The organism is Anaerotruncus sp. AF02-27, from assembly GCF_003465835.1.
In the GTDB taxonomy this organism is placed as follows: Bacteria; Bacillota; Clostridia; order Oscillospirales; family Ruminococcaceae; genus Anaerotruncus; species Anaerotruncus rubiinfantis.
The window spans coordinates 1-57671 of record NZ_QSBX01000015.1 but is presented as its reverse complement, the minus strand read 5'-3'; the positions used below and the strand labels follow the sequence as shown (position 1 = coordinate 57671).

Annotated in this window: 50 protein-coding genes, 4 tRNA genes and 1 other RNA gene; 13 read left to right on the top strand and 42 right to left on the bottom strand. The window is 56.5% G+C overall.

What is annotated here, in order from left to right; all coding sequences use genetic code 11:
* Positions 1 to 2: 2 nt before the first annotated feature.
* The 4 genes from DWV16_RS12120 to DWV16_RS12105 all read right to left on the bottom strand — a co-directional run bounded on the left by DWV16_RS12120 (position 3) and on the right by DWV16_RS12105 (position 393).
* Positions 3 to 77, bottom strand: a tRNA-Gln gene (locus tag DWV16_RS12120).
* A gap of 47 nt (positions 78 to 124) precedes the next feature.
* Positions 125 to 201 (bottom strand) — tRNA-His (locus DWV16_RS12115).
* Positions 202 to 205: 4 nt separating this feature from the next.
* Positions 206 to 282, bottom strand: a tRNA-Arg gene (locus DWV16_RS12110).
* Positions 283 to 319: 37 nt separating this feature from the next.
* Positions 320 to 393 (bottom strand) — tRNA-Gly (locus DWV16_RS12105).
* A gap of 257 nt (positions 394 to 650) precedes the next feature.
* On the opposite strand from DWV16_RS12105, the gene rpe reads away from it, so the two are divergent.
* Positions 651 to 1310 carry a ribulose-phosphate 3-epimerase gene (rpe, locus tag DWV16_RS12100; protein ID WP_118479480.1) on the top strand — a complete coding sequence of 220 codons (660 nt, stop codon included), beginning with the start codon at positions 651 to 653 and terminating at the stop codon, positions 1308 to 1310.
* Between the two features lies 1 nt (position 1311).
* Here rpe and DWV16_RS12095 read toward each other — a convergent pair whose 3' ends face one another.
* Entirely contained in the window at positions 1312 to 1884 is a 573-nt protein-coding gene (locus DWV16_RS12095; RefSeq protein WP_118479457.1) for an adaptor protein MecA, read from the bottom strand.
* A gap of 84 nt (positions 1885 to 1968) precedes the next feature.
* On the opposite strand from DWV16_RS12095, the gene DWV16_RS12090 reads away from it, so the two are divergent.
* The 6 genes from DWV16_RS12090 to DWV16_RS12065 all read left to right on the top strand — a co-directional run bounded on the left by DWV16_RS12090 (position 1969) and on the right by DWV16_RS12065 (position 8022).
* On the top strand, positions 1969 to 3885 hold the full coding sequence (locus tag DWV16_RS12090; RefSeq protein ID WP_118479455.1) for an SLBB domain-containing protein: 1917 nt from the start codon (positions 1969 to 1971) through the stop codon (positions 3883 to 3885).
* A complete protein-coding gene (locus DWV16_RS12085) occupies positions 3882 to 4883 on the top strand; it encodes an RnfABCDGE type electron transport complex subunit D (RefSeq protein WP_118479453.1) in 1002 nt (333 codons plus the stop codon). The genes DWV16_RS12090 and DWV16_RS12085 overlap by 4 nt, the downstream gene beginning before the upstream one ends.
* On the top strand, positions 4846 to 5511 hold the full coding sequence (locus tag DWV16_RS12080) for an Rnf-Nqr domain containing protein (protein WP_066453546.1): 666 nt from the start codon (positions 4846 to 4848) through the stop codon (positions 5509 to 5511). The genes DWV16_RS12085 and DWV16_RS12080 overlap by 38 nt, the downstream gene beginning before the upstream one ends.
* 30 nt (positions 5512 to 5541) lie before the next feature.
* The gene (locus DWV16_RS12075; RefSeq protein ID WP_066453544.1) at positions 5542 to 6144 is read left to right on the top strand and encodes an Rnf-Nqr domain containing protein; all 603 of its coding nucleotides are present in this window, start codon (positions 5542 to 5544) and stop codon (positions 6142 to 6144) included.
* A gap of 65 nt (positions 6145 to 6209) precedes the next feature.
* Positions 6210 to 7457, top strand: a complete 1248-nt coding sequence (locus DWV16_RS12070) for a putative glycoside hydrolase (RefSeq protein ID WP_118479451.1) — start codon at positions 6210 to 6212, stop codon at positions 7455 to 7457.
* Between the two features lie 16 nt (positions 7458 to 7473).
* Complete coding sequence (locus DWV16_RS12065; protein WP_066453542.1) at positions 7474 to 8022, top strand: hypothetical protein; 549 nt, start codon at positions 7474 to 7476, stop codon at positions 8020 to 8022.
* 46 nt (positions 8023 to 8068) lie between these two features.
* Here the strand turns inward: DWV16_RS12065 and DWV16_RS12060 are convergent, their stop codons facing one another.
* The 7 genes from DWV16_RS12060 to gdhA all read right to left on the bottom strand — a co-directional run bounded on the left by DWV16_RS12060 (position 8069) and on the right by gdhA (position 14969).
* A complete protein-coding gene (locus DWV16_RS12060; protein WP_066453537.1) occupies positions 8069 to 8338 on the bottom strand; it encodes an ATP synthase subunit I in 270 nt (89 codons plus the stop codon).
* A gap of 6 nt (positions 8339 to 8344) precedes the next feature.
* The gene (locus tag DWV16_RS12055; protein WP_066453535.1) at positions 8345 to 8737 is read right to left on the bottom strand and encodes an Rrf2 family transcriptional regulator; all 393 of its coding nucleotides are present in this window, start codon (positions 8735 to 8737) and stop codon (positions 8345 to 8347) included.
* 133 nt (positions 8738 to 8870) lie between these two features.
* Entirely contained in the window at positions 8871 to 9950 is a 1080-nt protein-coding gene (rpoD, locus tag DWV16_RS12050) for an RNA polymerase sigma factor RpoD (protein ID WP_066453527.1), read from the bottom strand.
* A 15-nt stretch (positions 9951 to 9965) separates the two neighbouring features.
* Complete coding sequence (dnaG, locus tag DWV16_RS12045; protein ID WP_118479449.1) at positions 9966 to 11726, bottom strand: DNA primase; 1761 nt, start codon at positions 11724 to 11726, stop codon at positions 9966 to 9968.
* 21 nt (positions 11727 to 11747) lie between these two features.
* Entirely contained in the window at positions 11748 to 12761 is a 1014-nt protein-coding gene (locus DWV16_RS12040) for a deoxyguanosinetriphosphate triphosphohydrolase (RefSeq protein ID WP_066453516.1), read from the bottom strand.
* A gap of 140 nt (positions 12762 to 12901) precedes the next feature.
* Positions 12902 to 13528 carry a YigZ family protein gene (locus DWV16_RS12035; protein WP_066453513.1) on the bottom strand — a complete coding sequence of 209 codons (627 nt, stop codon included), beginning with the start codon at positions 13526 to 13528 and terminating at the stop codon, positions 12902 to 12904.
* Positions 13529 to 13613: 85 nt separating this feature from the next.
* Positions 13614 to 14969 carry an NADP-specific glutamate dehydrogenase gene (gene gdhA / locus DWV16_RS12030; RefSeq protein WP_066453510.1) on the bottom strand — a complete coding sequence of 452 codons (1356 nt, stop codon included), beginning with the start codon at positions 14967 to 14969 and terminating at the stop codon, positions 13614 to 13616.
* Positions 14970 to 15200: 231 nt separating this feature from the next.
* Here gdhA and rnpB point away from each other — a divergent pair.
* The 3 genes from rnpB to DWV16_RS12015 all read left to right on the top strand — a co-directional run bounded on the left by rnpB (position 15201) and on the right by DWV16_RS12015 (position 16636).
* An RNA gene (gene rnpB / locus DWV16_RS12025) (RNase P RNA component class A) lies at positions 15201 to 15560 on the top strand.
* A gap of 348 nt (positions 15561 to 15908) precedes the next feature.
* Positions 15909 to 16166, top strand: coding sequence for a pro-sigmaK processing inhibitor BofA family protein (locus DWV16_RS12020; RefSeq protein ID WP_066453509.1), 258 nt, complete (start codon positions 15909 to 15911; stop codon positions 16164 to 16166).
* Between the two features lie 47 nt (positions 16167 to 16213).
* Positions 16214 to 16636 carry a GNAT family N-acetyltransferase gene (locus tag DWV16_RS12015; protein ID WP_066453507.1) on the top strand — a complete coding sequence of 141 codons (423 nt, stop codon included), beginning with the start codon at positions 16214 to 16216 and terminating at the stop codon, positions 16634 to 16636.
* Between the two features lie 72 nt (positions 16637 to 16708).
* Here DWV16_RS12015 and secG read toward each other — a convergent pair whose 3' ends face one another.
* The 16 genes from secG to mraZ form a co-directional block, all read right to left on the bottom strand.
* On the bottom strand, positions 16709 to 16960 hold the full coding sequence (gene secG, locus DWV16_RS12010) for a preprotein translocase subunit SecG (protein ID WP_066453505.1): 252 nt from the start codon (positions 16958 to 16960) through the stop codon (positions 16709 to 16711).
* Positions 16961 to 17211: 251 nt separating this feature from the next.
* On the bottom strand, positions 17212 to 19449 hold the full coding sequence (locus DWV16_RS12005; RefSeq protein ID WP_066453503.1) for a DNA topoisomerase (ATP-hydrolyzing) subunit A: 2238 nt from the start codon (positions 19447 to 19449) through the stop codon (positions 17212 to 17214).
* Positions 19450 to 19494: 45 nt separating this feature from the next.
* On the bottom strand, positions 19495 to 21480 hold the full coding sequence (locus DWV16_RS12000) for a type IIA DNA topoisomerase subunit B (protein ID WP_066453500.1): 1986 nt from the start codon (positions 21478 to 21480) through the stop codon (positions 19495 to 19497).
* A 119-nt stretch (positions 21481 to 21599) separates the two neighbouring features.
* Positions 21600 to 23774 (bottom strand): polyphosphate kinase 1, encoded by a 2175-nt coding sequence (gene ppk1, locus DWV16_RS11995; RefSeq protein WP_243007326.1) that lies wholly within the window; start codon positions 23772 to 23774, stop codon positions 21600 to 21602.
* A gap of 78 nt (positions 23775 to 23852) precedes the next feature.
* On the bottom strand, positions 23853 to 24971 hold the full coding sequence (ftsZ, locus tag DWV16_RS11990; protein WP_079988020.1) for a cell division protein FtsZ: 1119 nt from the start codon (positions 24969 to 24971) through the stop codon (positions 23853 to 23855).
* 165 nt (positions 24972 to 25136) lie between these two features.
* On the bottom strand, positions 25137 to 26384 hold the full coding sequence (locus tag DWV16_RS11985) for a cell division protein FtsQ/DivIB (RefSeq protein WP_118479447.1): 1248 nt from the start codon (positions 26382 to 26384) through the stop codon (positions 25137 to 25139).
* 43 nt (positions 26385 to 26427) lie between these two features.
* The gene (gene murA / locus DWV16_RS11980) at positions 26428 to 27681 is read right to left on the bottom strand and encodes a UDP-N-acetylglucosamine 1-carboxyvinyltransferase (RefSeq protein ID WP_118479445.1); all 1254 of its coding nucleotides are present in this window, start codon (positions 27679 to 27681) and stop codon (positions 26428 to 26430) included.
* 142 nt (positions 27682 to 27823) lie between these two features.
* Positions 27824 to 28948, bottom strand: coding sequence for an undecaprenyldiphospho-muramoylpentapeptide beta-N-acetylglucosaminyltransferase (gene murG / locus DWV16_RS11975; protein ID WP_066453487.1), 1125 nt, complete (start codon positions 28946 to 28948; stop codon positions 27824 to 27826).
* A gap of 90 nt (positions 28949 to 29038) precedes the next feature.
* Positions 29039 to 30193 carry a putative lipid II flippase FtsW gene (ftsW, locus tag DWV16_RS11970; protein ID WP_079988019.1) on the bottom strand — a complete coding sequence of 385 codons (1155 nt, stop codon included), beginning with the start codon at positions 30191 to 30193 and terminating at the stop codon, positions 29039 to 29041.
* Positions 30194 to 30227: 34 nt separating this feature from the next.
* Positions 30228 to 31238 (bottom strand): phospho-N-acetylmuramoyl-pentapeptide-transferase, encoded by a 1011-nt coding sequence (gene mraY, locus DWV16_RS11965; protein ID WP_066453485.1) that lies wholly within the window; start codon positions 31236 to 31238, stop codon positions 30228 to 30230.
* Entirely contained in the window at positions 31217 to 32599 is a 1383-nt protein-coding gene (gene murF / locus DWV16_RS11960) for a UDP-N-acetylmuramoyl-tripeptide--D-alanyl-D-alanine ligase (RefSeq protein WP_118479443.1), read from the bottom strand. Before murF ends, mraY begins: the two co-directional genes overlap by 22 nt.
* A gap of 15 nt (positions 32600 to 32614) precedes the next feature.
* Positions 32615 to 34060, bottom strand: a complete 1446-nt coding sequence (locus DWV16_RS11955) for a UDP-N-acetylmuramoyl-L-alanyl-D-glutamate--2,6-diaminopimelate ligase (RefSeq protein ID WP_118479441.1) — start codon at positions 34058 to 34060, stop codon at positions 32615 to 32617.
* 41 nt (positions 34061 to 34101) lie between these two features.
* Positions 34102 to 36339: a penicillin-binding transpeptidase domain-containing protein gene (locus tag DWV16_RS11950; protein WP_066453478.1), complete on the bottom strand. Its 2238-nt coding sequence runs from the start codon at positions 36337 to 36339 to the stop codon at positions 34102 to 34104.
* A 136-nt stretch (positions 36340 to 36475) separates the two neighbouring features.
* Positions 36476 to 36985 carry a hypothetical protein gene (locus tag DWV16_RS11945; RefSeq protein WP_066453477.1) on the bottom strand — a complete coding sequence of 170 codons (510 nt, stop codon included), beginning with the start codon at positions 36983 to 36985 and terminating at the stop codon, positions 36476 to 36478.
* Positions 36986 to 37000: 15 nt separating this feature from the next.
* On the bottom strand, positions 37001 to 37939 hold the full coding sequence (gene rsmH, locus DWV16_RS11940; protein ID WP_118479439.1) for a 16S rRNA (cytosine(1402)-N(4))-methyltransferase RsmH: 939 nt from the start codon (positions 37937 to 37939) through the stop codon (positions 37001 to 37003).
* Between the two features lie 3 nt (positions 37940 to 37942).
* A complete protein-coding gene (mraZ, locus tag DWV16_RS11935; protein ID WP_066453473.1) occupies positions 37943 to 38362 on the bottom strand; it encodes a division/cell wall cluster transcriptional repressor MraZ in 420 nt (139 codons plus the stop codon).
* 238 nt (positions 38363 to 38600) lie between these two features.
* Here mraZ and DWV16_RS11930 point away from each other — a divergent pair, with 238 nt between their 5' ends.
* Both DWV16_RS11930 and DWV16_RS11925 read left to right on the top strand, forming a co-directional pair.
* Positions 38601 to 38810 carry a hypothetical protein gene (locus DWV16_RS11930; protein ID WP_066453469.1) on the top strand — a complete coding sequence of 70 codons (210 nt, stop codon included), beginning with the start codon at positions 38601 to 38603 and terminating at the stop codon, positions 38808 to 38810.
* A 62-nt stretch (positions 38811 to 38872) separates the two neighbouring features.
* A complete protein-coding gene (locus tag DWV16_RS11925; RefSeq protein ID WP_066453467.1) occupies positions 38873 to 39811 on the top strand; it encodes an NAD(P)-dependent oxidoreductase in 939 nt (312 codons plus the stop codon).
* A gap of 209 nt (positions 39812 to 40020) precedes the next feature.
* Here the strand turns inward: DWV16_RS11925 and DWV16_RS11920 are convergent, their stop codons facing one another.
* Genes DWV16_RS11920 through mltG form a run of 3 tightly spaced genes read right to left on the bottom strand, consistent with a single transcriptional unit; the run spans position 40021 to position 43597 of the window.
* On the bottom strand, positions 40021 to 40764 hold the full coding sequence (locus tag DWV16_RS11920; protein ID WP_066453464.1) for a YebC/PmpR family DNA-binding transcriptional regulator: 744 nt from the start codon (positions 40762 to 40764) through the stop codon (positions 40021 to 40023).
* Positions 40765 to 40783: 19 nt separating this feature from the next.
* Positions 40784 to 42019, bottom strand: a complete 1236-nt coding sequence (locus DWV16_RS11915) for a U32 family peptidase (RefSeq protein WP_243007325.1) — start codon at positions 42017 to 42019, stop codon at positions 40784 to 40786.
* Entirely contained in the window at positions 42020 to 43597 is a 1578-nt protein-coding gene (gene mltG, locus DWV16_RS11910) for an endolytic transglycosylase MltG (protein WP_158572858.1), read from the bottom strand.
* A 257-nt stretch (positions 43598 to 43854) separates the two neighbouring features.
* On the opposite strand from mltG, the gene DWV16_RS19355 reads away from it, so the two are divergent.
* Positions 43855 to 44001 carry a hypothetical protein gene (locus tag DWV16_RS19355; RefSeq protein ID WP_187116786.1) on the top strand — a complete coding sequence of 49 codons (147 nt, stop codon included), beginning with the start codon at positions 43855 to 43857 and terminating at the stop codon, positions 43999 to 44001.
* 45 nt (positions 44002 to 44046) lie between these two features.
* On the opposite strand, the gene DWV16_RS11905 is transcribed toward DWV16_RS19355, so the two are convergent.
* The 11 genes from DWV16_RS11905 to DWV16_RS11860 form a co-directional block, all read right to left on the bottom strand.
* A complete protein-coding gene (locus DWV16_RS11905) occupies positions 44047 to 44673 on the bottom strand; it encodes a 5-formyltetrahydrofolate cyclo-ligase (RefSeq protein ID WP_066453456.1) in 627 nt (208 codons plus the stop codon).
* Positions 44661 to 45203, bottom strand: a complete 543-nt coding sequence (locus DWV16_RS11900) for a DJ-1 family glyoxalase III (protein ID WP_066453454.1) — start codon at positions 45201 to 45203, stop codon at positions 44661 to 44663. The genes DWV16_RS11905 and DWV16_RS11900 overlap by 13 nt, the downstream gene beginning before the upstream one ends.
* Before the next feature lie 14 nt (positions 45204 to 45217).
* The gene (locus DWV16_RS11895; RefSeq protein ID WP_118479435.1) at positions 45218 to 46093 is read right to left on the bottom strand and encodes a GNAT family N-acetyltransferase; all 876 of its coding nucleotides are present in this window, start codon (positions 46091 to 46093) and stop codon (positions 45218 to 45220) included.
* A 34-nt stretch (positions 46094 to 46127) separates the two neighbouring features.
* Entirely contained in the window at positions 46128 to 47024 is an 897-nt protein-coding gene (locus DWV16_RS11890) for a DUF2156 domain-containing protein (RefSeq protein ID WP_118479433.1), read from the bottom strand.
* Between the two features lie 12 nt (positions 47025 to 47036).
* Positions 47037 to 47699, bottom strand: a complete 663-nt coding sequence (locus DWV16_RS11885) for a thymidylate kinase (RefSeq protein ID WP_118479431.1) — start codon at positions 47697 to 47699, stop codon at positions 47037 to 47039.
* Positions 47696 to 48475: an FAD-dependent thymidylate synthase gene (thyX, locus tag DWV16_RS11880; protein ID WP_118479429.1), complete on the bottom strand. Its 780-nt coding sequence runs from the start codon at positions 48473 to 48475 to the stop codon at positions 47696 to 47698. Before thyX ends, DWV16_RS11885 begins: the two co-directional genes overlap by 4 nt.
* 85 nt (positions 48476 to 48560) lie before the next feature.
* Positions 48561 to 48914 carry a hypothetical protein gene (locus DWV16_RS11875; protein WP_195376872.1) on the bottom strand — a complete coding sequence of 118 codons (354 nt, stop codon included), beginning with the start codon at positions 48912 to 48914 and terminating at the stop codon, positions 48561 to 48563.
* A 34-nt stretch (positions 48915 to 48948) separates the two neighbouring features.
* Complete coding sequence (locus DWV16_RS11870; protein ID WP_158572857.1) at positions 48949 to 50436, bottom strand: recombinase family protein; 1488 nt, start codon at positions 50434 to 50436, stop codon at positions 48949 to 48951.
* A gap of 46 nt (positions 50437 to 50482) precedes the next feature.
* Positions 50483 to 50638: a hypothetical protein gene (locus tag DWV16_RS19080; protein WP_154018797.1), complete on the bottom strand. Its 156-nt coding sequence runs from the start codon at positions 50636 to 50638 to the stop codon at positions 50483 to 50485.
* A gap of 128 nt (positions 50639 to 50766) precedes the next feature.
* Entirely contained in the window at positions 50767 to 56976 is a 6210-nt protein-coding gene (locus DWV16_RS11865) for a doubled motif LPXTG anchor domain-containing protein (RefSeq protein ID WP_118479425.1), read from the bottom strand.
* Between the two features lie 236 nt (positions 56977 to 57212).
* Positions 57213 to 57587 carry a hypothetical protein gene (locus DWV16_RS11860; RefSeq protein WP_187116789.1) on the bottom strand — a complete coding sequence of 125 codons (375 nt, stop codon included), beginning with the start codon at positions 57585 to 57587 and terminating at the stop codon, positions 57213 to 57215.
* Positions 57588 to 57671: the final 84 nt, after the last annotated feature.

The window sequence follows — 57671 nt, the reverse complement described above, 5'->3', positions numbered from 1 at the left end:
TCTGGCTGGGCCAGCTGGATTCGAACCAGCGAATGCAGCAGTCAAAGTGCTGTGTCTTACCGCTTGACGATGGCCCAATTCAGAAATTCCCCGCCCGCGATGCGGCCGGGGAATTCTTTTTTAATGGGGTGGAAGATGGGATTCGAACCCACGATCTCCAGTGCCACAAACTGGCGCTTTAACCAACTAAGCTACATCCACCATATGGCGCGCCAAAAGGGACTCGAACCCCTGACCTACTGCTTAGAAGGCAGTTGCTCTATCCAGCTGAGCTATTGGCGCAGACTTTACAGTCGCCTGATTTGCTCTTGCCTGGAATTGGAGCGGGTGATGGGAATCGAACCCACGTGTTCAGCTTGGAAGGCTGACATTCTACCATTGAACTACACCCGCAGGCTTTCAGCGACGCATTTTATTTTATCAAATCGTGACGCACTTGTCAATAGGGTTTTCCTTTATTTCTCAGCATTGTTTCGGGGCTGTTTCCCCGTTGTTGCCAAAACATGAACCACCTGTGAATTCTGGGGGGCTGGGGGCGATTTTCTTGCAATTCTCGGCATTTTACGCTATACTATATGAGCCTTATTATGCGTTTTGCGCTGTTTTCTGGCTTTTTATACAGGAAAAACCTTGTCACGGAGGATTTTATCATGGTAAAAATTTCCCCTTCCATTTTGGCCTGTGACTTCACCCGGCTTGGGCAGGAGGTCGCCGACATGCGTGCGGCCGGCGTGGAAATGGTCCATGTCGATGTGATGGACGGCCATTTTGTCCCCAATATTTCGATCGGTCTGCCGGTGGTTTCTTCCCTGCGCAAAAAGACCGACCTGCCGCTCGATGTCCATCTGATGATCAGCGACCCGCTCACCTATGCGCCGCAGTTCTGCGACGCGGGCGCGGATATTGTCGTCTTTCACCTCGAAAGCGAATCCGATCCGCAGGCGGTCCTGGATGCGATCCGGAGGAAGGGCAAAAAGGCCGGCGTTTCCATTAAGCCCCAAACCCCGGCCGAAGCGGTTTTTCCCTATCTTTCCCAGCTTGATATGGTGCTCGTCATGACGGTGGAGCCGGGCTTCGGCGGGCAGAAGTTCATGTCTGATATGTGCCCGAAGATCGCCGCCGTACGCGCCGAATGCAGCCGGCTTGGCATCTCGATGGACATCGAGGTGGATGGCGGCATTGACAATAACACCATCTCGCAGGCGGCAAATGCCGGTGCGAACGTCTTTGTCGCAGGCAGCGCGCTGTTCGGCAAACCGGATTACCTTTCCGCTGTGAGGGCGCTGCGTGAAAACGCTTCACGCGCCTGATTCAGCCGAAATAAGCTGAAATCAGGTCCACCGCGTCTTCCCGCACCACCAGTTCGCCATGTTCTTCGAGCCACGCCGCAGCGAGCGGCCCTTCCCCGCAGCGTTCGGCATATTCGTCCAGGAAAGACAGGGTGATATTTTCCACCGTATCAAGCGGATAGATCATCAGCTTCCAGCCGCCGTCCAGCCGGTAAAGAGCGCTTTTGCGGATGCGGTGCGAACAGCGGCGAAACAGTTTGACCGAACCGTTTATCAGGGTATCCACATCGGTAAAGGAATAGATCACCGGCACGGAAACCGGCCTGCGCACCTTCCAGCGTTTGGTTTTCAGGCGGCTCAGGTCGGAAAGATATACGGTGCAGCCACCCGCGTCATCCGGATACACCTCGATGAAAACCTTTGCGCGCGGGGAAAAATCGGTCGTCATCCGCGCTGTTTCCAGAAGCGACAGGAACAGCCCGCGGGATTTCGGGTCGGCGCAGTCGATCTCGTCAAAGGCGAGCCCCGCGGCCCGCAAATCCGCTTCGGTAAGCTGGATTTGGAGCCTGCGCGGGCTGATTTGTTTGATTTCCACTCATACCACTCCTCACGCGGCGCCGTCGGCAGCCGCATTATCACTATATGATCGGCATCATTCTTTGATTATCGGAGGCTTCTTATGGCAGGATTTTTATACAAGGGAATATTGCTGCAGCAGCAAAAAGAACCTGCGCTGTCCCGCGACCTGCGGGAGTTTTTCAATGCGGATACAATCGGCGTCCAGATGGACCGCGAACCAGTATCCGACGTTGACGAGCTCACGCCTGGGGAGATCATCAGCATCGCGCGTTCGGCAAAAATCATCGATGAGCGCGACGGCGGGCTGCTAGCGGATAAACTTTCCGAATGCCATGTCCATCCGCCGAAAATTCTCATCGGGGACGCCATTGACGACGAACCCTATATCTCCAGCCAGCTCAACCCCCTGCTCAAAAACCAGAAGCTGGCCGCAGACGGACTGCGGATTGTGCAGCGCGCGGTCGATGCGCAGGAGGCCTATTTCGCAGTCTACAAAAATCTGAGCGACCTGGAGATCAAAATCCCGAAACTGATTGGGGAATACCCTGTTAAACGCATTCGCGGGCGCTATCCGGCCGAATACCAGGCGTCTAAGATTTTTGAAGGCGGCGAGGATGTCCTGACGGTCGGCGTGGGGGCTGTCCTCCATCTCGCACGCGCGGTCTACTACAACAAGCCTCAGACCACCGCGTTTGTCACAGTGGCCGGCAGTTGTGTTGGAAACCCCACCAATCTGGAGGTTTCTCTCGGCATGACCGTCAACCAGGTGCTGGAGCGCTGCGGGCTCATCGATGACCCAAGCCGGGTCATCGTGGGCGGTTCGATGACCGGCATCAGTCTCATCGACACCGAAAACACCCTTGTCACCCCAACCACCCGGGCAATCCTGGCATTCCGCGGGGAAGAAAAGAAAATGAATTTCAACTGCATCGGCTGCTCACGGTGCGTACATGTCTGTCCGGAAGGGCTCAACCCTTTCTTCCTCTACCGCAGCATCAAGCTGCACCGGTTTGTGGATTTCCGCACGCTTGACGCACAGATGTGCATTGGCTGCAACACCTGCAGCTATATGTGCCCCGCCAAGCTCGACCTGTCTGAAACGATCCGGCAGGGCCAGGAGGAATTCCGGCGGATGGCCGGCTCAATGCGCGCGGCGGCCGTGGCGCAGGCCAGGGATGAAAAGGCGGATTTCGAGACCTATATGGCGCAGTGGCAAGCGGGTGAAGATCGCCGCTGTCAGCTTCGCGCCGAACGCAAGGCCGCGCGTGAAGCATGCAGGGCCGAACGCGAAGCTCAGCGGGAGGCGCGGCGCGCTGAACGGGAAGCCGAATTGGAAGAGAAAAAACGCGAGGCGCGGGAACAGGAGCGCAAACTCCAGGAGGCCGCATTGAAAGCGCAGGAGTTTGGCGGTAAGCTCGAGGATCTGGTCGAGGACGTGGGCGTGGGAATCACCGCCGCTGCCGTGGATGCCGGAGAAAAATTTGGCGAGCTGATGGACAGCACCGTCGAAAAACTTGATCAGGCGATCGGTGAATCGATTGCGCAGGATGCGGCTGAGGAGCTCGCGCAGGCCCTTGCGGAAACAAAAATGGCCGTGCCGCCCTTGCCAACCGAGGATTCCTACAGTAAACAGGAGCCGCTGGAGGTTGACCTGTTGGCTGAAACCGAGGTGGAACTGGCCGCGAAGGAGCCTTCCGAGGCAGAACCGGCTGTTTCCAAAGAAAATCCGGGGGAACAAGTCAAAGCGCCTGCCGCAAAAATCGCAAGCGCGCCGGATATGCCAAACGGCGGCCTGGAGGAGCTTGTTGAAAACGCGCAGGAACAGCGGGAAACCGCCGAATCCACCGCAGGGGCGGCGAAAGCGGCCGATGCGGCCGCAGAAGAACCGGAAGCTGCCGTTGAAAAGCCCGCAGAGCCGGAGGGAACCGCTAAAAAGCCGGTCACCGTGCTCGGGGACCCGGCCGCGAATTCCGGCTGGCACAAAAACAATGAGAATTCCGGGAGGGCGGACCATTGAAGCTGACCAAACATCCTGCTCCCCATATCCGATATCAGGAGAGCAACAGAACCCTCATGGCCGACATGATCCTCTTGCAGCTCGTGCTGTTTGTTCCGGCCGTGGTATATTACGGGCTGCGCGTGCTGGTGATCGCCGCCATCACGGTGGCGACCGCTGTGCTCTGCGACGGGGCCTGCACCCTGCTGCGGGGCAAAAAACTCAATCCGCGCGATTTCTCCCCGGTTGTAACCGGGCTCATCATCACCCTCTGTATGCCCGCCACGGTGCCCTACCGCGTGGTGATCGCCGCGGCATTCTTTGCAATCGTTGTGGTCAAGCATCCGTTCGGCGGCACCGGCAACAATCTCTTCAATCCGGCGGCCGCGGGGCTCTCGTTCGCGGCCATCTGCTGGCCGAATCAGGTATTTATGTACCCGCAGCCGTTTGAATCGATCCCCGCGTTTGGAGAGGTCGCGGTCAAGCTTTCACAGAATCCCGCCTTTGTCCTGAAGCTCGGCGGCATTCCGACCAACGACATCACCGAGATGATCCTTGGCAATTATCCCGGCCCAATGGGCGCGACCAGCATCCTGGTCATCGTCGCCTGCCTGGGATATCTCCTGTTCCGCGGGACGGTGCGCTGGCAGCTTCCGATCCCGTTTCTGGCGGCCTGCGCGTTTGTGGCGTTTTTATTCCCACGTGTCGGCACCAATGGCGTGCAGAGCATGCTTTACGAACTGATGTCCGGCACGCTGCTTTTCGGCGCGGTCTTTATGATTTCAGACCCGGCCACCAGCCCAAAGCGAGACTCCTCAATGGCCGTTTACGGCATCTTCGCCGGGCTCATAACCATGCTGTTCCGTTATTTTGGCGGTTTTGAAGAAAGTATGGCGTTCGCCGTCCTCTTCGCCAACGCCTTTGTGCCGCTCATCGACCGGTACAACGAATCCCTGCACCGGGTGATAAGGAGGAAAAATCTTGAAGCTCGAAAAGCTAAGAAAGCACAGGAAGCATAAACGCTGGCTGGAAGGGATCTTTTCAAAGAATCCCGTCTTTGTCGGCGGGCTGGCGCTCCCATTTGCCGTCATGATCACCAGCAGTCTGAAAAACAGCGTGGCTGTTTCGATTGTCCTGGCTTGTTCGCTGATCCCGACAGTGCTGCTTGCGGCGCTCATCGGGACAAAAGTCCCGCGCTGGGCGGGCGCAATGATCTATCCGATGTTTTCGATGGTTCTTGTTGTGGCCTGCACGCCGCTCATTCTGCCGATCGCGCCGGAAGTCACCGACTCACTCGGCGTCTATCTCCCGATCCTTGCAGTCAATACCCTCCAGTCGACCCTGTGCGCCCGCTATGCACAGGATACCGACCGTCCCGGGATGGCGCTGGTCGACGCAATTACCTACAGCATCGGGTTCGCGCTGGCGCTCGGGGTCATCGGTGTGCTGCGCGAACTGCTCGGCAACAACACTGTGTGGGGTGTCCCGGTCGCGGTCCCCTTTAAGCTGGGCGGGGTGCAGATTGCTTTCGCGGGCTTTTTGCTGCTGGCAATCTTTTCGGCTTTCTTCCGGTTCTGTTCGCGCGGGATCACCTGGTGGCTTTACCGGCGCGACAATCCAAAGCACGGGACTTCACTTCCACTCTGACTGCAATCCTTCTGAATTCGGAGGTACTCTATGGACGCCATCTATCAATTTCTGATCGTCGTGCTCACTGCGATCGTGCTGCAAAATGCGGTTTTTACCCGCGGACTCGGTTCCAGCAAAGGAACCCTGATGATGTCCTCCCCGAAAAAGATCCTCTTTTTCGGCGGGACACTGACCTTTATCGCGGTTTTTTCGTCACTGCTTGCCTGGCCGTTCGTCTATCTGCTGCGGCAGAACGACGCGTTCATCGGACAGCCACACTGGCGTTACCTGATCGCGCTCGGCAGCATCTGCGTGGTTTATGCGCTGCTTTATTTTGTCTCCCGGCGGTTTCTGCCGGTCCTGCACTACCATATCCGGAATTTTATCGAGGCTGCCGCGTTTAACAGCGCGGTGCTCGGCGCAATGCTCATTGCGTTCGGCGCGGTCTACAGCTTTTCCAAAACGGCTGCTTTCGCACTGGGGGCAGGCATCGGTTATACGCTGGCCCTTCTGCTCATTTATGAAGGCAAACGCCGCATCATGCTCTCTGAGGTTCCGCGTTCGTTCCGGGGATTTCCGGTCATGCTGCTCTATATGGGCATTCTTTCCCTTGCGATCTACGGCCTCATCGGCCATCAGCTGCCGACCTGACTCCTCCTGCCCGGACCGGTTTTGCACGAATCCGTGCGACGATATCCTGAAATGGCGGTGAACACATGCCAAAGCAAATAAAAATCAAACGGTACCGCCGCATGTACCGGCGTTATCATTCCCCGTCCTCCCTGCTCATCAAGGGTGCTGGAATCCTCCTCGCGGTCTGTGTACTGGCTTTCATCGGCTGGAGCGCTTATGGTCCCATCATGGACTTTCTGTCCGGCGAACCGCTTTCCAAGCCGAATGAACCCGCCGCATCCAGCGCCGCCGCCGCGGCACCGCCCGTGGAGGAACCGGAACCCGAACCGGAGCCCGTCCCGGCAATGCCCGCTCAGATACAGGCGGTTTACGCGCCCGTATCGGCGCTTTCCAGTCTGGAAGCTCTTGACGCTTTCCTTGATAAAATCACCTTCACCGGGGTAAATGCCCTGCTGTTTGATCTTAAAGACTCGAATGGGAATATCCTTTACCGTTCCGGCCTGGAGCGCGTCTCTCAGACCGGCGCGCAGGTTTCCGGCGCGTATGATCTTGCTGCGGTGTGCAGCCACCTTGTTTCGAAAAATATCGCTCCGATCGGCCGGATGCAGGCTTTCCGCGACCCAGTCGCGGCTTCTGCGCTGACGGGCGCGGGCGTGACTTATATGAACTCCGAAATGCTCTGGCTTGACAACGCCAGGGAGTCTGGGGGCAAGCCCTGGCTCAATCCCTATTCCGATACCGCACGCGCCTATCTTTATGAGATCGCTGAGGAAGCGGTTTCGATGGGGGTAAAGCAGGTCCTCCTTGACAATGTGAATTTTCCGGTCGCGTTCGGCGGGCTGGAACTTGCCACCTACGGAGAAAAAGCCGCGACTGAAAGCCGCCCGGCGGCGCTGGCCTCCTTTGTACAGGAGATGTCCGCCCGCCTCACCCCGCGCGGCGCGGACGTTTCGGTCTATCTTTCCGGTATATCCGCACTCGGTCTCAACGACGTTTACTATGGCGGCAGCCCGTTCGATGTGTCCGGCGACAACCTTACCATCGGCGCAATGCCCGCGCAGTTTGGAGACAGCTTTATACTGGATGATTTTTCGGTCAGCGCCCCGATCCTTGCGCCGGGTGAAACAGTCCGTTCGCTGATGCAGGCGCTTTCTCAGAATCTTTCCGGCAAACAGGTCACCGCGCTCATCCAGGGTTACACTTCCACCGCCTCGCTTACGAATAATAAAGCCTATCTGGCGGAAGATATAACCGCACAGATTTCCGCGCTCACCGCGAGCGGTATTCCGAATTATGTCGTTTACAGCCCCGATGGGAACTACCCGGGTTAAAGGAGGAATTTTACCGATGGCGTTCAAAGTCCGGCTTTTCCACGGTTCCCCCGATTATGAATCCCTGCATGTCGCAAAGCTCACCTGTTTCCCGCTCGAACGGCGGGATTACAAGCCCTATTCGCAGGCGCGCGTCTGCTTTGCTCCGGATGGGCTTCATCTGCAGCTGCTCGCTTTTGAGGCGGAACCGCTCCCCGAAAGCAGCATGATGGCGTTCTTCTCCTTTGCGGAAAAGGTTCCGCCTCTCGCGCTTTCGCTTTCGGCCAACGGCAGGTTCTCCGCGTCTCTTGCCTGCACCGTCACGCCGGTTGAAGCCGCGGTACACACCTTTACCGGCGAAGACCTGCAGGGCGTCTACTGGGGCGGCAACATCCAGATACCGCAGAAGGTGCTTACCGGGGTTTATGGCTTTGAGGCGGTGCCCGGAGCAATTTTCGCGGGCAATCTTTACAAGCTCTGTGAGAATCCCGCACGCACCCATTACGGTTGCTTCTATCCAGCCGATTTCAAGCGTGCGCTGCACGACCCCAGGAACCTCGGAGAATTCGATGTCATCGATTACTGAAATCAAAAAGGAACCGGTTATAACCGGTTCCTTTTTTCCGTCTATTCTATTTTTTTACGGCTGCCGCAATGACCAGCACCACTTTCTGAACGATCAGCGGAAGCACAACGCCCAGCGGATTGATCCCGGGCACGAGCAGGGCGATCGCCAGGACTGCAAAGACCAGAAGATAGCGCGCGGCAAATCCCCGCGTTACAATTTTGGAGGCGTTTTCCGGCCGCTCGGTACCCTTTTTAATGATCCAGCGCACCAGAAGCGCATCCTCCACCGCAAGGATCACCCCCAAAAGCAGGCCGATGACCATCCCCGAATCCAAATCCCGTCACTCCCCGAAATGTACGTTATAAAGTTTTTCGCGCACCATCTGCGCAACTTCGCTATAGGTTTTGTTGAAACGGCATTCCCCGTCCTGCACGCGTGTACACTGGAAATCCTCCGAACCAACACAGCGGCTGATGGTGATGGGGCCTTCCACAATCTCCACCACTTCCCCCAGCGAGATTTCGCTGGCTGGCCGCGCAAGCTCATATCCTCCCTGGGTACCTTTGTAGGAACGTACCACTCCTTCCGCAACGAGTTTGCGCAGGATCTTGAGCGAAAAACGCAGGGTGACACCGGTGTTGGCCGCAATGGTTTTGGCATCCATGCGCATCCTGTTCTGTGAAAGGCAATTGACGATGCGAACCGCATAATCGGCTTCCAAAGTTATATGCATAAAACCGCTTCTCCTTGTTGACGGGATTTTAATGTATACCATTTGAATATACATTAAAGTATACGCTATATACTCCGTTTTGTCAAGGGGAGGCGCTCCGACGGTTTTTTCCACGCGCCGCGGCGCGCAGGAATCAGTCGAGGAAGTCCTTGAGCTTTTTGCTGCGGGAGGGATGGCGAAGCTTTCGCAGCGCCTTTGCTTCGATCTGACGGATGCGCTCGCGGGTGACATTGAACTCCTTGCCAACCTCTTCCAGCGTGCGGCTGCGGCCGTCCTCCAGGCCGAAACGCAGACGCAGGACCTTTTCCTCGCGCGGGGTGAGGGTCTGGAGCACATCGGAGAGCTGTTCCTTGAGAAGCGTATGGGAGGCCGCGTCGTCCGGCGCGGGTACGTCGTCATCCGGGATGAAGTCGCCCAGGTGGCTGTCCTCCTCCTCACCGATCGGGGTCTCGAGCGAAACCGGCTCCTGCGCAACCCGCATGATCTCGCGCACCTTGTCGGACGGCATGTCGAGCTCAGCGGCGATCTCCTCCGCGGTCGGCTCGTGGCCGTTCTTATGCAGCAGCTGGGAGGAAACCTTTTTCACCTTGTTGATTGTTTCAACCATGTGCACCGGGATGCGGATAGTACGCGCCTGGTCCGCGATTGCGCGGGTGATCGCCTGGCGAATCCACCAGGTCGCATAAGTCGAAAATTTGAATCCTTTGGTGTGGTCAAACTTTTCGACCGCCTTGATGAGGCCGAGATTTCCTTCCTGAATCAGATCGAGGAACTGCATCCCGCGGCCGACATAACGCTTCGCAATGCTGACAACCAGGCGCAGGTTCGCCTCCGAAAGGCGCTTGCGGGCTTCAATGTCCCCTTCGCCCATGCGCACGGCCAGATCGATCTCCTCATCCGCCGAAAGCAGCGGAACACGGCCGATCTCCTTGAGGTAAACTTTGACCGGGTCGTCGATATTGATCCCTTCCGCGGCCAGCGCGACATCCAGGTCGGCCGTTTTGCCCAGATCCTTTAGATCCTCCTCGACCGGTGTGACCATATCCTCCACGATTTCGACGTTGTTGCTTTCGAGCAGGTCATACATTTTGTCAACCTGCTCCACATCGTAATCCAGCTCTTCGAGCGCGTCACTGATCTCCTTGGTGGTCAGCTTTCCTTTGGCCTTTCCGGCTTCGAGCAGGTCCCGTAAAACGTTCTTCTTATCCGCCATGCTTTTTGTGTCCCCCTATTTCTTTTTCGACGCAAGCGAGGCTATGTACGCCTTCAGGTCGTCGTCTGACATTGCTGCGACCTCATCCTGCGACTTGATATTCTTGTGGCTGAGAATGGTGCTGATATAGGCATTGGCATCCTCGATGCCAAACATCATACCCGATACGGAATTGAGCAGCTCTGCAGCGACGCCCATCTGTTCGACGGAAAGTGACGCGGAAAGCATCGCAAGTTCGATTGACTGCCCATTTTGCAGGCGCTCGAAGAGCACCCGCGCGATCTCCCGGTTGCGGTCGGTGACAAAATCGTCCAGGGTGATCTGTTTCGCGATCTCTTCGTAATAATCTGGATTTTTCATGAGGATTGCAAGCAGCTTGTCCTCAGCCAGCGCGTATTTGATGTTTCGGGCGCGCTGGAAATCCTGCTTCTGAGAAGGGGTGCGCACCTCGCTGTAGACTTTGAGGTCGCCCGCGTCGCGCTTCTGCTTTTTCGCGGCGCGTTTGCGTTCATAGGTGAGCTGTGCGGCGATCGCGGCTTTGTCCACCTCCAGGTCGGCGGCGGTCTTTGCGATATAGACGTCCCGTTCGATGGCATTCGGCACGCCCGCCATCAGCTTGACAAACTCCCTGAGGAAGCCCACCTTACCATCGGCCGTATCGGTGTCGTAACTCTGTTTCAGCTTGGCGATTTCAAACTCTGTCGCGTTCGAAGCGCCCTCGATCAGAAGGCCGAACCGCTCGGCGCCGAATTTCTTGATATACTCGTCCGGATCCTTCGCCCCGGACATCGAAAGTACCCGGATCTTGACGCCCACTTCACCCAGAAGGCCCACGGCGCGCCGGGTGGCCGTCTGGCCCGGCCCGTCCGAATCGTAGGCGATGGTAACATTGTCGGTATATTGTGCCATCAGGCGGGCCTGCTCGCCCGTCAGCGCGGTTCCAAGCGTCGCGACGGCATTGTCAAAGCCCGCCTGTTGGACGGCGATAACGTCCATGTAGCCCTCGCAGAGAAGAAGTCCGCTGCGTTTTGAAGCTTTGGCAAAATTCAGGGCAAACAGGTTGCGGCTCTTTTTAAAGACCGGGGTATCACCGGAGTTGAGATATTTAGGTCCCTTCGCGTCCCCCATAATCCGTCCGCCGAACCCGATGACATTCCCGCGCAGGTCGATGATCGGAAAGATCACCCGCCCGCGGAACTGGTCATAAAGCCCGCCGTTTCGTCCGCGCGAAACAACCGCCGCCGCGAGCAGCTCGTCGTCGGTGAACCCTTTGCTTTTGAGATGCCTGAGGGCCGCGTCCCAGCTTTCGGGCGCGTAACCGAGCCCGAACCGGGTGATCGTCTTGTTGGTGAGCGCACGCTCGTGCAGATAGTCAAGCCCACGCTTCCCGACGGGGTCGACGAGGCACGCATGATAAAAACGAGCCAGCGTCCGGTTTAACTCCAAAACGCGGGTTTTCATCCGCGCCATCCCATCGTCCCGCGCATCCTCCGGCATTGCCATGCCGGCACGCTGGGCCAGGAACTTGACCGCTTCGACATATTCGAGGTTCTCGATCCGGCGGATGAAGGTGATGACGTCGCCGCCCGCGCCGCAGCCGAAGCAGTAAAAGCTCTGGTTGTCCGGGTAGACGGTGAAGGATGGGCTCTTTTCCGAATGGAACGGGCACAGGCCGCTTAAGACCCTGCCACGCCGCTTGAGCTGCACATAGGACGAGACGATCTGCTCGATATCGCTGTTATTTTTGAGTTCCTGCAAAAACAGGTCGCTGATCAATGCGCGCGCTCCTTTCGGTTTCTATTTGATCTCCCAGGATTTTGGGATGAAGAGGTCTTCGTAGGTGTTGACCGCGTACCGGTCGGACATGCCGGAGATGTAGTCGCAGACCGCGCGGTGCTCGTCGGAGCGCTCGCGGATCGCCCGGTATTCGTCCGGCAGCTCATCGGGATGGGCGACAAAATATTCGTACAGACTGCCCACCACCGCCTGCGCTTTGCCTTCTTCGCCTTTGGCGGCGGGGTTCAGATAGACCGCTTCGTGCATGAAGCGGTTAAATTCCGCGAAGGCTTCCGCGGTTTCCCCGCCCATACGGATGTCATCCCCGCTATTTTGGATGATCGAATCGATGAGCGCGGTGATCCGCTGGGATTTGGTCCGGCCAAGGGTGTACTTGATCGTCCAGGGGATGTCGTCGTTTGAAAGCACCTTGGCGCGGATCGCATCCTCGATGTCGTGGTTGAGATAGGCGATCTTATCCGCGAAATAGACGACCCGCCCCTCGAGCGTTGCCGCCCGCCCTTCGGGAGATGGGTTTGAATAGGAGTGGCAGCCGATGCCGTTGCGCACCTCCCAGGTGAGATTGAGTCCGGCGCCGTCATTTTCAATCTGCTCGACCACCCGGACACTCTGCGCGGCATGCGAAAAACCGTAGGGACAGACCTCCCTGAGCGCCCGCTCCCCGGCGTGCCCGAACGGCGTATGGCCGAGGTCATGCCCCAGCGCGATCGCTTCGGTCAACTCCTCGTTGAGGCGCAGCGCCACGGCCAGCGTCTTGGCGATCTGGTTCACCTCCAGCGTATGGGTGAGGCGGGTGCGGTAGTGGTCGCCTTCGGGCGAGAGGAACACCTGGGTCTTATGCATCAGCCGCCGGAAGGATTTGCAGTGAATGATCCGGTCCCGGTCCCGCGCGTAAGCGGTACGGATTGGGCAGTCGGCAACCGGGCGTTCCCGCCCGCGGGAATGCTGGGGAAGGCTCGCGTATTTTGACAAAGTTTTCTCCTGGAGCGCTTCGGTCTGCTCACGGATGGTCATCTTTCCCCGTCCCTTCCCAACTGTCATAGAACGCCTTGATACCGGCATTTAGCCAAGCTTCTATTATAATATACGCCACAAATAAAAAAATTCCTGCCGGATGCAAAAATTTCTTGCAACCGACAGGAACCGACAAAACATTACCCATTCATACAGGCCCAGCGCCGGTCGATCACCCGCGGGGCCACCTGCGCGGCGGTCAGCTCGGTGAGCGCCTTCTCAAAGCCCGCCAGGTCGCAGTCCCGCAGCAGCACCTGCAGCCGTACCGCCACACCGAAATCGGATGTGGTCATGACCGCGCCGTGCTGCGGCAGAAGATAGGAGATCTTCCCATAAAGATCGTAGCTAAATTCCAATTCCAGCTCGGTGCATTCGCACATGCGCATCCGCTCGGCCGCGTCAACGGCGAGCTTCGCTCCATGGGTATACGCGCGCACCAGACCGCCCGCGCCGAGCAGAATCCCGCCGAAATACCGGGTCACCACCACCACGAGGTCGGTGAGCCCCTCCTTTTGCAGAACGTCGAGCACCGGGATGCCCGCGGTCCCCTGCGGTTCTCCGTCGTCCGAATACCGTTTCAGCTGCCCGTCCCGCAGGATATAGGCGTAGACATTGTGGCTGGCGTCCCAATGTTTGCCGCGCTTCTCATTGATGAATGCGAGCGCTTCCTCTTCGGTTGTAACCGGCTTCACCGCCCCGATGAACCGGGAGCGGCGCTCCACAAATTCGTCTTCAGCGTAGCTTCGTATGGTGGTGTATTCGTCCATGCCTTCCTCCTGCATTTTTTTGCGCCAAAGGCCGCCGGCAGTTTGCCGGCGGCCGGGAAATCATATTTCGGGGACGCACACTGTATCAGTAGGCGATTCCCTGCCATTTCATCGCGTCGGCAATCTTCATGAAGCCCGCGATATTCGCGCCCATCACCAGGTTCCCCTCGTCCCCGAATTCCTTCGAAGCGTTGTAGGAGTTGTGGAAGATATTCTTCATGACCTCTTGCAGGCGGTTATCGACCTTCTCAAAGGTCCAGGCGTAACGCATGGCGTTCTGGCTCATCTCAAAGCCGCTGGTCGCGACGCCGCCCGCATTGGCCGCCTTCGCGGGCCCAAACAGGACGCCGTTCTTCTGAAAGACCTCGATGGCTTCCGGCGTGCAGGGCATGTTCGCGCCTTCCGCAACAGCCATCACGCCGTTATCGACCAGGATCTGCGCCGAACGCACGTCGAGTTCGTTCTGCGTCGCGCAGGGCAGCGCCACATCGCATTTAATCTTCCAGATACGGCGGCATCCTTCATGATATTCGGCGGTGGGAACGCGCTTGGCGTATTCGGAGATGCGTCCGCGCTCGACCTCCTTGATCTGCTTGACAACATCGATCTGGATGCCGTTCGGATCGTAGACATAACCCTGCGAATCGGACAGCGCAACCACCTTGGCGCCCATCTGCTGGGCTTTTTCGGTGGCGTAGATCGCAACGTTGCCCGAGCCGGAGATGACGGTCACCTTGCCCATCATCGTCTCAAATTTCATCGATTTGAGCATCTCCTGGGTGAAATAGAGCAGACCGTAACCGGTTGACTCGGTGCGGGCAAGCGAGCCGCCGTAACTGGGGCCCTTGCCTGTCAGCACACCGGAAAATTCGTTCTTGAGCCGTTTATACTGGCCGTACATATAGCCGATTTCCCGTGCGCCGACACCGATGTCGCCTGCGGGCACATCGGTGTCGGTTCCGATGTGGCGTGAAAGCTCGGTCATGAAACTCTGACAGAAACGCATGACTTCCCCGTCGCTTTTACCCTTCGGGTCAAAGTCGCTGCCACCCTTGCCGCCGCCCATCGGCAGGCCGGTGAGCGAATTTTTAAAGCACTGCTCAAAACCAAGGAATTTGACGACCGAAGAACAGACCGACGGGTGGAACCGCAAGCCGCCCTTATATGGGCCGATAGCAGAATTGAACTGGACGCGCCAGCCGCGGTTGACCTGGACTTTACCCTGGTCATCCACCCACGAAACGCGGAACTGGATGATACGCTCCGGTTCACACATACGCTCAATGATGCCTTCCTTGACGATGTCCGGACGTCTTTCCACGACCGGCTCAAGCGATTCCAGCACTTCGCGCACCGCCTGCAGAAACTCCGGCTGTGCCGGGTTGCGGTCGTAGACCTTGTCGTAGACCTCCTGCAGGTAGCTGTTCTTAAAATTTGACATAGATTCCTACCTCCCGATTTAGAGAATCACCAGAGAAACCAAATTGCCCGCCCCTTTTCAGGCAATCCGGTTCTTATGTTGTTTATTATAATAAACTGTTTGCAATTTAGCAAGTCAAAAGTTGCATTTTAAGGTGTATATCTCTGTTTTTTGTTTGATTTACGAATTTTCCTTTTCATGGGGCACCATCAGTTGACGAAAAACACATTTTGCAGTACAATAAATGCTCAGAGAGCGGATTGAACAGCGGCGGCGCGCCCATGGGCGCGGTGAGGAAAGTCCGGGCTTCACAGGGCAGGATACCTGCTAACGGCAGGCCGAGGCGACTCGAGGGAAAGTGCAACAGAGAGATACCGCCGCCGTATCACCGGGGATTTCCCCGGCGGACGACGGCAAGGGTGGAAAGGCGGGGTAAGAGCCCACCGGAATGCAGGAGACTGCATTGCCATGTAAACCCTATCCGAAGCAACATCAGCTGGAACAATGCGGCGGCCCGCCGGGTTCCGAAAGATGGCTCGAGCCGCGCGGCAACGCGCGGCCTAGATAGATCGTTGTTCACGACAGAACCCGGCTTACAGATCCGCTTTCTGCAAAAGGTGAAAAAGCCCCTGCTGCGCAGGGGCTTTTTTATTTGCTCCATTGCGGCAACCCCTTACAAAATAGGGGCCTCGAACGGCCAGACTTCCAAATCCACCGCTGCGGCCCTCTCCAAACAAACTCCCCAAAAACGGCCGATATTCTAATTCGTGCCGCAGGCACTCCATATTCCAAATCCGCCGCTTTACGCGGCGGGTCGTCGCAGACGACACCAGTCAGGATGCAAAGGGCTGGCAAGCCCTTTGAACACGCGTCGACGCGCAGCGGCGCTCCGGCGCAGCCGGGCAGCGTGTTCTTTTTGGTTGTCCCACCGCATATCTTTTACCGATGGAGGTGAATGCAATGGGATCTTTTCTCTGGGGGATCGGGGCGTTTGTGGGGATCTATATCTTTATCATCCTGCTGCGGTCGGGACACTTTCTGCGCACACTCTGTTTTTCCGCAATCACTGGGAACGCCGCGCTCTTTGGTATCGGCTGGCTCGGTGCCTTCACAGGCGTGCTGCTTTCGGTCAATCTATTCACCGTCGCGGTGGCAACCATCCTGGGAATTCCCGGGGTGCTGGCAATGCTTATCCTGAAGTTGCTTTTCGCGGTTTGAACCGTTATAATGAAAGGTAAGAGCGAAACAGCGCGAGGAGTGAAAATATGGACGTTAAAATCATCGAAGGCACCGGGGATCTCTCGGACGCGCTTTTTGTGCGGGATGAGGTCTTTACAAAGGAACAGGGCTTTACCATTCCGGACGCGGATGAATTCGACGCGATTTCCATCCATGCGGTTCTTTACGATGGGGACAGGCCGGTAGCGACCGGTCGCACCTTTGCTGAAGAGGACTGCTGCTGGCACCTCGGCCGGATTGCGGTGCTGAAAAGCCATCGCGGTTTACAGCTTGGCCGCAGGGTGATGGAGGAACTTGAAAAGGTGGCGCGCAGCCACGGCGCAAAGCGTCTCAAATTGGGCGCGCAGCTTTACGCGATCCCGTTCTATCAGAAATGCGGGTTTGTCCCAACTGGGCACAGATTTTTTGAAGAATTCTGTGAACACGAGGACCTCGTCAAAGAGCTTTGAGCTGGGTGAAAAAAACAAAAAGCCGCTTCCGGGAAAACGGAAGCGGCCTTTTTATTTCTCTTTTACAGGTGCTTATTTCATGGCGGCGCTGATGAAATAAACCGCAAGCGTAACCACCACGAAAATGATGCCCGCATAACGAGTGGTGCGGACCATTGTCGCCTGCATGCTTCTGTTTTTGTTCTTGCCCAGGTAGGAAGACTCGTTCGAGCCGGACAGCGCGTTAAGCCCGCCGCCTTTGCCCTCCTGGAACATGACGGTGATCACAATAATGACAGCGGTAACCAGAATGATGATGCCGCCGATAATCTCAAAAACGTTCACTTTCCAAACCTCCGATTTTATAAATGCTATCAACTCGTAATATTTTACCATAACCAAACAAGCTTTGCAAGGGATTCCAAAATATTTTTTGCCATCCGGTATCTTTTATTCCGATATGCACATACTAGCATTGGTTTTTACTCCGAAACTGCGTTTGCACGGGGATGAAAACCCGAGCCGGACGGGTCTCCCGTCCGGCTTTTGGCGTGCTTCCCAACACGCGGACAGGGCCGGCTTGGTCCGGCACGCGCTCAAAGGGTCAGCTGTTCGCCCAAATCCTCCGCTTTTGGAAGCGCACCCGCCGCGGGCAGCGATTTCACCCTGAACCGGTGGGAATTGGAAACCAGATTTTCGTCAAACGGCCGCACCGATGCTACATAATGGTTCTTTTTGAGGGTCATAACCGCGACACCCTGGGTGCCGCGGGTAGCTTTCGCGCCAATGGCGCCGGTGTTCGCGATCAGCATCCGGCCATTTGACGCGGTGAGCAGGAACTCCCCATCCTGCGGAAGCTGGAACACCGCTGCCAGCGGCGAAGCGCTGCTATAGGCCCCAAGGAGTTTCTTCCGGTTGGTCTTTGTCTGATAGCTTGTCATCTCGACCTTTGCCGCTTTGCCGTTTTGGAAGAAGAAGATCATGTATCCGGCAAAATCGGTGGTGACCGCCATATAGATTGCGGCTTCACCTTCGTCCATGCCGAGTTTCGCGGGGATATAATCGCCCATGACGCTCGCCTTGGTGTCGTCGAAATCGCTGGCTTTGGCTTTGTAAACCTGGGCCTTGTCGGTGAAAAACAGAAGTTCCGCGACATTCTGCGACTCCATTGTCAGGACGATCTCGTCGCCTTCCTTGAGCTTCTGCTCGCCGCTCATGCGCAGCGACTGCGGCGTGATCTTTTTAAAGTATCCCTCCCGCGTGAAGAAGAGATTCACCGGATAGTCGGCGGCCTCAGCCGTAATTTCGACCGCGTCCTCCTCTGTCGGGTAGTAAAGCAGCGAACGGCGCGGCTGGCCGAATTTCTTGCTGACCGCCCGCAGTTCCTCAATGATGATGGCACGAACCTTTTTGCGGTCAGCAAGAATGCCCTCCATCTCCGCGATGTCTTTCGTAAGCTGGTCAATCTCATCGGTGCGCTTTAGGATATATTCACGGTTTAACTGCCGCAGGCGGATCTCCGCGACGAATTCGGCCTGGGTTTCGTCGATGCCGAACCCAATCATCAGGTTCGGGACAACCTCTTTCTCCTCCTCCGTCTCGCGCACGATTTTGATCGCCTTGTCGATGTCGAGCAGGATTTTGCGCAGGCCCTTGAGCAGGTGCAGCTTTTCCTTTTTCTTTCCAAGTTCAAAATAAACCCGGCGGCGGATGCAACCCTCACGGAAGGCCGCCCATTCGTTGATGAGTTCCTTCACGCCGCAGACGCGCGGCATCCCGCCGATCAGGACGTTGAAGTTGCAGGAAAAGCTGTCCTCAAGCGGGGTCATCTTGTAGAGCTTGCGCATCAGCGCGTCCGGATCGACGCCGCGCTTGAGATCAAGGGTCAATTTGAGTCCAGAGAGATCGGTCTCGTCGCGCATGTCGGAGATTTCCCGGATCTTTCCGCCTTTCACCAGGTCGACGATCTTGTCCATGATCGCTTCAACCGTTGCGGTTGGCGGGATTTCAGTGATGTCGATGCAGTTCGAGCCCTTGTCATAGGTATAGCGCGAACGCACCTTCACGCCGCCGCGGCCGGTCGCATAGATCTGCCGCAGCTCCCGTTCATTGTGGACGATGTAGCCGCCACCCGGGAAATCCGGCGCGCGCAGCGTCTCAACGAGATCATGGTCAGGATTTTTAAGCACCGCAATGGTGGTCTCGCAGACCTCTGCCAGATTAAACGGGCAGATCGACGAAGCCATGCCGACCGCAATGCCCACGTTTGAATTGACGAGGATCGACGGAAAAGTCACCGGCAGCAAGGTCGGTTCCTTCATGGTGTTGTCATAGTTCGGGACAAAATCGACCGTATCGTAATCGATGTCCCGAAAAAGTTCAGTGCAGAGCGCGTCGAGCTTGACCTCGGTGTAACGGCTCGCGGCAAAAGCCATGTCGCGCGAATATGCCTTGCCGAAGTTGCCCTTGCTGTCCACATACGGATGCAGCAATGCCTCATAGCCGCGGGCGAGACGCACCATCGTCTCATAAATCGCCTGATCGCCATGTGGGTTGAGGCGCATCGTCTGTCCAACCACATTCGCGGACTTGGTGCGCGCGCCGGTGAGCAGCCCCATCTTGTACATCGTGTAGAGCAGCTTTCGATGGGACGGCTTGAAACCGTCGATCTCCGGGATCGCGCGCGAAACGATGACGCTCATCGCATAGGGCATATAGTTTTTTTCCAGCGTTTCAACAATCGGCTGTTCGACCATAACGCCCGCGTTCTCAATGACCGCGGACGGGTCTTTCACCTTCTTGACTTCCTGTTTCTTCGGTCTTTTTGCTGCCAAACGATCAGCTCCAACTGTAAATGTTTTGCACGGTTTTTCCCCCGTTTAGGAAATATCTGCCAACTCAAGATACTGGTAGCCGTTCTCCGCGATGAACTCCTTGCGTCCCGCCAGGTTGTCCCCCAAAAGCAGATCAAACATCACAGAGGTCTGCTCCGCCTGCGACGGCGTCACCTTGATGAGCCGCCTGGTTTCCGGGTTCATGGTGGTCAGCCACATCATGTCCGCCTCGTTTTCGCCAAGGCCCTTCGACCGCTGGATGGTAAACTTCGCACTGCCGATTTTTGCGAGCGCATCGGCTTTTTCCTGTTCAGTATAGGCAAAATAGGTCTTATCTTTGGTCGTGATCTCATAAAGCGGCGACTCCGCGATGTAGACGCAGCCTTCCTCAATGAGGGTTGGCGCGAGCCGGTAGAGCATCGTGAGAATCAGGGTGCGGATCTGGAAGCCGTCGACATCGGCATCGGTGCAGATGACAATCTTATTCCAGCGCAGCCCCTTGAGGTCGAAGGAGGAGAGTTCCTTATTCGCTTTGGCGGTCACCTCCACGCCGCAGCCGAGCACTTTGAAGATGTCGGTGATGATCTCGTTTTTGAAGATCTTGTCGTACTCGGCCTTGAGGCAGTTGAGGATCTTGCCGCGCACCGGGATGATCGCCTGAAATTCGCTGTCGCGCCCCATTTTGCAGGAACCGAGCGCCGAATCGCCCTCCACGATGTAAATTTCCCGGCGGCTCACGTCCTTGGTGCGGCAGTCAACGAACTTCTGCACACGGTTGGACATGTCAATTGTGCCGGCGAGCTTCTTTTTGAGGTTTAACCGGGTGCGTTCCGCGTTCTCGCGGCTGCGCTTGTTGATGAGCACCTGCTCCGCGATACGCGAAGCCTCGTCCGGGTTTTCGATGAAGTAGACCTCCATCTGATGACGCAGGAATTCATTCATCGCCTCGTAGACGAATTTATTGGTGATCGCCTTCTTGGTCTGGTTCTCATAGGAGGTTTGGGTCGAAAAGTTTGACGACACCAGCACCAGGCAGTCCTCCACGTCCACAAAGGTGATCTTGCTCTCGCCCTTCGTATATTTCCCGGCGTTCTTGATGTAATTGTCGATCATGTAGGTAAATGCCAGCTTGACCGCTTTTTCCGGGCTGCCGCCGTGTTCGAGCCAACTTGAATTGTGGTAATATTCGGTGGTCTTCACCTTGTTCGAGAAGCAGAACGCCACCGAGAGCTTCACCTTGTATTCGGGCTTGTCCTCGCGGTCGCGGCCTTTGCGTTCGGCCTTCCAGAACTGCACCGGCGTGAGGGTTTCCTCCCCGGCCAGCTCGTGCACATAGTCGACAATGCCGTTTTCATAGAGAAACTCCCGCTCCTCGAAACCGCTTTCGGTCTGGTTGCGCAGAATGAAGCGAACCCCGTCGTTGACGACCGCCTGCCGGCGGATGACATCCGTATAGTAATCGAGCGGGATCGCAATGTCGGTAAACACCTGCAGATCCGGCTTCCAGCGGATCTTACTGCCTGTCTGACGGCGGCGGGTCTCCTCCTTATGGAGCCCCCCGACGTTCTCGCCATGTTCAAAATGCAGGGTGTATTTGCAGCCGTCGCGGTAGATCTCCACATCCATGTATTCGGACGCATATTGGGTCGCGCAAAGGCCCAGGCCGTTAAGCCCAAGCGAATATTCGTAGCTTTCGCCCTCGTTGGTTTGATATTTTCCGCCCGCGTAGAGTTCGCAGAAGACAAGCTCCCAGTTATATTTTTCCTCGCGCGGGTTATAGTCAACCGGGATGCCCCGGCCGAAATCTTCAATTTCGATCGACTGGTCCCGGTAACGGGTGACGACGATCCTGTCGCCGTGGCCTTCGCGCGCTTCGTCGATCGAGTTCGAGAGGATCTCAAACATCGCGTGCTGGCATCCCTCCAGCCCGTCCGACCCAAAGATCACCCCCGGGCGGCGGCGGACGCGATCCGCGCCCTTTAAGGACGAAATACTTTCATTGCCATAATCTTTTGCCGTTTTTTTTGGCATCGCTTTGCCTCCATTTTTGCCGCTATGCGCGAAATCATACCCAATTATTATACCATGCCGGCCCAAAAAGTGCAAATAATGAGAACGGTGCCGCCGCAAATTTGCGGCGGCACCCGGTATTATTTGAAAAAGGCTCTGAACTTATCCAGGAATTTTTGCAGTCCGCCGCGCGGCGGCTCCTTCTGCGGGCGGCCCGCGCCGTGCACCGGATGCTCCTCCTGCTGCGCGGCCTTCTCCGCACGCACATACGCCAGCTTATAGAGGTCAATCTGACTGTCGGTCGGCGGCCGGTCGTTCTTCACAAGGCTGTATGCTCCATTGGGAAGCAGGCGTTTCGCCTTCACATTGTCATTAAACTCCATCTCGAGCATCGACAGGATCCTTTTTTTGATCTGCTGGTCGTAGATCGGCGCGGCAACCTCAACCCGCCGTTCGGTATTGCGGGTCATGAAATCGGCCGACGAAAGATACATCCGGCTGCGCTCCGGCGTGCCGAACACATAAACCCGGCTATGCTCAAGAAAACGCCCGACGATGCTGATGACCTCGATGTTGTCGGTATAGCCCGGCACCCCGACCCGCAGGCAGCAGATGCCGCGAATGACCATGCGGATTTTGACCCCGGCTTTTGAGGCCTCGATCAACCGGTCGATGATATCCTTGTCGGTGAGTGAATTGATCTTTATCAGAATTTCAGCGGGCTTGCCCTCCAACGCGCAGCGGATCTCCTCGTCGATGTAGGTCAGCACCGCTGGCTTCATCGTGACCGGCGCGGCAATCAGATGCCGGGTGTCGCCCGCGGGATTATTCGTGAGGATGCCGCTGAAAATCTTGAGCCCGTCCTCGCCGAATTCCCGATTCGCGGTCATCAGGCACAGGTCGGTATAGAGTTTCGCGGTCGATTCGTTGTAGTTTCCGGTGCCCACCTGGGTGATGAAGCTCACCTTGCCGCCCACCTTGCGGGTGATGACCAGGAGCTTGGAATGCACCTTGTATTCGCCCAGGCCGTACACAACGTTGACGCCCGCTTCCTCCAGCCGCTTCGACCAGATGATGTTGTTCTCCTCGTCGAAGCGCGCGCGCAATTCGACGACCACATGCACCTCCTTGCCGTTTTCCGCCGCCTTGATGAGCGCCGCGACGATCTGGCTTTCCTGCGCGACCCGGTAGAGGGTCATCTTGATGCTCAGCACCGCCGGATCTTCCGACGCCTCGACCAGAAGCGCGATGAACGGCTTCATGCTTTCATAGGGATAGGAGAGCAGGATATCGTGATCCTCAATCTGCGGGATGATCGGCCGGTCGGGCCGGATCATGGAGGACTGCTGCGGGGTAAGCGGCGGATAAAACAGCTCCTTCATTCCCTGCCGCTCAAAATGCGAACAAAGCTTAAAGCCAAACGACATATCGAGCGGCGTGTTCCCTCGGAAAACCCGCTCCTGCGTGAGTTCCAGCTTGCGGCAGAGCTGCTCGGCGATCGCCCCGGTCACCTGACCGAAAAATTCGATCCGCACCGGCATCAGCTTGCGGCGGTTCTTCACCAATTCCTCCATAACGCTGCGGTAATCCGCGTCGTGGTCATACATCGCCTCCTCGACGTTGATATCGGCATTGCGGGTGATACGGAAAATGGTCTTGGCCACCACGACATAGTTCTGGAAGATATGCTCGCAGTATTTGAGCACCAATTCCTCAATCAGGACAAAGCGGTTCTTTTCAAACGGCAGATAAACGATCCTGTCAAATCCCGTCGAAACCGGGATGATCGCAATTTTTACAAACTCCCCTTTGGTCTGCAGCTGGGTGCAGATATAGGTTTCCTTATTCTTAAGGAAGGGGAACGGGTGGTGCTTATCGATGATCTGCGGCGAAAGGATCGGCAGGATCTCGGTGCGGAAATACCCTTCCAGGAAGGCTTCCTCCTCCTCGGTGAGCATATCCATATCCAGATGCACAATCCCGACCTGTTTAAGATCCTGCATCAGGCGGGCATAGGCCCCATCCTTTTTATCAATCAGCTCGCGCACCTGCGGAAAAATTGCTTCGAGCTGCTCGGCCGGGGTCATTTTGGACTTGTTGTCGACCGCCTGTGGTTCAAGCATCGACGCGTCGGTCAGGGTACCCACGCGGATCATAAAGAATTCGTCGAGATTGTTCGAAAAAATCGAGATGAATTTCAGCCTTTCAAGCAGCGGGATGGTCATGTCACAGGACTGCTCCAGCACCCGCTGGTTGAATTTGAGCCAGCTCAGTTCCCGATTCTGGTAGAGGATCGGCATCTCGTTGTTGTCCATCCGAAATTTCTCCTTTATTTTACAGGTTTTTTACAAAAAGAAAGGGAGCACTGCCATTCTGGCAATACTCCCTCACAGTTATTTCTTGTTGTTGAAGATTGACAGAATGTCAAAGAAATTATCATCTTCCTCGTCGTTCCCGGTGCCTGTCCCGTTTTCTCCGCCGGTCTTCACCGTGCTGTCAGCCGAAGCGCCCGGCTTGAAGCTGTAATTGGGGAGGCTGAAGTTCTTGTCATTGTCAAACCCGGTGGCAATGACCGTGACCTTCATCTCATCCTGGAGCGTGTCGTCGAAGGTCGCGCCCCAGATGAGGTTGACGTCCGGATGCGCCGCATCGTGAATCATCGAGGAAGCGACGTCGATGTCGTCGAGATCGATGTCCGGCGAAGCGGTGATGTTGACGATGACGCCTTTCGCACCGTTGATCGAAGTTTCGAGCAGCGGCGAGGAGATCGCCTTTTCAGCGGCCGCCTTCGCCTTATCCTTGCCGGATGCGGCGCCCACGCCCATATGCGCGTAGCCGGCGTCCTTCATGATCGCGGTGACGTCCGCGAAGTCCAGGTTGACCACGCCGGGGATATTTACCAGATCGGAGATACTCTGCACGCCCTGTTTGAGCACATCGTCCGCGGCGGAGAAAGCATTCTGCAGGGTGATTTTTTCCTCGGAGATCAGCTTGAGGCGCTCATTGGGAATCACGAGCAGCGCATCCACATGTTCGCGCAGCGCGGTGACGCCCATCTCGGCCTGATCCATGCGGCGCTTGCCTTCAAAGTTGAACGGCTTTGTGACGATGCCGACGGTGAGAATTCCCATCTCATGCGCCACTTCCGCCACGACCGGGGCCCCGCCAGTTCCGGTTCCGCCGCCCATACCGGCGGTGATGAACACCATATCGGTGCCCTTGAGCGCCGAAGCAATCTCATCCCGGCTTTCCTCGGCGGCGCGTTGGCCCTTTTCCGGATTGCCGCCCGCGCCTTTTCCGCGGGTGAGCTTGTCCCCAATGTGAAGCTTATAGGTGGCCTGCGAAGTGAGCAGCGCCTGATTATCGGTATTGATCGAGATGAATTCCACGCTCTTCATACCCGACTGGACCATGCGATTGATTGCGTTCCCGCCGCCGCCGCCGACGCCGATTACCTTAATTGAGACGACATTCTCGCTCTCATCGTTTGCCATGTCGAAGTTCATTAACATCGCTGTTCCCCCTGTATCATCCATAAACTTTAAAAGTATGCATCAAAGCCCATCCGGACATCATCATAATTATACTATTAAGTATTATTCTATCAGATCGCTATGGGTAAATCAATAGAAATTCCTGATTCCAACGCAAAATGTGAATATTTCCCTCTCCTCTTCTCATGCCTGTTCATCCGCTTTCTGCGGCTCGGCCGAGGTCGCCTGAGAGGAGGATTCCGGCTGCTCCATATCGTCGTTCGGAATCACTTCCAAAGGGTCGAAGGACGAGGACGGCTCGCTCGCAGAGGACGCTTGTGCCTCCGATGAAGCAGGTTTGCTGCTGGATGCTGAACCCGGTATGACTTCCAGCTCCGGGCTGTCCTTTGCGGGCGGCCTGTATTCCCCGCTGTCCTCCTGCGCGGCCTTCATCGCGTTCAGCCTGCGCTTTTGCAGTTCCTGTTCGATGCTGCACGGGTCAACCCAGACCTCTTTGTCGATCGAAACGTCCAGGATTCCCTGGAAAGTGGGCTCCAGCTCGTCCTCGATCACTTTTTGTGCGAATTTCAGCTTATAGGGAAGGTTGGCCTGGCTGCCAAGCTCAATCATCACACGGTTGTCATAAACAAGCAGCATGTTGAGCCGATCGGTGAAATCCACCAGCGTGATCCGTTCAAACCCGGTTTCTTCAACCGCATCGACCAGACTTTTCAGCATGGCGTACCCGTCCTTTTCCACCGTGGCCGCCCGTTCGCGGCGCTGCTTATCGAGCTTCTTCGGGTCCACCTTTGCATCTTCCGAGGAACTCGCCGCCTTCTGGGAGGACGTTTCCTCCGATGAAGCGAACTGTTCCTCCGGCGCGACGATCTCCCCTTTCTGGGATATCTCGCCCAGGATACGTCCCACCGTATGATCGGAAAGGTACATGCCGGTGATCGCGGTCGTGCCCTCCGGCAGGGTCTGCGCACCCGTTTCCAGGATTTTTCCGTTCTGCCCGATCACCACATATCCGTCGTCCGACGCCACCGCGCCGAGCACCTTTGCCTGGGTGATTTCAATCGTCAGCTTCGGTGGAAATGTCCGTTTGAGATTCACCGCTTCCACATATGGATACTTTTCAGCCAGGCGCCTGGTCACGCCCTTCTCACTCACACAAAACAGGTTGTCCCCGATTTTGACGCCGGAGGTGTCGATGATTTCCTGCACGGCATATTTCGTGGTCCCGGTGACCTCCAGCTTTTCGATTTTAAAGAAAACCGTCAGCGAAAGGACCACCATGACCACGGCCGCCGCGAGCAGGATCAATATGTAATTGAGCGTCTGCCGCCCGGTCCGGCGGCGTTTGCGCCGCTGGCTGTTCGCGGCCGCCGCCTTCGCCCGGTCGGGCGCGGCGCGGCGCGGCGAGCCAAATGAGAGGATCTTTTGCTTCATGGGGACTTCCTCCGGATTTTTAGACTTCCGTTTTCATTTTCCGTCAGCTTTCCCGGCGGATCGAAGCGCCGATATTGGAAAGGTTCTGTTCAAACTGTTCGTAGCCGCGGTCAATATGTTCAATCTGGTAGAGCGTGCTTTCACCCTGCGCCGCCAGAGCGGCCACCGCGAGCGCCGCGCCGCCGCGCAGGTCGGTGCAGTAGACGGTAGCGCTGTGCAGTTCCCGCACGCCCCGCACCACCGCGATACGCCCCTCCACCTTGATCTCAGCGCCCATGCGCTGCAGTTCCGGGACATATTTGTAGCGGTTTTCGAAGATATTTTCAATAAAGACGCTGGTGCCTTCCGCCACGCCTGCCAGCGCGACCAGCGGAGGCTGCGCGTCGGTTGGGAAGCCGGGATACGGCATTGTGCGCACCGAACCAAGCGCACGCAGCGGATGTTTTGCACAGATGCGGATCGTATCCGGCCGCACCGTGAGGTCGCAGCCCATCTCCTCAAAACAGGGCAGAATCGCTGAAAGGTGCTCGGAACAGACATCGGTCAGAGTCACATCACCACCGGTGACCGCCGCGCAGGAAAGGTAAGTCGCCGCCGCGATCCGGTCAGAGATCACCCGGTGATGGGCGGGATGCAGCTTCTGCACTCCCATAATATGCACATCGCCGCCGCGGGCGATGTGGATCCGGGCGCCGCAGGCATTGAGGAAGGACGCGAGGTCGGAAATTTCCGGTTCGCGCGCCGCGTTTTTGACGATCGTTTCGCCTTCGGCCAGACTGGCGGCAATCATGATGTTTTCGGTTGCGCCGACGCTGGGGAACGGCAGCGAAATCTTCGCGCCGCGCAACTTGTTTTCGACGCGGCAGTCGAGGTATCCGTGATCCTCCCGGATGGTGACTCCGAGCCGTTCAAGCGCCGCCAGATGCAGATCGATGGGACGCGGCCCAAGTTCGCATCCGCCCGGCAGGGAAATCCGCGCCTTGCCGCACTTCGCGATAATCGCGCCGAGAAAAACAATGGACGAGCGCATCATGCGCATCAGTTCGTCGGGGATGCAGCAGGAACAGTCCCGGCAGGGCCCTACAATGACACTGTCGCCTTCACGATGGGTGTCGCAGCCGAGATCGCCGAGGATATTGCATGCGGCGGTGACGTCGGTAAGCCGGGGGCAGTTATGTATGACACAGTCGCCCGGCAGCAGCGTCGCCGCCAGAATCGGTAATGCGGAGTTTTTCGCCCCGTGCACCCGCAGGGTTCCTTCCAGGCGTTTTTCGCCTTCGATCAACAGTTTTTCCATTTCACGCACCCTTTCGCATAGAACGAGGGTACGAGACCCCCTTGCAAAATCATATTATGCAATTGGGTGCCAAGGGGTGCTTTGCGCCTGTATGTCCCGCCGCGGCGCGGCGGGACGGTCTCATTTTTTGAAAAAACGGCTTTCAGGGCTTGGAAAGCAGCCCCGTAATCTCCTGATAAATGCGTTCGTTCGCGTCGATAATTGCCATGGACTGCGCGTTTTTCCCCAGCCGCCGGAGAGTGGCCGGGTCAGCGCAGAGGGATTCCACTGTATCGCGCAGAAGTTTTGGGGTGAGGTCTTTCTCCTCGATCACCACAGCCGCGTCGTGCTCTGAAAGCACCATCGCGTTGTGATACTGATGGTTTTCCGCCACATTGGGAGACGGGATGAGCACCGACGCGGTGCCGCTCGCTTCAAGCTCGGTCAGGGTCATCGCTCCTGACCGGGAGATGACCAGGTCCGCCGCCGCCAGGCAGTCAGGCATGTCGTTAATATATTCGCGCACATCCAGCCCGGGGGCTTTCGCATCGACGCCCGCGGCCTCGAGCAGCTGCGGGAAGCGGTCTTTTTCATAAGAGCCGGTCGCATGGATATGGTAGATGCCGCCGCGGTGCTGTTCCCAGGCCATCAGCCCGGCGACCGCTTCGTTCACACGCCGCGCGCCAAGGCTTCCTCCAAAGGACACGAGGCAGATCTGCCCTTCCCGCAGGCCAAGCTTTTGCCGCGCCTTTTCACGGTTTGCAAAGATGATCTGTTCGCGCACCGGATTTCCAGTGACGATATATTCACGGCCCGCTGGCAGGAAACGTTTGGCCTCCTCCACCGAGATGAGCACCTTGTCCGCGGTGCGGGCAAGGATTTTTGTCGTCACGCCGGGGAACGCGTTTGATTCATGCGTGACCGTTTTAATCCCGAGCCTCGCGCCCTCGCGCAGAATCGGGCCGCTGACATAACCGCCGGTCCCCACAATGATATCCGGGCCAAACTGCTGGATCAGCCGTTTGGAGCGGCCCCAGGAAAGCGCAAGGCAGCCCACCGCTTTCACATTATATTTGATGTTGAACCAGTTGAGCTGACGCTGAAAACCCATGATCTCAATCGGGAAGAAATCAAAGCCGGCGTTCGGCACCAGGCGCGCTTCCATCCCCTTTGGGTTTCCCGCAAAGAGAATCTCCGCGTTTGGCTGGCGGGCTTTTATAAAGTTCGCAACAGCGATCGCGGGATTGATATGTCCCGCCGTGCCGCCGCAGGCAAAAAGGATTTTCATGCTGTCAAAGCCCTCCATTGCTGATGTTTTGCCGTCCAGTATCGGGATGCGCCAAAGCCTGTGGAGGAATCCGCAGGCTTTTTGCGTGTTCTACTCTTTCTCGATGCTCGACTGCCGCGAGACCGAAAGGATAACCCCCATCTGACATAGTAACATAACCAGCGCCGTACCTCCATAGGAAAAGAACGGCAAACTGATGCCGGTGTTGGGGACGGTATTGCTGACAACCGCAATATTGAGGATTGTCTGCACGCCGACCTGGGTGGTGAGTCCAACCGAGAGCATCGAGCCGAACCGGTCGCGGCAGCGCATCGCAATGACATAGCCGCGCCAGACAAGCAGCACAAAGATCAGGATGATGATCGCCGCGCCGATGAAACCAAGTTCCTCACAGACAACCGAGAAAACGAAATCGTTCTGCGGTTCCGGCAGATAGAGGTGCTTTTGGCGGGAATTGCCGATGCCGACCCCCATAAGCCCGCCCGAACCGATCGCGTAAAGGGACTGGATGGTCTGGTAACCCGCGCCCTGCGGCGCGTCCCATGGGTTGATCCAGTAGATAAATCGTGATTCCGCGTATTCGACCACGCCTGGTATGAGGACCATGACGATGATGCCGCCGATGAGCAGGCCTCCGCCCAGCATGAACCATTTGATATCGGTGCCGCCGACAAACATCATAACGATGCCGATCGAAACGATCAGGATGGTGCCGGACAGATGCGGCTCAAGCAGCATGAGCAACGCGATCACGCCCATGATTCCCAAAAAAGGCCAGACGCCGTATTTCGGGTCCTTCATTTTTTCGTAGTTGATTGAAATCAGGTGGGCAAACAGTACCACAAGCGCAAATTTTGCAAGCTCGGACGGCTGGAAAGTGGTAAATCCAAGGTTGATCCAGCGTTTTGCGTCTGACCGGTATGGAAAAACAAGCGCGAAGATGAGCAGGAAGATGGTGCCCGCGAAGATCGGGAGCGCCAGCCGGTGCAGAATATGGTAATCGATCCTTGAGATGATCAGCATCATGATCACGCCCACAATTGCGAAAAAGAGCTGGCGGGAAATGTAATAGAAGCTGTTCCCGTCGTGGTAATATGCATAGGCGTAGCTCGCTGAAAACAGCATGATCAGCCCGATCGAAAGCAGCAGCAGGACCAGAATCAAAAAGGTAAGGTCCATCCCGGCCTTTTCGGTTTTTACCCGCGCCTTCTTGCCTGCCCGGCCAAACGGCTGTGCACGTTCCATCGTACGCCCCCTTTCATAGTTTAAAGCCCGGTTTTTAAAGCAGCATTACCGAAAAAATTGCCAGAATGCCGCCCGCCAGCGCCACCAGGGAAAAAGCGCTGACAATCTTGATCTCACTCCAGCCCGACATCTCGAAGTGATGATGGATCGGGCTCATTTTGAAGATGCGTTTGCCGTGGGTCAGCTTGAAGTAGGTCACCTGCAGCATGACCGAAAAGGCTTCGCACCAGTAGACCACGCCGGTGAGGATGAGCAGCAGTGGCAGTCCCACGTCGAACGCAAGCGCCACCACCAGTCCGCCCAGAAAAAGCGAGCCGGTGTCCCCCATGAACACCTTTGCCGGATAGAAGTTCCACACCAGAAAGCCGAGCGTTCCGCCCGCGAGCGCCGCGGACATGAGCCCCGCCTGCGCGTAGCTGAGCACGCCGGAAATCACCAGCATGACAAGCGCATAGACAAAGGTGACCGAGGAAGCCAGCCCGTCGATGCCGTCAGTCAGATTGACCGCGTTTACAAAACCAGTGATCACAATCATTGCAAGCGGGTAATAAAGAAGCCCCAGGTCAAGCTGCCCGATAAACGGGATCACCACCACCGTTGACCGTTCGCCCGCAAGGTAGAGCATCGACAGGTAAAATACCCCGATGATCAGCTGCATCAGGTATTTCTGGCGGGCGGTCAGTCCGAGGTTTCGCTTCTTCACGACCTTGATATAGTCGTCCAGAAAGCCCACCGCCCCAAACGCAAGCGCCATCACCATTCCGGCGAACAGCTTGATCGTCCCCATCGAATCGATCCGCATTGCCTGGTCGGAGAGCAGCAGGGTGGCGTAGCCGACCACAACAGCTATTGTAACACCGATTACGAACATTATGCCGCCCATAGTCGGGGTTCCCTGTTTCTTTTTATGCCACGCGGGACCGATGTCCAGGATCGTCTGGCCATATTTAAGCCGGCGCAGAAACGGAATCAACACAATCCCCAGCGCGGCCGAAACAAAAAACGCGACCAGGGTGGTAAGTATCAACACGGTTGTGTTTTGCATATTTTGTCGTTCTCCTCACTGTACAGTCCTTGCAGAAGCTCTTCAAAATGCATTCCATGGCTTGCTTTGAACCAGATGACCGCCCCGGCCCCGAGCTTTTGCATGAGCGCGTCAAGCAACGCGCCTTTTGTTTCAAAATGGCGGGCGTCGATCTTCCCGCCGGCCGCTTTGGCGCCTTCCACATAATACCGCGCCAGCGGTCCGTACGCAAGCAGGAGATCGATTCCATTTTCTTCCGCACAGCGGCCGATCCCGATATGCGCCGCCTCGGAGATCTCTCCAAGTTCCAGCATGTCTCCCAGCACGGCGATCCGCCTGCCTTCACAGGGATAGGCTCCAAGCGTTTGCAAAGCGGCGCGCATCGAGTCGGGCGAGGCGTTGTAGCAGTCCTCCACCACTGTGCAGCCCTTCCACGCCACGATCTTTTGGCGCATACCGGATGGCGCATAATTTTGCAGAGCCGCCGCGCAGTCTTCCGGAGGGATATCGAGCGCGTGCCCGGCGGCGAACGCCGCCAGCGCGTTTAAGACGTTGTGCCGCCCGACGCACGGGATGCGTACAGGCAGTTCCTTACCGTTATAACACAGAATGAACGCGGTTTCGGTCGAATCCGCGCGGATATCGCGGGCGGTGTAATCGCAGGCGGGATTCTCAATGCCGTAAAACCGCAGATCAAGCCGGGGGATTTTTACCTGGGAGAGCAGATCGTCGTCCCCGCAGAGGATGAGCGGCGCGCCGTCCGGCAGCGCCCCCGCAAGTTCGAGCTTTGCTTTGCAGATATTCTCCCGGCTGCCGAGCTGTTCGATGTGGCTCACGCCGATGTTGGTGATGATCCCGACGGTCGGCTGGGCCACCGCCGCGAGCGCCTCAATTTCTCCCATTCCCTGCATGCCCATCTCGATGACTGCCGCCTCATAGCTGCGGTCGAGCCCAAGCAGGGTTTTCGGCAGGCCAATCTCATTGTTGAAGTTGCCTGCCGTCTTAAGGGTCTTGTAGCCCGCCGCGATCACCGCCGCGACCATGTCCTTGGTCGTCGTTTTTCCCACACTGCCGGTGATCCCGACACACCGCACGGAAAACATCGCGCGGTAGGCGCGGCCAATGGCCATGAGGGCCTTCTCGGTATCCTCCACATAGAGCACGCGGTCACTGCCATAATCCCGGCGCTCGTGCGCGACAGCATAGGCCGCGCCGCCCGCGAGCGCCTGCGTGATATAATCGTGGCCGTTAAAACGTTCACCCGTGAGCGCTACAAAAAGGCAACCCTCCGGCAGGTCGCGCGAATCGGTCGAGAGATCGGTAATCACCCCGTCCCATTCGCCTAGGGCACCGATTGCTGCGGCAATCTGCCGCATGGTCATAGCTTCCAATAGGGATTACCCCTTTCGTTTTCGTTCCAGGATCTCCGCGACGATCTTCTTTTCATCGAAGCAGATCGTCTCGCCGTGCAGCACCTGGTAGTCCTCATGGCCCTTTCCCGCCAGGATCAGGATGTCGTCCGGGCGGCAGTTGTCGAGCGCCCATTCGATCGCTTTGTAACGGTCGGGTATGATCTCATGGGGCGTATCCGGATGGGCGTCGAGCCCAGGCATCGCGTCCCCGATGATCTGCATCTCATCCTCATCGCGTGGGTTATCCGACGTGAGGATCACGAAATCCGAGAGCGACGCAACAATATCCGCCATGATCTTCCGCTTGGTGCGGTCGCGGTTGCCCGCGCAGCCAAACAGGGTCACCACCCGGCCCTTTGCAAACTTCTTCATAGTGGTAATAATCTTCTCAAGACCATCCGGGCTGTGCGCATAGTCACGGATGATCGTGAACGGCAGCCCGACAGGAAGCACTTCAATCCGCCCAACCACACCGCGGCAGGTGCAAAGGCCGTTTGCCACCTCATCGAGGCTGAGCCCCAGCGGCAGACACGCGACCCCGGCGGCCAGCGCGTTGGAAACCGAAAAATCCCCGGGGATCGGCAGTTTGACCCGCGCGAGTTTTTCCCCGCCCACCAGCATGAATTTGCTGCAGTCCGGGAAGGATTCGATGTTCTTTGCGGTGTAATCCGCGGCGTCGTTGCCGGCTGAGAAAGAAATCTTGTCACAGCCGATCTCTTCAAACAGCCGCGCGCCATAGGCGTCGTCCAGATTTACGACAGCCGTATCACACATCGAGAAGAGCTTCTTCTTCGCGTGGTAGTAGTTCTCCATGTCATGATGGTAGTCGAGGTGGTCCTGCGTGAGGTTGGTGAAAATCGCTACTTTATAGTGCAGTCCCGCCAGCCGTTTCTGGTCGAGCGCATGGGAAGAGCACTCCATTACAACACAGTCGCAGCCTGCCCGGACCATCCGGTCGAGCATGCTGTGCAGTGCGAGCGGATCGGGAGTGGTGTGTTTGGCGGGCAGAGTGATGTCCGCGATCTCATTTTGAATGGTGCCGATGAGCCCCACCTTTTTGCCCGCGGATTCAAGGATGTGCTTTAACATGTTGGTAACTGTCGTCTTGCCGTTGGTCCCGGTCACACCGATCAGCGTGAGTTTTTGCGCGGGATTCCCATACCAGTTCCCGCAGATTGCCCCATAGGCATAGCGGCTGTCCGGGACAATCACCTGGTTTTCGAGGCCCAGGTCCCGCTGTACGACAACCGCTGCCGCACCGGCGGCAAGCGCTTCGACCGCATGGTCGTGGCCGTCGAATTTGCCGCCTTTGATGCAGATAAAAAGATTCCCTTTTTCAATCTGTCTGGAATCGGCTGTCACGCCGCTGATTTCATAGTCCTGGAGCTGGCCCACATAGTCAAGCCCCTGCAGCAGCACGGATAAACGCATTCATATCGCCTCCCGTATTTATTTACGCGCCGGGCTTCTCTTCATCCACCCAGGGATTTGTCAATAAACTCGACGGTGACGACCGTACCCTTGGCGACCAGTTCTCCCGCCGCCGGGGTCTGGGACGCCGCCACACTCACCGAGCCTTCGATTCCGGTCCCGCTGGCCGCGAAGTTGAGCCCCGCGTCGACGATCGCCTTGTTGGCCGCCGCCCCGCTCAGGCCCACGACATCCGGCACCGTCACATCGCCCTCTTCGGATTCCTCCTCGGTATAGAGCATGACTTTGCCATCCTTCGGGATCGCTTCCATAATGCCGGGCACCTGCCGCACAACGGTCGTTCCGCTGCCGATGGTCTGGAATTTGAGGCCCGCGATACGCAGGACCGATTCCGCGTCGTGGATGTCGAGATTGGTTACATTCGGGGTCTGGGTAGCAACGTTCTCCAGTTCCTCCTGGGTGTACTGCGGCTCGATGCCGACATATGGCAGCACATCCGCCAGAATGGAACCGACAACCGGCGCCGCAACGGTCGAACCGTACGCATTGATAAGATCGGGTTCGTCAAGCAGCACAAGGCAGGCAATCTGCGGGTCGTCCACCGGCGCGAAGCCCAAAAATGAAAGGATATTTTTCTTTTTTCCAGTCTGGTTTTCCAAGTCGATCTTTTCGGAGGTGCCGGTTTTTCCGCCCACCCGGTAACCGGGGATACGGGCCTGTTTACCGGAGCCTTCGGTAACAACCTGTTCCAGCATCAGGCAGAGTTCCTTCGAAATGTCCTCCGAGATGACCTGCCGCTTGACGGTCGGCTCGGTGGTGGAGACGACGTTGCCCTGGCTGTCGATCACCTGTTTGACCACATACGGCTGCATGAGTTTGCCGCCGTTGATGGCAGCCGAAGCCGCCGTAATCAGCTGAATTGGGGTGACCTTGAAGGTCTGCCCAAACGACGCGGATGAAAGCTCCGCGATGCCCATCTTGTTAGCCGGATAGTAAATGCTGTTCGCCTCGCCGGGCAGGTCAATGCCAGTGCCTTCGGTGAGTCCGAAATTCGCAAAATAGTCCGAGAACCGGGTCACGCCCATCTTTTGTCCAATCTCAATGAAAGCGGGGTTACAGGAATTTTTGACCGCTTCCACAAAATTTTGCTGGCCGTGTCCTTCGCCGCGGCTGGAAATCCAGCAGTCGATCCGGCGGCCCGCAACTTCTTTATATCCCGGGCAGTAGAAGGTGCTATTCGCATTTGAAGTCCCGGATTCGAGCGCGCCCGCCGCGGTGATGATCTTAAAGACCGACCCCGGCTCATACGGGTCTGAGATGGCTTTGTTGCGCCACTGGGCGAACTGCGCGTCCCCAACCGCCTTCTTGTATTGCTCCTTGGTTTCAACCGTATTGAGCTCTTCAAGCTCCTCCAGCGCCGCCTGGTCGAAGATGGCATAGGCGTCGTTCGGATCAAAATCCGGTTTGGTCGCCATCCCCAGGATGGCGCCGGTTTTGACATCCATCACAATTCCGACCGCGCGCTCCTCCACCTTATGCTCCTGCACCGCGATCTCCAGGTTCTTTTCGAGATAATGCTGGATCGTCTCGTCGATGGTCAGCACGAGCGAATTTCCGTCCTGCGGGTCATAGACCTGCTCATACTGCAGCGACATCGAAACGCCGCCCGCGTTCCGGAGTGAAACGGTGCGGCCAGGCGTACCGGCCAGGGTTTTCTCGTAATAAGATTCCAGCCCGGCACCGCCTTTATTCTCCTTATTGGTGAATCCGAGCACGGTAGCGGCAAAATTCCCATAGGGGTAATAACGTCGGGTATCCACCTCAAGCGAAACGCCGCCGATGCCGTTCTCCTGCACATACTTGGTGATCGCGTCCGCCTCGGGCTTTTCCACCTTGGTCTTGATGCGTTCGTAATAGCTTTTTTTATTAGAAATCTTTTTGCGGACATATTCCTCATCGAGGCCCAGAATCTTGGTCATGCCATCGACAATCGCATCCGCCTGCGTTTCGCTTGTAATCGACGCCGGCGAAACGCACACCGTCCAGACATTCGCGCTCTCCGCAAGGGTCTTGCCGTTTGCGTCGTAGATCGCGCCGCGCTTCGCGCCGATCTCCTGTGACCGCAGCTGCTGCTGGAGCGCCGCGTTCTGGAGCGCGTCGCCTTCGATGATCTGCAATTTAAAAAGCTGGTGCAAAACCACGCAAAAGCCAAATACAATCATGCCCACCAGGACGATGATCATGCGGCTTTTCATGCGGTAGCCGGGCGTTTTTGCCATAATATGATACCAGTTCTTTCTGTAGAATGTTGTCGCCTGAAATCCCGAAAGTGAGGAAAGCAAGAAGTATAGCGGGCTTTACACATCCCTTTTATGCTTCTTGCTTTCACGCCATACGTATATTCAAATGTATATTTTACTCTTGCGGGATGTATTCCTTCACTTTCGCAATTGCCAGACGGATCTGGTCGAGGAGGGTCTTTTTCGGCGACTGCTGGGTCAATTCGATCTTGTCCCCTTCGCTCAGGTCCACATAGGTGATCTGCTGCTTGTCCATCGTGGACATCCCCAGCTTCTGAGAAGCATATTCCTCAACATTGCGCAGCGAAACCTTCGATTCCAGTTCCGCCGCCAGCCTGGTCTGTTCGCTCTTCATTTCGGTGAGATTCGCATTCGCCTGGCTGATCTGCAGATCCAGCTCGGTGAGGACCGCGCGGCTGTAAAGCATTGTGACCACGACCAGAGCGACCAAAGAAAGTGCCGCGACCACCTTCACCGCGTACATGACCTTTGCTTTGGCGCGGGCCTGTTCGCTGGGGCGTTTCACCACGAGGGCAGGCTTTCTGACGCGTACGCGGGGTTTGGTTTCAAAGCGTTTGAGATCGTAGGCAGCGGAACTTGTGCCAATGATATAACGCGTTTGCAAAGCCATCTTCCTCCTTTAAAGTTTTTCGATGATGCGCAGTTTTGCGCTTTTGCTGCGGCTGTTGGCCGCTATTTCCGCTTCGCCCGCTTCAATGGGTTTGCGGTTTACCAACGCGCCCTGCGGCTTTTTTCCGCAGACGCAGACAGGAAAATCGGGCGGGCAGGTGCAGCCCTTGCAGTACGCTGCAAAACGCTGCTTGACCATCCTGTCTTCCAGTGAATGGAAGGTGATGATCACCATGCGCCCGCCTGGGCGTAAGGTGGCGAACGCATTGTCGAGGAAAACCGACAGGCTGGAGAGTTCCCCGTTCACCTCTATGCGGATCGCCTGGAATACGCGCTTGGCGGGATGCCCCCCGCTTTCGCGCTGCGCTTTTGCCGGGATCGCTCTGCGGATAATTTCCACAAGCTCCCCGGTTGAGGAAATAGGATGAAATTCCCGTATTTTAAGGATGTTTTTTGAAATTAAGGGAGCGAACTTTTCCTCGCCGTATTCGCGGAATACCCGGCAGAGCTCCCGGAAATCGTAGCCGTTGACCACATCATAAGCCGAAAGGCCGGCCTTGCTCATACGCATGTCGAGCGGCGCGTCGTGCATATAGGAAAAGCCGCGGTCCGGTGTGTCGAGCTGGAAGGAGGAAACCCCCAGATCGAGCAGGATGCCATCCACCGCCTCAATTCCAAGGCGGGAAAGCACCTCGCACATCTCAGAAAAATCGCTTTGCACCACCTGCGCGCATGGATATGGCCGCAGACGTTCCGCCGCCACAGCGACCGCGTCCGGGTCCTTGTCAATGGCGATCAGGCGGCCGGTCGTGAGACGCTTTGCAATCTCACGGGAATGGCCCGCGCCGCCCGCCGTTCCGTCGACATAAACGCCGTCCGGTTTGATATCGAGCCCTTCAATGCACTCATTAAGCAGCACCGAAACATGCTGAAAATCTTTTTCTTCCATGGCTTAGAACCCCAATTCGTCCATTGCACAGGCAATGGAATCGGAGGTGAGCAGCAGGTTCTGCTGCTCCCAGCGGGCGGTGTCCCAGATTTCAGCGCGGTTGCTGACGCCGGCAATGGTCACATCACGGTCAAGCCCGGCATATTCGCGCAGATGCGCCGGCAGGAGCACCCTGCCCTGTTTGTCCGGTTCGACTTCGGCGGCGCCCGCAAAGAAAAAGCGGTTGAGCGGAGCGGATTTGCTGATCGGCAGCTCATGGAGCTTGTCCGCGAGCAACTTCCACTCCTGCATGGAGTAGACGAAAAGGCAGTTGTCAAGCCCGCGGGTGATCACGAAATGCTCGCCAAGTTCTTCGCGCAGTTTGGCCGGGAAGTTCACGCGGCCCTTTGCGTCGAGGCTGTGCGCGTATTGTCCTGTGAGCATTTTCTCACCCCTTTTTGAGGGAAGCTCCCCACCCGAGGCAAATCTTCCCCACTCTTAACCACTTTTCACCACTTTTACTTTATTATACTTGCATCCGGTGGAAAAAGCAAGAGCTTTTATTTTCCAATACAAAAAAGGTGCTGAAATTTCAGCACCTTTTTTGTCGAATTATACAATTAACAGATTGAGCGGGTTTCTCGCACCCGCAATGTTATACCTGGGGAAAAGAGGCTTTACAATGGAACTCCGGCAGATCTTGGCCCGGCTTAGCTGCAACCTGCAACTTTTGAAACAAACGCTCGATAAACCGCGACGAAAACTTTTGATGCGTGTCTGCGACGACTATGATCTCCTGCAAGCGCTCGCCGTAGAGGAGAGCTACAAAAACGGCGCACGGTCCGTTCTCCGCCTGTTGTGGGAAGAATCTATTGACAAAACGGCTCCATAATCTATACTGGAAACAGGAAAGATTTTGGCAGGCCCCGAAAAAATGACAGGGAGGATTACATCATGGAAGTCGTATTGCTGGAATCGCTCAAAATCCCCGAGGAGGAGCTTGCGCAGCTCGTAAAGCCGCTCACCGACCGCGGCTGCACCTTCACCGCCTACCAACGCAGCAGCGTTGAGGAACAGAAAAAACAGGCCCAAAACGCGGACATCGTGATGATCGCAAATATGCCGCTTACGGCCGAAGTGATCGAGTCGTGCAAAAACCTCAAGATGATCGACATCGCCTTCACCGGGATCGACCATGTTGACGTGCAGAAAGCCAAATCCCTGGGCGTCACCGTCTGCAACGCGGCCGGATATTCCACCTCCACTGTCGCGGAGCTCACCATCGGCATGATGATCTCCCTGCTGCGCAAGGTGCGCGAGAATGAAGCCCGCTGCCGTGGTGGGCTCGCCGCCTGCCCGGAGCTTGGAACCGAGCTCGGCAGTAAAACGGTCGGTATCGTCGGCACCGGTGCGATTGGCCTTTCGGTCGCAAAGCTCTGCCATGCCTTCGGCTGCCGTGTCATCGCCTATGCTCCGCGCAAAAAGGATGTCCCGGACTATGTAAAATACGTTCCCCTGCCCGACCTGATGGCACAGGCGGACGTGATCTCGCTGCACTGCCCAATGAATGCCGAAACCAAAGGGCTGATCGGCCAAAAGGAGCTGGCGGGCCTGAAAAAGGGCGCGATCCTCGTCAACGCGGCACGCGGCGGCGTGGTGGACACGCAGGCCGTCGCAGACGCGCTCACAAACGGAAAGCTTGCCGGCGCGGCAATCGACGTGTTTGAAACCGAGCCGCCGCTTGCAACCGACCATCCGCTGCTCTCCGCTCCGAACGTGCTGGCGACCCCGCACATCGCTTACGCGTCGCAGGAATCGATGAGCCGCCGCGCGAAGATCGTCTTTGACAACGTCCTCGCTTTCCTGGACGGCCATCCGGCCAACGTGAAATAGCCCCCGAAACGCACACAGGGCCTGCTGCAAATTGCATGGTGATGCAATTTGCAGCAGGCCCTGTTCTTTTTGTCTTGAAAAAAGAACCAAAAACCGTTTCTCAGGAAAAAGATTCCGCCCGCCGCGGCGGGCGGCTCAGGGCTCCGCCCTGAAAACCCGCAAACCTTTGAAAAGGTTTGATCGAAACGTTTGATTCGGACGGCGCGTATTTAGTCCTCGTCATCTTCTTCGGGGGCATCCCAGTTGTGATAGACGTTCTGGACATCGTCGTTGTCGTCGAACATGTCGAGAAGTTTCTCCATCTTCTGGACGAGCTCCTCGTCGGTGATCTGCACCTTGGTCATCGGCAGATATTCGACCTCGGCCGACTCATAGGTGTAGCCCAGGCCTTCCAGCGCGCCCGCTACCTTTGCAACATCGTTCGGTTCGGTCGTGATGGTGATCATCTCATCCTCATAATTGAAGTCGGCGGCGCCCGCTTCAAACGCGTCGTCCATCGCCTTTTCTTCTTCGATTTTGTTGTCCTCGTTCTGGATGTAGATCATACCCTTGCGATCGAACAGAAACGCGACGCTGCCATTCTGGCCGAGGTTGCCGCCGCATTTATCAAAATAATGCCGCAGGTCGCCCGCCGTGCGGTTGCGGTTGTCAGTCAGGGTTTCCACGATAACGGCCACACCCGAGGGACCGTATCCCTCGTATGTAATCTCCTCGTAGTTTTCCTTGCTGTCCCCGGCCTTCTTGAGTAGGCGCTCAATGTTGTCATTCGGGACATTGTTCGCCTTCGCCTTGGCGATCAGGGTGGCCAGCTTCGAGTTGTTCGCCGGATCGGCGCCACCCTCGCGCGCGGCAACGGTAATTTCGCGGCCGATCTTGGTGAAGATCTTGGCGCGCTGGCCGTCGGTCTTTTCTTTTTTCCGTTTGATGTTTGCCCATTTGGAATGTCCAGACATATCGCATAACCTCGCATTTTTATAATTTCGTGACTTCCCGCCGGATCATCGTCCCGATAGGAAGGGGACTGTCATAAGGGATCATATCCCGCCGCATCGGATGGCGGGCGTTTTCCACCAAGCCCGCCTCCGGGTCGTAGATTGCGCCGATCCGAAACGCTGCCGGTTCGCCGCGCGGGATCATCGCTTCCACCGCGTCGCCGACGGAAAAACGATTGCGCTCTGTGACATAGAGCTTTCCGTCTTCCCAGCCGTCCACCACAGCGACCACATCCCATTCACGGATATAGCCCGCGTTCTCATAAAATTGGTCAGGCCGGCCGAAATAAAAACCGGTGGAATATTCCCGGTGGCTCACCTTGCGCACTTCCTCCAGAACCCATGCCGGAGGGTCGCCTTTTGGGTCGCGCTCATATGCGTCTATCGCGCCGCGATAAGCATTTGTTACGACCGCTACATAATAGGCGGATTTTGCGCGTCCTTCGATTTTCAACGAAGAAATTCCCGCCTGCGCAAGCTCCCGGATATGATCGACCATACAGAGATCCTTTGCATTCAGGATATAGCTTCCCCGCTCATCCTCGAACACGGGAAAATACAGCCCGGGCCGTTTTTCTTCCATGAGATGGTATCCCCACCGACAAGGCTGGGCGCATTCCCCACGGTTTGCATCCCGCCCAACAAGGTAATTGCTGAGCAGGCACCGGCCCGAAACCGACATGCACATCGCCCCATGCACAAACGCTTCGATTTCGAGCTCCGGCGGGGTTTTATCACGGATTTCACGGATTTCGGGAAGGGAAAGTTCCCGTGCCAAAACTACCCGCGACGCGCCGAGCTCATAAAAAGCCCGCGCGGACAGGTAGCTCATGACCCCAGCCTGGGTGGAAATGTGCACCGGAATCTCCGGGACGACCCGCCTGCATTCGGCCAGCACGCCCAAATCCGCCACGATCAGCGCGTCCACATCCGCCTCCCGTGCCATGCACAGAAATCCGGGCAGCTGGATCGCTTCTTCATTTGTGGGCAAGGTGTTGCAGGTCAGGTAGACCCGCACGCCATTTTCATGCGCGAATTTCACCCCGTCCGCAAGTGCCTGCGGGCTGAAATTTGCAGGCGTCGCGCGCATCCCAAAGATGGTGCCGCCCAGGTAGACCGCGTCCGCGCCGTAGCGCACCGCGGCCTCCAGGCGTTCCCAGTCGCCCGCGGGCGCTAACAGCTCCAGTTTATTCACATTGGAAATTCCCTGCTCCAATCAGGTCGGAACCTCCTCTGTGGTGACGTCGGTGCCGTGCACCTCGCCATTCTGCGCGGCCGCCGCAACGTTCTGGTTGTGCTCGTCCAGGGTGGCCGCATAATAATATTCGCCCGCCTCGTCGGTGACAAAGTAGTAGTAGTTCGCGTAGTCCTCGTAATTCTTGAAGGTGCCGTCCAGCGTCTCCACCGGCAACTGCAGTGCCGCCTCAATCGCGGCCATGCCCGGATTGCAAACCGGGCCGACCGGAAGCCCCTGGCGGACGTAGGTGTTGTACGCGTCATACATCGCCTGATTCGGGTCGGTAAGATCCGGGTTGGCCTCCTTGTTGACCGCATCCGGCAGGAACGGCTTAATATAGTTGTTGACATAATCTCGGGTGACGTCCGACTGTAGCATCGGCAGCGGGCTGCCCTCTGCCAAGCGGTTGTGGAACACCATCGAAACACCGACCATGTCCTCGCCGAGCCCCGCTTCACGCTGGATGACCGAGGCCAGGGTGATCGTATCCGAAAGGGACATGCCGAGCTCGTCCATCCGCTCATAGAGCTTGTCGGTCATTTTGTTGTTAAAGTTCGCGAAGAACCGCTGGGTGACGGCCGACGGACTCATCTCCTCATAGAAGATGTAGGTGTCCGGGAAGAAATAACCCTCCCAGCGCCTAAAGAGGTTCTCGTCCTCCGGAACCTGCTCCAGGAATTTGTATTCCCAGGGGAAGTCGCTCTCTTCCAGGTATTCATAGAGATCCTCCGCCTTACAGACGTTGTTCTCCTCCAGGCGGTTCGCCATATCGCTGAGGGTCATGCCCTCCGGAAACATGACCGTGACTTCGACGCGTTTGATATTGCCGCTCCTGAAATCACGCATGATTTCATCGTAGCTCATATTGGTATTGAGCATATAGGTGCCGGGGATAAAGCTCTCCGCCTTGTTTTTCAAGCCCGCGTAGACCTGAAAGGTCAGCGGCTGGGTGATGACCCCTTTCTCTTTGAGCAGCGAAGCCACTTCAGACATCGAAAGGTTATCCGGCAGCTCCAATTCAACCGGGCTGTCAGGCTTGTTCAGACCGAACAGATCGCTCGCGCTCTGCAGCGCGAACATCGCGAGGAACACCGAAACAGCCAGCACCACAATCAGAACCAGCAGCGCCTTGAACCAACGGCCCGCGCCGCCTGACCGGTCCCCATCGTCATCGCCGTTACGCCGTCCTCCCCGGCGGCCGCCGCCACCGCCATAGGACGGCTGAACAGACGGCTCCGAGGGCTCATAAAACTCACTGTCGTCAATCTTCACCTGAAAGTTGCGTTTTTTTTCGTCGCGGCCGGAAGGCGGCGGAGCCTGCTGCCCTTCCGAAGCGCGGGGACGCGGCACCGCGACCGTCTGCCGGCGCGCCGGCTGCGCACCCGCCTGACCCGCGCCATGCGCCTGGCGCGCTGCGGTATAGCGCCTGCTATCTTCATCATAGTTAAAGGCCTGCCGCCTCTGTTGCCGCGCGGGCTCTGCCGGCTGTGCCGGCGATTCCACGTCGTCCAGCTTGAAGCTTTTGATCAGGCTCTCGAACTCGTCATGATCGCTCATGTGTCCTCCTTGTTCTCCGCCGGACCTCCAGCGGTAAAAGAAACTGCGCGTGCTTTTTCCCAAAAGCATAATAAACCAATATATCATATATAATACCGCAAACGGGCCCAATAATCAAATCTTTTCCACGATTTTTTTCCCGTCCGCCGCTCTTTTTATAAAACGAAATTCCCCCGAAAATTTCTTCCCGGATTGGAACCCATTTATAACGCTTATCATAGTATGAAACAAATAATCAACAGCGAGGTGTCAACACTATGTGTAATAACAACGGCTGCGGATGCGGCATGGTCAACAATTGTGGATGCAACTGCGGATGCGGCGGCTTTGGCGGCTACGGCGCGAATTGGATCTGGATCATCCTCATTATCATCATCCTCTTCGGCTTCGGCGGCTGGTGCTGATTCATCCCTTACATCCACAGGCACATGCAAACGACGGTTTCGGGGTTATCCCCCGGAACCGTCGTTTTTTCTTCGTCTGTTTTTGCGCGGCTGGCAGGCGATCAGCCCCCGATCGGTCGCAATAAGCCCGACCGGCAGGTCGTAACGGCCATGCCAGAGCGCCTTTTTCACATTTTCCGCATAAACCACGCCGATTTTGGGGTGTGGATACTGCGATAAAAACCGGTCGTAATACCCTGCCCCATATCCGAGCCGATAACCGGACAGGTCATACGCAAGCGCCGGGACGATACAGACGCTCCCCGAAAAATCGGTGAGTCGTTCGCATTTCTCCCGTACCGGCTCCAGCACCCCGAAGGCCTGCGGAGAGAGCTGGCTGAGCGAATCGATCAGATAGAATTCCATCTCTCGGGTGCCTTCCACACAGCGCGGCACGGCCACCCGTTTGCCTTCAGCGAGCGCCCGCAGGATAAGCGCGATGGTGTCCACCTCGATGGGCAGCGACACATAGGTCAGCAGCGTATGGCATTCGGCGTACTCCCGCAGCCCGGTGACCCGCCCAAGGATCCGCCCATCAGCCAGCTTTTTCTGTTCGGACGGCATTTCGCGCCGCCACTGCTTGATCTCCCGGCGCAGCTTCTGCTTGAGCGGCCGGATATCTACCCTCTGCATTGCAGCGATCCTTTCAAAAACTCCGCGCGCTTCGGCGAAACGAGCAGCTCCACCAGCTTGAGCGAGAATTCCACGGCTGCGCCCGGACCTTTTCCAGTGACGAATTTTCCGTCCACACAGACCGGATCCTCCTGTATCCGCGCTCCGGCGAGCTGATCCTCAAAACCGGGATAGCAGGTCGCAAAACGTCCCGCGAGCAGCCCCTTGTGGCCGAGGATGGAAGGCGCGGCGCAGATTGCCGCGATCCATTTGCCGTTTTCGGCGCAGAAATCGATGAATGCCTGTACCGTTTCGCTGTGTTCAAGCGACAGCGTCCCCGGCATACCGCCCGGCAGCACGATCATGTCGAGCCCTTCGGGACTGGCTTCCTCCTCAGTGAGATCGCACATCACCGTGATCCCGTGTGCGCCGGTGATCTCTTTGCCGCCTACACCGACCGTTTTCACCGGCAGTTCCGCGCGGCGCAGCAGGTCAACCGGCGTGACCGCTTCGATTTCTTCAAAGCCCTGTCCAAAAAATACATAGATCATCTTGCAGTCCTCCTTCAGTCAAGCACCAGGCTGATATAAGGTTCCTTTCCCCGGCTTGCCAGCACCCGGTCGCGCGCGTCCAGATCGTACCAGCAGGCCGCGCCGGACGCGGCGCGTTCGAGCGGATACGGGCAGGCGATGTCCATCGGCAGGCGCAGCCGGTATTCATCCGCATTGTATTTTCGCTGCAGCACCGCCAGCGCCTGCTCCACCCGCATACCGTCAAGGGCAAGCTCTTTAACCGTCACAATCCCGCCGTCATTTTTGCAGACAGCGACCGCCTGCGCGTCCCCGATCGTGATGGTGAGCGTTTCGCCGCCGTTAAAGGCGGTTTCGATCATCCGGTAGGAGAGCGCGTCCCCATCCCAGCGCACAAACATCGTGCGTCCCGCGAACGCTCGTTCCCGGATCTGCATAAACTCCTGCTGGGTGGTTTCCGTGATCACAAAACTGCTGGAAAACGGTTCCACCTGATCCCGCGGGACGATCGCCCTGCCGGAATAGAACGCGGTGTCATATCCGCGCTTCCCATAAAAATTGTAAAGCTCCGCCGTCGCCGGCACGAGCACCGATAGCTTGACGCCAGCCGCCTTCATCTGCTTGTGCGCCGCTTCAAGCATGGCGGTGCTGATCCCGCGCCCGCGATAGCTTTCCCGGGTCGCCACGGCGTAGATGTACCGCGCGGGCATAATCCCCGCCGCGGTCACGACCGTCATCGGCAGAAGCGAAAGCATTGCCACCGGGGCCACTCCGTCGATAAATACCATCGTTTGGCGGCAGATATCATGGTTCTCCAAAAACAGGTCCACATAGGCATTGCTGTCCCCAAAGCATTCTTTCCAGAGCTCCCGGATCGCCCCGCGCATTGATTCCTCTGCAAACTGAATCATAAAACCTTCACCCCCAACAGGCTGTTTCCCGTAATCACTTCAAGGTCACTTGATATTTCTCCAGCAGGATCGCGGGCTTATACGAGAGCTTCGCCTTACGCAAGCCTTCGTCCCCCACGTCGTCCTCCCGGTTGATATACTTGTAATTGGCGCAGTTGTGGGCCGCAAACTGCTGATTGATCATCGGATAAGCGCCCGCAACGTCTGAAAACGCCTTCTCCACATGCACATCAAAGACCTCGTGGTTGATTGGAGCGCCCATCGAATAGGCAACGACCTTTCCGCCGACCCGCAGAAGCCCTCCCAGAAGCCCAAGTTCATAAAAATGGTCAAAGCAGCTGCGCACCGCACAGGATTCCTCCTTAAGGCTCGGGTCCTTGTTGCAGCCCATCTGCCTGCACCACTGGTTGTTCATCTGCCAGCATTCGGCAAGGTTTTCACTGGTGATCGGCTCGTAGCTCCAATCCCCTTCATGCTCCGCCTTGAACCGGTTGATAAAATTGCGCTTTGCGTGCAGCTTTTTGCCTGACAGGGTGATGAGCTTTTCACTTTCGTAAAGGTAGTCGAAGGAGTCGCGCGTTTCGGTGATCTGAAACCGGCCCGGGAAAAGCGTTTCCAGCACCGCGACCGATTCCTTTTCCACGCCGCGCATGACAAACGGCACCCCCAGCGCCTCCGCGTCGGCCACCAGCGCCTCTATTACAGGTTTTACGTCCCCGGACCCGGCCGGATAGAAATAGCCGGTCTGAGCCTTCTCCTTGCCCGCACGCAGAAGGTAGTAGTCCTGCATCCGCGCGACCTCGATATGGTAGATCGCACGGTAGTTGAAATTGTTGCTGAATGTGTATTCGCTTCCACGAAAGCCGCTCATCCGCACGAGCGGGTCAATCCAGGCTTTGTCAGTCAATGTAATTGGTTGGAATTGCAGCATGTACAGCCTCACTTAAAGTATATTTTTGACCAGGCCGTAAATTTCCTCCGAAATGTCTTCGATTGGAAACGCCTGTTTTTCATCAGAGCAGTGGATCAGGAACCACCCAAAATGTTCCGCCGCGTAAAGCGCGCATTCTCTGCACCGGGCCATATAGTCGAAGTCCGACTCATGGATGTCCCGACGGCTTTCGTCCCCCCCATAGCGCGCCGTGATCAGCGTGCGGGAGACATCCGGGTGCATGTCCAGATAAAGGACGGCGTCCGGCCGTGGAAGGCCCAGCTTTTGATATTCAAAATTTTCCATCCAGCCTGCAAAACTGTCCCACGCGCCTTTCGGGAGCTTGCTCATCTGATGGATGAGATTCGAGGTCGCGTAGCGGTCTGCAAGGATAGTATAACCCGATTGATAGTCCTTTTTCCAAAATTTATTGTAACTCGCATACCGGTCAACCGCATAGAAACTGCTGGCTGCATAGGGGCTCACATCGCCGGCCTGTCCGAATTCCCCCGCGAGGTACTGCTTGACAAGCGCCGAGGAAGGCTCCGCATAATCCGGGAAGCTGACCATCCGGACCCGTTCGCCTTCATCCCGCAGGCGCTTTGCAAGCCGTTCGGTCTGCGTGTGCTTGCCGGAACCGTCCAGCCCGTCGATCACAATCAGTTTGCCGTTCATTTCCGGGCCTCCTGTTTGAGCGACGCGATGTGTTCGCGCACCTCCTGCGGTTTGCCGCAGCTCATCTTGCCCTCCTGGCAGGCGCCGCGGCAGCAGGATGGGCCCGCCGCCGAGAACAAAGTCGGCGCAACAGCCGATACGAGCGCGAGCATCTGGTCCGCGACCGCGCGGATTTCCCATTGCGCGCGGCGGCAGCAGCGCAGCGCAAAGAAATTTTGCAGGCTGCGCGCGTTCATGGTGACGATCATCTTGGTATCGCAGGCATTCGGCAGTACGAACCGCGCATCTTCAATCGCAAGCTTCTCCGCCTTGCGGGAAGCACTTTTCTCATCAAGCCCTTCGCCCATCAGCCGGGCGGTGTGTTTTTCCTTCAGGATCGCGGCGATCCGGTCGTAGCTTTCCTGCGCGTCCCGCATCGCCTCTTTAAAGGCTTCGAGCGCCCGCGGGTCGTTTTCCACCTCCGGCGGCGTGACGTAGTCGAAATGCGCCTCGCGCACATACCGCTGGCTCTGCACGCTGTAGGAGGCAAGCCGGTGCCGGGTGATCTGCGCCAGAAACGCGCGGGAAACTCCTTCGATCCCAAAGGTGAAGCTGGCGTGCTCAATGGGGCTCTCGTGGCCGATGGTTCCGAGCATCTCAACAAAATCCGCGGCCTTTTCATCTGTGAGGTTGTCCATCAAATCGTCGAGCGCCGCCGGCGAATAGCAAAGCTTCGCGGCAGCTGCAATGGTTTTTTCCGGGTTTGGGGTATGGCTGAGCAGCGTTACCTTTGGCATCTTTTGATCCTCCTGTGGTTTTATACACACGGGGGCAGGCCTCTGCCTGCTCCCTCATGTGTATTCCTTGACCTTCTGATTATGTTTATATGCAGTCGTTCTCACTGAGTTTCGGCGGGAAAAACTGATTGACCGGGAATTTGATCTTTTTGAAGACCTCACAGGGGTCATCTGTGGTCGTGGTGCTTTCCTTGTCCGGAACAGCGTAATCGTACGCGGGAATCATCATCTGTACGCAGCGTTCGAGCTGTACGATGGTGAAGAGCCCAATGGTGATCAGAACGACCTTCTGTGGCCGGCAGGTGGCGAAGTCGCCGTCGAATTTGCTGCAGACCGAAGCTGGAAGCGTCACGCCGCAGTCAAACATGTGATTCGGACCGCATTCCACCAGCTTGCTGTCGAGGCACATGGGGTCAACGACATGTGTCAGTGACCACAAACGGGCGGGTTTGCCCCGTAGAAAGCGGCGCTTTTTACGGGGCGCGGCCCACGGCCGCGCGCGGCTTCGCCGCGGGCAAACCCGCGGGTGCGAGTGTTCGGAACCGGATGACGACCCGTCCGTCCGGCCGCGCCTCAATCGTTTCAACCAGCTCGCGCAGTTCGGCGTTCGTCCAATGTGAAAGCCGAAGCTCCTCCAGAACATGGCCGGATGTGATCGGTTGGCTTTGCTGCTGGTCTGACAGCTCCGCTTCCCGCGCACCGAGCGCGGCGAGCTTCTCCTTGAGTTCCTCCAATGTGAGCAGTTCGTTCGCGTATAGCGTCCGGTACCGCTGCTTTTGACGCGCAATGCGCTCCAGCCGTTTTTGACGCGCTTTCTCTGCGTCCAGCGGCGCGTTCCCGCCGTACGCCGCGGCGACCCGCGCCGCAAATGCGCCCCGATCCGCAATCCGGCTGGCCAGGTACTGGTCCAAAGCTCCAGTCAGATCGGCTTCGTCGATTGTAAGGTTATTTTTACAGAATTTCGCACCGTACTGGTTCTTTCCGGAGCAGCGCCATTTGACATAGGTATTCTGATAGGTGTACTGGACCCGTGTAAAGGCATATCTACACACGCCGCACCGGATCAGCGTACTGAACAGCCGCCGCGCGCTGTGCCGCGCCGCAAGCTTCCCTTCGCAGTCTTCCGGTTTGCGCCGGGCTGCGATCTCCCGCTGTGCTCTGTCATAAAGCTCCCGCGGGACAATTGCCAACTCCGGCCGGTCATGAAAGAAATGTTCTTCCGGGGGGAGTTTTACCTGCATTCCAGTCAGGAAATCGACCGTTTCGGATTTATTATTCTCCAGAATGCCGATATAAAGCGGATTTTCCAGCATCCGGCGGATGGTCTTTGGCGTCCAGCCGTATCCACGCTTACTGGGGACGCCGGATTCGTTCAGATGCTGTGCAATCTTGCGTACGCCCCAGCCGTCCTGCGCATACAGCGTGAAGATTTCCCGCACAATCTGTGCTTCCGGTTCATTGACGCGCAATGTAAAAGTGTCCTTCTGGTCGTATCCATAGACCACATTTGGCACCCGGCCTTTTTTAGCGTTGACCCGTTTTCCGAACTTCACGCGCTTTGACAGATTTGCGCTTTCCTCCTGCGCGAGCGCGCTGAAAATAGTCAGGATGAATTCAGAATTGCCAAGCACCGTCTGATTGTTCGAGAGAAACTGCACCTCGATGCGCAGCGCTTTAAGCTGGCGTACAGCATTCAGGAAGTCCACCGTATTACGGGAAAAGCGGCTGATGTCCTTCACCACCACCATATCAAACAAATGCTGTCCGGCATCGGACAGCATCCGCAAAAAAGCCTCCCGGTTATGTATCTGTTTTCCCGAGATGCCCTCATCCGCATAGATTTCCACCAAATCGTAATGATGTCTGCGGGCGAATTCCTCAAAAAAGGATTTCTGGTTTTCCAGCGATTCCAGCTGTTCTCCCAATTCGGTGCTCACCCGGCAATAGGCCGCCAATCTCAACAGCAAAACCTCCGGATACACACATCATGTATGTGTTTCTATTTTATCATGTGGGTTCGGTATAGTCAATCGATCTATCCGGCTCTGATTGCTTTGCCCGGATGCGCCGCTCCAGGATTTCCTCCAGTTTTTTTTCAAGTATTTCCGGCGTGTTCGGGTCGTAAAAAGCATATGCCGGCCGCTTGCGTTCCGGTTTGTCCATCGGCTTTCCGCCACCTTTCCCTTTCAGGATATGAAAAAGGAAGGCTGTCCTATGCACAGCCCGTCTGCGGCAAAAAAGCAAAGGAAAAGCGCCCGACAAAAGGTCGGGCGCTTTGGAAAATTCAGGGATTAACCCTCAGAATCCTCTTCGTTTCTGTTTTTCCGTTTGAGGAACGCGCCGCCGGCCAAGGCGATCAAGCCCAGGAGTCCGGCCGCAGCCGCAGAGTTACCACCGGTTTTCGGCAGATCTCCGAGCGGGACATCCTCATCAAGGATTGTGAAGAGTTCTTCCGGTTTCGGCGCCAGCGGCACCGGGTTATCCGGGATGGTGGTGTCATCATCGTCGTCGCCGCCATCACCGCCGCCGGAAGGCGGGGTGTAGTTACGATTATAGTTGATGGTAAACGTGTAACGATAAGTCGGATTATAAGCGGTCTTCGTATCCTGATCCGTCACGTTGCTGTATCCTTCCGGAACAGCCCATCCCGCTTCAGGATCCGCCGCCTTTGGCGCCAAGCCCGAGGTATCCATAAACGTCTCAATGTCTTCGTCGATCTTCAACGCGCGGATCTGTTTTGCAGCTCCCAGAAGCGCTCTATCAAGATTGTCTTTGCTGTCGGCTGCGTTTTCCATCTCATAGAAGAGATCCGAATACTCTTTGCGCAATTCTTTCAACGTTTCCTGACGTTTGGTTTCCTTCGCGGACTCGTCCTCGGAGCTGCTGCTCTCTTCAGAACTGCTGCTTTCCTCAGAACTGCTGCTTTCCTCAGAACTGCTGCTTTCCTCGGAGCTACTGCTTTCTTCGGAGCTGCTGCTCTCTTCAGAACTGCTGCTCTCCTCAGAACTGCTGCTTTCCTCAGAACTGCTGCTCTCCTCAGAACTGCTGCTCTCCTCAGAACTGCTGCTCTCCTCAGAACTGCTGCTCTCTTCAGAACTGCTGCTCTCTTCGGAGCTGCTGCTTTCCTCAGAACTGCTGCTCTCTTCGGAGCTGCTGCTCTCTTCGGAGCTGCTGCTCTCCTCAGAACTGCTGCTCTCTTCGGAGCTGCTGCTTTCCTCAGAACTGCTGCTCTCTTCGGAGCTGCTGCTTCCTTCACCTTCCGATGGGATAGTAGCTCCGTCCTCAGACTTTTTGTCATTGTCCTTGCTGTTGTCAGCGGGATCTTTCGGTTTGTCTTCAAAGCTAAAGATGATCGAACCCGTGGTTTCATCAAATTCAGCATCCGGATCCAGAGCAAGGATCTTCTCTTTGAGGTTATTCAGATCATCAAGATAGCTGTTGCGATCCTTGATGGATGTGACATATCCATCAATTTCTGCTTCGACATCTTCAGCAGAGAGATTCAGTGCCTTGACTTCGTCCTTCTTGAGCACTTCGGAAATGATGGCGCGTTTCTTAACCATTTTTTCCTGGATCGTCGCCAGCAGTTCCTTCATCTTTTCTTTGACTTTTTCAGGGATATCCACCATCGCGTCGATGGCTTCCTCAGTCAGGCCAAGAGATTCGAAATACTGCTGTAGAGACATCTCTTTTTCGGTAAGCAGATCATCCAGGCTGTCGATGTTGTCGCCGTCCAAAATTTCTTCATCCGGAACAACACCTGGGATTACCTCAACCGTGAGACTTGCATCGCGGAAAGCGTAGGTCCTGCCGGTCGTGGTCAGAGACGCGTCGATCAGATCTCTCAACGAGATGTTTCCATCCGCATCGAGCATCTCCTTCACCGCTCCAGGCAGATAGCCGACCACTTTCGGTCCGTCTTCCAGATTGGTATTGTTGCGATAGAAGTTGTGGTTGACAATGAAGTCACCCTCAACCAGTTCGATCTGATTCCAAGTTGCGGTATAGACGAGATGTCCCTCAACCACCGCCGGGAAGGAGGTGATGATTGTGCCGGATTCATCTTTCCAGCCCGCGAAGCTGAATCCATCGTAAGCTTCCAGCTCCGGAATCAGATCCTCCACAAAGGGCAGGCCGGAAACCTGGAACTTATACTTGATTTCGTCGCTGCCACCGTTGATCATGCCGCCGTTTTCCGTCCGGAAGGTGAGCGAAGCGGCATTTTCGGTATCCTGCTGATACTGGGCAACGAAAGTCCAATTCTGTGTGATCTCGGTCGGGAAGTCCTGATCCCAGCCAGCTTCAAGCCAGCCCGCGTACGGGCGGATTGCAGGCGCCCAGGAATCATTCCACTCCCTGCCGCTGAGGATATCCTCCACCACGACGTCCGGGGTTCCGCCTTCCAGGGTTCCCTTCTCGCCGGGCTGGAAGGTGACCGTGAACCAGAGGCTATCGTCTTTGACGTACTGCGCCGTGAATACCAGGTGATCGTTGATGGTATCCGGGAAGGCCGCATCCCATGCGGATTCTGCAACATTCCATCCAAAGTCAGCCGTGATTTCCGGAACCGTTTTGACTGCATCAGCCCAAGCGGTACCCTTATGGATGTTTTCCACAACGACATCGTCCTTGGCGCCGTTCAGGCTGCCATTGGCGCCAGGCTTGAAGGTGACTGTGACCCACTCACCTTCGATCTTTTCGTAGTAGACCTTGATAACGTTGCTGTCCGTGTCCATACTGAGCGTCAGCGGAAGGTTTTCCGTACGCTTAAACTCATAGCCACCGCGTACGACCTCAGGATCAGTATAAGACTCGATCACGTCACCGAAGAAGCCATCAATCGGATCGGTTTTGTGCGAGAAGGTTTCGTCGTAGTAGAACTCGACCGTGTAGGTGGTCGCCTGCGGGGTATAAAGAACCTTGATGACGTTGCCGTTTGCGGTGATTGTGACATTACCGCCGATCTGCACACCGTCATTGTAGCCCGCCGGTTTTTTAGCGTTGCGCTGAACCTCGCTCAGGCCAACCACGGTGCCATACTCGACGTTTTCCACAACCACGTCGGAATTTGTGATCTTGGTCGCGGTGTCGATCGTTTTGCCAGTGTAGTATTCGATCGTGTAGGACAGGTTGCTGATCTTCTCGTAGGTGACCTCAATGCTGTGGTCAGCCGTGACATTTGCAAAGGTATAGCTGGAGGGATGCGCTTCGGTGACGTTTTCTGTTCCGTCAATCACCACGCTCACCAGCGAATAGCCCTCTTCTGGCGCATATTCGAAGGTCTTGCTTGCGCCGTAGTTCACCGTAGCCGTCGGCGTGATCGTGCCGTTGGTGACCATCGAGGTCAGTGTGAACTTTTTAATGGTGTTGGTAACCGCCACCGCCATGCTGTCGTCGCTGAGCGAAACTGCATTGCCGGCGCTTCCAACCAGGCTGAGCACCAGTCCATCCGCCCCTATGACCGGTTTGACAGTGAAGCTGTTGGTTTCGTTGATGTCATAGTATCCGGTCGGGACCGCTTCCGTGATGGTGTATTCCACACCGTAGGCCAGCGCCGGAAGCGCAAACTCGGTGCCATCCGCGTTGCCGGTCAGAGCCTGTGTGGTGTAATCGCCGCCGCTGATGGTGAAGGATGCCAGATTACCGCTTGCCGGGTCCACATCGTAGCTCTTCAGAAGCTTGAACTGACCGTCGGTGGTGGTCATGCGGGTGTTGTTCATGGTAATGACATTGCCGCTGACCGTCAGGCCGCCGACCGCGTCGCTCGTCCGGGTCAGGACAAGGCCGTTTGCCGTCGCGGTCGCTGTCACCGCAATGGTACCCGCGCCGTTGTAACCGACCGGAGCTGTCTCGGTGAAGGTATAGCTTTCGCCAACTTTGGCCGGGAAGCTGTAGAATTCGCCGTTGCCGGAAAGCCCCGCCGGAGCGGAAGCCAGTTTGGTCAGGGTTGTACCGGCGGCAGTGAAGCTCGCGCGGTCCTCCGGCGGTGTGCCGTCATAGGTTTTGACCAAATAGCCGGTGTATTCCGTTTTGGCGTTTGTGACTTCAAGCTGACGGCCGTTGCTGCCCTTGATTTCCACACCGGTATAAGCGGCCGATTCGTTGCCGCTTTCATCGCAAAGGGCAAGATAAAGCTGATTTGTCTGGGTATTCAGTTTTGCTTTTACATAGAAGGTCTGTACCGCATCATAACCTGGTGTTGCATCAAACTCTTCCACTTTATAGATGCTGTTATAACTGATATTGAAGGTTTCATTCCCCTCCGAAACGATCTCCGCCTTGTTCAGGACAACATAGTTGTCAGCCATTCTGGTAACGGTGAAGTACGCTTTCGGATTGGAACCCGCCGGCGGAGCCGCAAACTTTTTGGTAATCTGCGCCTGCGCGGTGATCGGGTTGTAGACCAGATGCAGCCGCAAGCCTTCTCCGCTATTGTACAGCGGAGGCATCGTGAGATCGCCGTTTTTCAGCTCATTCAAATAGTAATACTGCTGGCTGGCAGGATCCATCGTCAGATAGTAGGAACCCTCCAGTGAGAATTCATAACCCGGGACATTCGCAATGTGCGTCTCGGTCTGTTCCCACGCAGTCCTGATGTTACCGGAAAGCGTTGTGGAAATTGCGGAACCAATTTCAGCCTTGTAGGGACTGTAGTTGGCGTCATTTTCGAACAGGATGGGCGTGCTGTCCGATCCATAATAAACATAAGTGGCCAACCGTCCCTGTGCCTCTCTGTAACCGGCGTAACCGTTATAGGTAAAGCCGATTACAGGGACATTGACAAGTACCTTTTTGCTTGCCGTATCGGAGGCATCCTTATTCGCATATACCGCATCCGGGACATATTCATAAAGCTTGCCGTCAACTGTGATATATTCTGGCACCACAGCCGGATATGCCGGATTCGCATCCACTTCGGAATAGTTGATCTTTCCGAGAATTTTTCTGTCATTTTTCCAAGCATCCTCGGACCGGATCTTATCCCCGCCATTATCCAGCGGGACGCCATCCGCATCTACCCAGTAATACTGGACCTGTACCGCGGCTTTCGGGCGGGACAGGATCGGGGTATCAACTTCCTGGGTGCAGCGCACCGGAGTTTCTTTAAAGTTGTCGTAGGTCAGGGTCGCTTTCCCTTCGTTGGTTGGGTAAAGCTGATCCGGGGTATGGTCGTTGGGATCCAGCCGGATCGGGATTCGCACAATCGTGGGTTCCGGATTGATCGTGCCGACATTCACCGTCACGGTTTTCCCATTTACCGCAGCCTCCTGCGCTGTCGCATTTCTAAACTCACCACTGCCCACTTTGATCTGGACAGTGCCGTTGACTTTAAAAATGCCTTTGAGCGTATCAGTGATGACCGCGTTGGTGCCCGCTTTGCGGATCGACGAAGCGATCTGTTCAAATGCGGTTTTCAATTGGTTCGCATCATTTGTATTGTAGAAATAACCGGTGCCGGAGGAGATTCCACGCAGCGTATTGGCCGCGCTGGTGCTGAGATCGGAAGCGACGGCGTAGATTTTCGCGTTCGCGCCGTACTTCCAATCAGAATAATGGTTTGAACCGACATTAACTCTCGTATTTGAATCAGCCTTCAGCAGATCGTCCCAGTTGCCCGCGCCGTGTCCGCTGCTGGGCGCGCCGTCGGTCAGAAATACGACGTTTGCCGGGCGTTCCGCTTTATCTGTGGAGGAACGGCCATTCAGAATGTTGTAGGCTGCTTTCAGCGCGTCGTCGTAGTTGGTGCCGCCGAGCGGCTTAATACTGTCGACGCCGTTCATCAGGGTGCTTTTTCCCGCGTAGCGAACCAGGCCGCTATGGGTGGTAGTCGCCTGCACGCCATAAGCGTCGGACGAGAAGGATACCAGCGCGACCCGATTGTCCGCGTTAGCGTCGGGCAGCATTGTGTCAATGAAAAGACGAGCCGCGTCCTGGGCGCCCGGGAGACGGGAATCCCCGATGTCGTCGCCATTGTAACCGTCCCATACCCACTTTGAACCCATGAAGCCACCCCAATGGCCATAACGCTGTGACGTAGGCGCCGGCCCGGTGCCGAAATAGTCCCGGTCGCCGCTGCTGGCATCATGGTCATTGTTGCACACCCACTTGCCGTTGTACCAGACGATATAGCAATCGCTATGGCGGGTATGCTTATAACCCATGCTGCCGGAGCGGTCAATCACAACAACCGTGTCCGAACCTTTACCAATCGTCGAACCGTTGACCTGGAAGTCAATATAGGCTGTTCCAGCGTCCATATTCTCCCAGTTTGCAGACTTTGTCATGTGCACAAAGCCCGGAGACTGACTTGCATAGCTCGGGTAATCGGAGGCGTTTGCACCGTTGCCGTAAACCGGCTCCGCTGTCTGCACATTGCCCGCCTCTGCGCTTCCTGACGGGCTGCTTCCGCTTCCGCCCGCTGCAAACACAGCGCTCGGGAACATGGTCAGCACAACCAGCAGCGCCAGAAATGTTGCCGCAAAACGTTTGGTTGCTCTCATATCTTGTTTCCTCCTAACTGAAATGCCTCAGCTTTGCCCATTTTTCCGAAAATGCCTGTCCCGCTCTCCAACGGGGCCAGCATCCCGGACGACCGGGCATTAACGGGAAATCATCCTGTTCCAGGGTTCTCCTCATTCAGATAACTTTCCCATATTTATTTCTTATGTTCCTATTAAACCATACGGCAATCACAGCACAGTCACAAAATGGCCTATTTCCATTTTTTAAAAAAATTTTAAGACTCTTTCACATGACCGCCCACCTTTTTGTGCGCATCTATATGTACACTTGCCTTAGGCATGTTGGTGTTGTCATGCTCGCAGCAGTTGCGCGGATCGGTCGAACAGTAAACCTTGACATTCCCGTCGCTTCCGTAGAGAATCACCTTTTTGGAAAAAGCCGCTACACCGACTACGGTCGCCGCAGGAACCGCCGGGGACGAATACGCGCCGATGGTCACTTTGAAGAAGAAGGTGATGTCCACCGAATAGAAGCCTTTGTTGAACGGCACCGGCTCCACATCCAGATAGACGGTGATGATCTCCACGTCTTTACACTTGATGCTGATTGCGTTGTCGATAACCGGCTGCGCACGGTCGGTGAAGAACACCTGCAGGTCGGTCAGGCAATCTTTATCGAAAGATTGTTCATGTTATAAATATGCTATAATAAAGGCGAGGCAGATTCCTCTGTG

What these genes read in the sequence shown, in the direction of transcription:
- murG (WP_066453487.1), bottom strand. Translation starts at nt 28,948, where the DNA reads ATGAAAATCCTTTTTGCCTGCGGCGGCACGGCGGGACATATCAATCCC.
- ppk1 (WP_243007326.1), bottom strand. Translation starts at nt 23,774, where the DNA reads ATGGACAACAACGAGATGCCGATCCTCTACCAGAATCGGGAACTGAGC.
- DWV16_RS12035 (WP_066453513.1), bottom strand. Translation starts at nt 13,528, where the DNA reads ATGGACGAATACACCACCATACGAAGCTACGCTGAAGACGAATTTGTG.
- mraZ (WP_066453473.1), bottom strand. Translation starts at nt 38,362, where the DNA reads ATGCTCACAGGACAATACGCGCACAGCCTCGACGCAAAGGGCCGCGTG.
- DWV16_RS12000 (WP_066453500.1), bottom strand. Translation starts at nt 21,480, where the DNA reads ATGCCAAAAAAAACGGCAAAAGATTATGGCAATGAAAGTATTTCGTCC.
- DWV16_RS11900 (WP_066453454.1), bottom strand. Translation starts at nt 45,203, where the DNA reads ATGATCTATGTATTTTTTGGACAGGGCTTTGAAGAAATCGAAGCGGTC.
- rsmH (WP_118479439.1), bottom strand. Translation starts at nt 37,939, where the DNA reads ATGGAAGAAAAAGATTTTCAGCATGTTTCGGTGCTGCTTAATGAGTGC.
- DWV16_RS12040 (WP_066453516.1), bottom strand. Translation starts at nt 12,761, where the DNA reads ATGACCATCCGTGAGCAGACCGAAGCGCTCCAGGAGAAAACTTTGTCA.
- DWV16_RS11905 (WP_066453456.1), bottom strand. Translation starts at nt 44,673, where the DNA reads ATGCAGAGGGTAGATATCCGGCCGCTCAAGCAGAAGCTGCGCCGGGAG.
- DWV16_RS19355 (WP_187116786.1), top strand. Translation starts at nt 43,855, where the DNA reads ATGTGTAATAACAACGGCTGCGGATGCGGCATGGTCAACAATTGTGGA.
- DWV16_RS12020 (WP_066453509.1), top strand. Translation starts at nt 15,909, where the DNA reads ATGGGATCTTTTCTCTGGGGGATCGGGGCGTTTGTGGGGATCTATATC.
- DWV16_RS11955 (WP_118479441.1), bottom strand. Translation starts at nt 34,060, where the DNA reads ATGCGTTTATCCGTGCTGCTGCAGGGGCTTGACTATGTGGGCCAGCTC.
- DWV16_RS19080 (WP_154018797.1), bottom strand. Translation starts at nt 50,638, where the DNA reads ATGGACAAACCGGAACGCAAGCGGCCGGCATATGCTTTTTACGACCCG.
- thyX (WP_118479429.1), bottom strand. Translation starts at nt 48,475, where the DNA reads ATGCCAAAGGTAACGCTGCTCAGCCATACCCCAAACCCGGAAAAAACC.
- DWV16_RS12065 (WP_066453542.1), top strand. Translation starts at nt 7,474, where the DNA reads ATGGCGTTCAAAGTCCGGCTTTTCCACGGTTCCCCCGATTATGAATCC.
- DWV16_RS11920 (WP_066453464.1), bottom strand. Translation starts at nt 40,764, where the DNA reads ATGTCTGGACATTCCAAATGGGCAAACATCAAACGGAAAAAAGAAAAG.
- mraY (WP_066453485.1), bottom strand. Translation starts at nt 31,238, where the DNA reads ATGCAAAACACAACCGTGTTGATACTTACCACCCTGGTCGCGTTTTTT.
- mltG (WP_158572858.1), bottom strand. Translation starts at nt 43,597, where the DNA reads ATGAGCGATCATGACGAGTTCGAGAGCCTGATCAAAAGCTTCAAGCTG.
- DWV16_RS12075 (WP_066453544.1), top strand. Translation starts at nt 5,542, where the DNA reads ATGGACGCCATCTATCAATTTCTGATCGTCGTGCTCACTGCGATCGTG.
- murF (WP_118479443.1), bottom strand. Translation starts at nt 32,599, where the DNA reads ATGACCATGCGGCAGATTGCCGCAGCAATCGGTGCCCTAGGCGAATGG.
- DWV16_RS12055 (WP_066453535.1), bottom strand. Translation starts at nt 8,737, where the DNA reads ATGCATATAACTTTGGAAGCCGATTATGCGGTTCGCATCGTCAATTGC.
- DWV16_RS12015 (WP_066453507.1), top strand. Translation starts at nt 16,214, where the DNA reads ATGGACGTTAAAATCATCGAAGGCACCGGGGATCTCTCGGACGCGCTT.
- DWV16_RS11985 (WP_118479447.1), bottom strand. Translation starts at nt 26,384, where the DNA reads ATGAAGCAAAAGATCCTCTCATTTGGCTCGCCGCGCCGCGCCGCGCCC.
- ftsZ (WP_079988020.1), bottom strand. Translation starts at nt 24,971, where the DNA reads ATGTTAATGAACTTCGACATGGCAAACGATGAGAGCGAGAATGTCGTC.
- gdhA (WP_066453510.1), bottom strand. Translation starts at nt 14,969, where the DNA reads ATGTCAAATTTTAAGAACAGCTACCTGCAGGAGGTCTACGACAAGGTC.
- DWV16_RS11885 (WP_118479431.1), bottom strand. Translation starts at nt 47,699, where the DNA reads ATGAACGGCAAACTGATTGTGATCGACGGGCTGGACGGTTCCGGCAAG.
- DWV16_RS11930 (WP_066453469.1), top strand. Translation starts at nt 38,601, where the DNA reads ATGGAACTCCGGCAGATCTTGGCCCGGCTTAGCTGCAACCTGCAACTT.
- DWV16_RS11865 (WP_118479425.1), bottom strand. Translation starts at nt 56,976, where the DNA reads ATGAGAGCAACCAAACGTTTTGCGGCAACATTTCTGGCGCTGCTGGTT.
- rpe (WP_118479480.1), top strand. Translation starts at nt 651, where the DNA reads ATGGTAAAAATTTCCCCTTCCATTTTGGCCTGTGACTTCACCCGGCTT.
- murA (WP_118479445.1), bottom strand. Translation starts at nt 27,681, where the DNA reads ATGGAAAAACTGTTGATCGAAGGCGAAAAACGCCTGGAAGGAACCCTG.
- DWV16_RS11950 (WP_066453478.1), bottom strand. Translation starts at nt 36,339, where the DNA reads ATGGCAAAAACGCCCGGCTACCGCATGAAAAGCCGCATGATCATCGTC.
- DWV16_RS11895 (WP_118479435.1), bottom strand. Translation starts at nt 46,093, where the DNA reads ATGATTCAGTTTGCAGAGGAATCAATGCGCGGGGCGATCCGGGAGCTC.
- DWV16_RS12070 (WP_118479451.1), top strand. Translation starts at nt 6,210, where the DNA reads ATGCCAAAGCAAATAAAAATCAAACGGTACCGCCGCATGTACCGGCGT.
- DWV16_RS11890 (WP_118479433.1), bottom strand. Translation starts at nt 47,024, where the DNA reads ATGCTGCAATTCCAACCAATTACATTGACTGACAAAGCCTGGATTGAC.
- ftsW (WP_079988019.1), bottom strand. Translation starts at nt 30,193, where the DNA reads ATGGAACGTGCACAGCCGTTTGGCCGGGCAGGCAAGAAGGCGCGGGTA.
- DWV16_RS12090 (WP_118479455.1), top strand. Translation starts at nt 1,969, where the DNA reads ATGGCAGGATTTTTATACAAGGGAATATTGCTGCAGCAGCAAAAAGAA.
- DWV16_RS11925 (WP_066453467.1), top strand. Translation starts at nt 38,873, where the DNA reads ATGGAAGTCGTATTGCTGGAATCGCTCAAAATCCCCGAGGAGGAGCTT.
- rpoD (WP_066453527.1), bottom strand. Translation starts at nt 9,950, where the DNA reads ATGGCGGATAAGAAGAACGTTTTACGGGACCTGCTCGAAGCCGGAAAG.